Raw genomic sequence first — 57671 nt, forward strand, 5'->3', positions numbered from 1 at the left:
TTGTTGATGAAGGCCACGAATTAGCCAGCCACGGGCTGTCGCATCGGCGCGCTACCACCATGACCCGGTCTGAGTTTTATGAAGATGTCAGAGTCAGCAAAGATATTTTAGAACAAACCAGTGGCAGGGCTTTATCCGGTTATCGGGCGCCAAGCTTTTCCATCGACTCGAGCAACGAGTGGGTATATGAAATATTAGTTGAATTAGGTTTTTTGTATTCTTCGAGTACGTATCCGGTTAAACATGATTTATACGGCGTACCTGACTGGCCTCGGTTTAAACACACGCGTCCTGAAGGCATCATTGAAATCCCCATCCCAACCCTGCAACAAAAGGGAAGAAACATCGGTATTGGCGGTGGTGGTTATTTCAGGCTGTTTCCATATTGGTTGTCCCAACAGCGAATTGATAAGTTTTTAAAAGCAGAAAGCGAGCCCTATAGCTTTTATTTTCATCCCTGGGAAATTGACAACGACCAACCACGCATTAAAAACGCACCGTTAAAATCTAAGTTCAGGCATTACATTAATTTGTCTGCCATGGAAAAAAAGCTCAGCAAATTATTAGATCGTTATGAATGGGATACCATGAGCTCAGTGTACAATATTGATGTGCCCGGGTTGGAAAAAAACGGTACTGATAAACTTAGGATGTAGGAATTTCAAAATGTGTGCTAACCACATAACGGACTATGAAATTGTCAAATTAGAAAGTAACCGTTACCAGGAATGGGATCAATATGTGGTATCACATGATGAAGGCAGCTTTTTTCATCTGTCCGGTTGGAAAACCGTCATTGAAGAGACCTTTAAGCATCAATGCCATTTTTTATTTGCCAGGCAGCACAATGACATCATCGGCATTTTGCCACTGGTTGAGCAAAAAAGCCGGTTGTTCGGCCATACCTTAGTCTCGACGCCCTTTTGTGTTTATGGCGGTGCCATTGCAAACTCGGAGGCTATTCGCATTGCCCTTGAGGATGCAGCCCTTCGTTTAGGACAGCGCTTAGCGGTAGACTACGTTGAGTTAAGGTACCGAAAAGCCGTTAACAATCCCAACTTTACCCAGTTTTGCCATCATTCGACCTTTGGCCTGGAGCTGGCCACTACACCCGATGATATCCTCGCGAGCATCAAGAAAAAACAACGGGCAGTGATTCGTCACTCGCTTAAAAACGACTTGTCGTACCGTATTGATAAAGATGTTGATGTTGCCTATCAGGTGTATTCTGAAAGTGTCAGAAATCTGGGCACGCCAGTTTTTGACAAAAAATACTTTACGAATTTATCCAAGGCCTTTGCTGATCAGCTTGATGTGTTAACAGTAACTAACGCTCAGAATGAGCCGGTGTCTGCGGTCCTGAGCTTTTACTTTAAGGGTGAGGTACTGCCCTATTATGGGGGCGGCTTACACGAGGCCCGCGCCTTAAAAAGCAATGACTTTATGTATTATCAGTTAATGTGTCATGCGCAGCGAAGTGGCTGTCGCCGGTTTGATTTTGGTCGCAGTAAGGATGATTCTGGCTCGGCAAAGTACAAAGCGTCATATGGCATAACCCCGGAGCCATTGCATTATCTTCGTGCTTTGGTACGGGCCACAGAGCAACCCAATTTAAGCCCGAACAACCCTAAATATGCCTTGTTCATCAATGGCTGGAAACGCTTACCTTTATGGTTGAGTCGTATTCTTGGTCCTTATCTTTCAAAATACCTTGGTTAAGCATTTATGAGTCAGTCTTTAAGCGCTTCCGGTTCACGTCATTACCAGTATAGCTGGGGGGTATTAGCGGGCGCTCTCACGTTAGTTTGGCTGTTTGTTTATTACGATACACTAAAGCATATGGTGTCGGTATGGTCCTATTCTGAGACCTACAAACATTGCTTCCTGGTACCGCTGATCTCAGCTTATCTGATTTACGAAAAAAGGCATCAACTCACTTTTGCGGTTATCAGGCCAACTGCCTGGTTGTTTGCGCCAATATTGGCAGTGCAGGTATTTTTTGTGGTGGCTGAGCAGTTGGCCATCAACCTGTTTATGCACGGAGCTGCTGTAGCAACCTTTATCTTGTTCGTATGGGCCCTGATCGGGACATCGGCGGCCAGGATTATTGCGTTCCCGCTTGGTTATTTACTATTTGCGGTGCCCTTCGGCGAGGAACTCGTCCCCTGGCTGCAGGAAGTCACGGCAAATTTAAGTGTTGGTTTACTGGATGTATTGAATATTCCGGTCTACCGGGAAGGCCTGTATATTTATTTGCCAAATGGTGCATTTCACGTTGCCGAGGCCTGCGCCGGGGTACGATTTTTAATTGGCACCTTTACCATCGGGGTGTTATTTGCACACTTAAACTACAGCAAGTATTGGAAACAGTTTACTTTTATTGCAGTCTGCGCCGTGCTGCCGGTGATCGCCAATGGCTTCAGGGCATTTGGTATTATGGTGATTGGTTATTACTCCGATATGAAGTATGCAACCGGCGCCGATCATTTGGTGTATGGCTGGTTCTTTTTTGCTTTTATTCTCATCTTACTGTTTTATTTAGGCTCTTTCGGTGCAGATAAAAAACCGCCAGGTACCGCACCAGCAGCGGTTATCAAGGCCCGGTCCAGCGTCTGGTCAGCCGGTCTGTTGTTATTAGGCGCTCTCGCAGCGCCGCAGATAATGAGTGGCTGGGTATTCTCCTTTGACGTTAAAACCGGAACGGGACAGCCCTTTGAGCGTTTTGCTAGCCATCCTGAAATAACCCCCATTGCCGCGCCAAAGTGGGCGGCACCGACCACCGATGAGGTTTACTACGGTGAATGGCAGGGTGTGGCATTTCGGGCGATATACGTCAATGAAGCGCAGCAGGATCAGGAGCTTGTCAGCTTTCGGCACAGGGTGTTCGATAATGAAACCTGGACACAAGCAGAGATTGGTACAACAACGATTGATGGTGCGCCGGTAAAAGTCGTTAACATTGTTAATGTTGTTGGCGAAAAAAGAACCCTGTTGGCCTGGTATCAGGTGCCCAATCTGCAAAGTATAAAAGGCCTGGATATAAAGTGGCAGCAATTGATGAATCGAATCAACGGGCATCCCAATGATGGATTCTTTATCGTATTAGCCACCAAAGATATGCAACAAGCGCAACGGTTCATGTCGGCGATTACCGGTACAAGCGGCTAGTATCGTGAAGCGTATTATACATGTGGTGCACAGGCTTGATATTGGTGGTTTGGAACGCGTTTTATTAAATTGCGTTAATACCATGCCTGCAACGGAGTTTGAGCACAGAATTATCACTCTCACAGGCCACTCCGCTGAGTTTGCTGCGTTGCTACAGCACCATATTGAGGTCATTTCTTTAAATAAGCGTGATGGCAATGACTGGCGAATTTTTAAACGCTTTTACAATGAAATAAAACGCTTTAAACCCGATTGCGTGCACAGCTATAACCTGGCCACAATAGAGCTGCAAGGCGTTGCCTGGTTCGCTGGCGTTAAACTCAGAATACATGCAGAACATGGGCGCGATATCGTTGACCCGGATGGAACTAACACTAAGTACCGGTTGATGAGAAAAGTGCTGGCGAAGTTTATTCATCGAATAGTCGCGGTATCTGAAGACTTACATTCATGGTTGCGCGATGATGTGCATATTGCCAGCAGCAAGTTAAGACTCATTGTTAACGGTATTGATACAGCGCATTTTTCTCCCTTGTCGACCCCCCGGCACCGCAACACATTTGTCTTTGGCCATGTTGGTCGTTTAGCGCAGATTAAAAATCAGGCCTTACTTATTAACGCGTTTTATGCCGCTACACAGCGTTCGCCGGAGTTTGCCGAGGGCTGCGTACTTAAAATTGTAGGCGGCGGAGAATGCCTGGAATCGCTGGCGCAGTTAATCGACGACTTACAATTAGCTGAAAAAGTAGTGTTAGCGGGGCCGAAGCTTGATATAAAAGCGGAGTATGACGGCATGGACATATTTGTAATGAGTTCATTGGCTGAAGGGATACCCATGACCCTGCTTGAATCCATGTCATGCGGTGTTCCTCCCGTGGTGACCCGTGTTGGTGGCATCCCCGAAGTGGTTAACGCACAATGTGGCAGATTGTACGACAGCGGCAACACGCAACAACTGGCTGATATTATGGTTGACCTGTTCAGCCATCGCAGTCAGGTTTCAGCATTAGGCGACAAAGCAAGAGACACTATCGTTGCCCAATACAGTGAGAAGTCGATGGTAGAGGCCTACATCAGGCTTTACAGGGGAGAGTGGTAAACATGTGTGGAATAAGCGGCTTGTTCAGCCGAACCGAGCTTCCTGTTACCGGGCTGGATAAGCTGAAAAGTATCAACCGCGCACAGGCCCACAGAGGGCCCGATAGCGAGGGGTATTATCACAACCGCCACGTCGCACTTGGCCATCGTCGACTCTCTATTATCGATTTAGAAGGTGGGCATCAGCCCATTTTTAACGAAGACGACTCAGTGGTAGTGGTGTTTAACGGTGAGATTTTTAATCACAAAGAAATTGCCGCCGAACTGGTACAACAGGGACATGTATTTTCAACCCATAGCGACACAGAAACGATTGTTCATGCCTGGGAGGAGTGGGGGGTAGACTGCCTTGCACGCTTGCGGGGAATGTTTGCGTTTATCCTCTGGGACGAAAACCGTCAGCAGTTATTTGTTGCCCGGGATCGCTTAGGGGTAAAACCCCTTTATTACAGCCATTTTACCGAGGGTACCATTGGTTTTAGCTCCGAGTTGAAAGGGCTGAAAGCCCATCCTTTGTTTTGTCGCGAACTCAACACCAGTGCTATCGAAGAGTATCTGGCGTTTGGATACGTCCCCGATCCCAAATCAATTTACGCACAAACGTTTAAACTAGAGGCTGGCCATTATTTATTGTTGGATGTTAATGGCCCGCAGAGTGCTCTCGAACCCCAGCAGTACTGGGATCTGCCGTGGGATAGAACTGCCGCATCCTCAACCGATTGGCAAGCTGATCTAATTAAACATTTCAAAGAAGCCGTGGAAGTACGCCTGGAAGCTGATGTGCCGTTAGGCGCGTTTTTATCCGGCGGCGTGGATTCGAGCGCAGTGGTTGCGTTTATGGCGCTGGCTAATCAGGACAAGCCGGTCACTACCTGTGCAATAGGCTTCGATGTGCAGGATTTTGACGAAACGGACTTTGCGCAAAAAGTGGCCGATAAATACGCAACCCAGCACAGCGTTGAAATGGTCGACCATACAGATTTTGCGTTAATCGATAAACTCGTGCAGATCTATGACGAGCCTTATGCCGATTCTTCGGCACTGCCAACCTATAAAGTGTGTGAAATGGCGCGCAAGCATGTCACGGTGGCGTTGTCGGGTGATGGCGGTGATGAGCTGTTTGCCGGTTACCGGCGTTACAAGCTGCATTTGGCTGAAGAAAAAGTGCGTAATAAAGTGCCGGCATTATTCCGTAAGTTGCTGTTTAAACCACTCGGACGTCTGTATCCAAAATTGGATTGGGCGCCCCAATTTTTACGCGCCAAAACAACCTTTCAGTCGCTGGCGATGAATACTTCAGAAGCGTTTATGAACAGCATGAGTAAGTTGCGCAGTGATGAACGGGACGCATTATATTCCACCTCATTCAAAAGCAAACTCAAAGGGTATAGTGCGAATGCGGTGTATCAGCGTTACCTGAAAGATAAACGTTTTAGCGATCCGCTAAAACTTATTCAATATCTCGACTACAAAACCTGGTTAGTGGGTGATGCCAATACCAAAGTCGATCGCTCCAGTATGGCCAATGGTCTTGAAGTACGCTCACCTTTTATGGACCATCGGTTGGTGGAATGGGCCTTCTTAGTTCCGTCGTCTGAAAACATCAGCAAGGGTGAAACAAAGTGCCTGCTCAAAAAGGCGCTTGAACCCTACGTGCCGCACGATAATTTATACCGCGACAAAATGGGCTTTAGTGTACCGCTCGCGGATTGGTTGCGAGGGCCGTTGAAAGACCGGATGTTTGCTGTACTGCAAAGTAAAGCAATACAAGATAGCGGGATTTTTAACCCTGCAGAACTGAATAAAAAAATGCATCAGCACGTGTCGGGCAAATTCGACCATTCTGCTGCGTTATGGACGCTATTGATGCTAGGCCTGTTTTTGCAAAATGAAAGTGAGGAACAACACTAATGGAAACCGTGCTGTTTTTGTGTCACCGGATCCCTTTTCCGCCGAACAAAGGCGATAAAATAACCACCTATAATTTAGTTAAATACTTAGCGAAACGGTACCGGTTGGTCATTGGCTGTTTTATTGATGACGAGCACGATAAGCAATACATACCCACGGTTGAGCAGATGTGTGATGAACTTTTTACCGTTGATATTACGGCTAAGTCGAATTTACGCTCAGGTGTGATGTCTCTGTTCGCCAATAAACCCGTTTCTACCTATCATTACAATAGCGCCGCGATGCAGCAATGGGTTGATGATGTCACCGAGCGCCGCGGAATCAAGCATTTGATTGCGTACTCTGCCGGTACCGCGCAGTTTATTGAAGGGGCTAAGCACCGCGATAAAAAACGCATTGTCGATATGGCTGACGTGGACTCCGATAAGTGGCAACAGTATGCCGCTAAAAAGCCGTTCTACTCAGCCTGGGTATATGCCCGTGAGCATCGGTTGGTAAAACAATATGAACAACAAATCCTGCGTGACTTTGACGCAGTAACGCTGATCACCGACGAAGAACGTGATTTATTTAAGTCTTTAAGCCCGGCCAGTTTTGCCAACAAAATTGTTACCCTTGGCAACGGCGTGGATACTGAATATTTTGACCCTCAGGCACAGTTCGATTTTACCGATAAACCTGATGATGGGCACGAGCTGATTTGTTTTACCGGCGCGATGGATTACTGGGCTAATGAAGATGCTGTGGTGTGGTTTGTAAGCGAAGTTTGGCCGGCGGTCAGGCAGCGGTTTCCTGACTTGTACTTTTATATTGTGGGTGGCAAACCCACAGAAAAAGTGCAGAGTCTTGCTGACCAGGACGGTGTGGTGGTGACTGGCCGTGTTGTTGACGTACGTCCTTATGTGCATAAGTCTAAGTTGTGCGTTGCGCCTTTACGCATAGCCCGTGGCGTGCAAAATAAAGTGCTTGAAGCCATGTCCATGGCAAAGCCGGTGGTAATGACTTCGATGGGACAGGAAGGGATTGAATTACCCGACGCACAACAGCCACTGGTTGAAGACAACCCTCAACAACAAGCAGCGTTGCTCATTTCATTGCTTGACGATAGGGCGAAACTCGCCGACATTGGCCAGATAAACAGAGAGTGGATAGCAGCCCGGTATGGATGGGACGGTGCCTTATCTTTACTCGATAGTCTATTAGAACAGGATGCGCCCTATGATAGTTAGAGCTAAAGCGCCACTTCGTATTGGTCTGGCTGGCGGCGGAACGGATGTTTCGCCCTACAGTGATAAGTACGGCGGCTATATTCTTAACGTGACACTGGACATGTTTGCCTTCGCAACCATTCAGACCCGCGACGATGGCAAAGTACACTTTAATGCCCAGGATATTGAACAAACGTTTACCGCCGAAGCCAGCGCTGAACTGCCGGTTGAGGGCTCGCTCGTACTGCATAAGGCAATCTATAACCGTGTGGTGAAGGAGTACAACAACGGTGAACCCCTCGCGCTCGATGTGATTACCTATTCTGATGCCCCGCCGGGAAGCGGGCTAGGCTCGTCATCAACCATGGTGGTAGCTATTTTGTCGGCATACAGAGAGTTATTAAAGCTTCCTCTTGGCGAATACGATTTAGCGCATCTGGCCTATGAAATAGAACGCAAAGACTGCTTACTCTCGGGGGGAAAGCAGGATCAGTATGCTGCCACCTTTGGTGGCTTTAACTTTATGGAATTTCACCAGGATCGAGTGCTGGTGAACCCGCTACGGATACGCAGCGATATACAGAACGAGCTTGAGAGTCAGATGGTCTTGTACTTTACTGGCGTCTCCAGGGACTCCGGCAAGATTATCGATGACCAAATCAAAGCGTCGTCGAGCACTACCAGTATGGAGCAGTCTCTGAATGCCTTACATCAGGTAAAACAAAGTGCCTTTGATATGAAAGAGTGTTTGTTGCGCAATGATATCGAAGGCATGTCGAATGTATTAAAGTCGTCGTGGCAAGCTAAAAAGTCGACGTCTGCCTCGATCAGCAATACGTACATTGAAGAAGTTGCTCAATTGGCAATAGATAATGGTGCGAAGTCATTAAAACTGTCGGGCGCCGGAGGCGGCGGCTTTATGATGATTTTTGTCGATCCTATTAATAAGCGGCCGTTGATCAAAGCACTTAAACAAACTGATGGTCAGGTACATTCATTTCAATTTACTAATTCCGGAGTTACCGCGTGGACAGTTTAAATTACATTCGCGAGCATATGCATAAAACGATTGAAACCAAGCAAAAAATGCTTGCAGACGAGGCCTTACTGCAAAGGCTTGCCGATGCTGCCGCGTTATGTGTAAAAGCTCTGCAGAATGGCAACAAGGTGATGTTTGCCGGCAATGGCGGCAGTGCCGCCGATTCGCAGCATTTAGCCGCGGAGTTCGTCAGCCGGTTTAATTATGATCGGCCCGGATTGCCATCAATGGCATTGACAACAGATACATCCATGCTGACGGCGATTGGCAACGATTATGGTTTTGAAAAATTATTTTCAAGGCAGGTTCAGGCCAATGGGGTGAAAGGTGATGTTTTTGTAGGCATTAGCACATCGGGCAACTCTGCAAATATTATTAAGGCGGTGGAACAAGCCAAAGACATGGGCATACATACCATTGCTTTTTGTGGCACCGGCGGCAAGCTGCCGACCCTGTGCGACATTACTTTGAATGCCCCCTCAGACTGCACGCCGTATATTCAGGAAACCCACATTTCGTTTGGCCATATCTTGTGCGGCATTGTCGAAGAGCAGATGTTCCCAGGCTATAAACCCAGGTAGAGGATATTTACGTGGAAGCAATTCTGTTAGCGGGTGGGCTGGGAACACGGTTGCACTCAGTGACCGGTGATAAATACCCTAAATGCCTTGCAGAGGTAAACGGTAAGCCTTTTTTGCATTACATTCTTGACGATTTAACGCAGCAAGGCGTGACCCGTTTTGTTTTTGCGCTATCTCATCACGCTGAGATGGTCAGGCAGGAAGTAAGTGCTTGCTATCCACATCTGGACTGTGCTTTCTCGTATGAAACCGAACCTTTAGGTACCGGTGGCGCTATCAAACACGCCATGCAACAAGTGCAATCACAATATGCATTAGTGTTTAATGCCGACTCGTTTATGCAGGTTAGCATTAAAGATTTTGTGGCATTTTGCCACAAAAAAAATGCCAGTCTGGGGATGGTGTGCACAGAGGTCGACGACTTATCTCGTTTTGGGGCTGCAGATATCCAGCAAGAAAAACTGGTTGGCTTTCATGAAAAAGGCCAGTCCGGGGCCGGCTACATCAATGCCGGGATCTATTACCTGAGCAAACACCTGCCGCTTATTGAACAACAGCCTGTTAAATTTAGCTTCGAGCATAACGTGCTGTCGGCCAAAGACGCACAGGCTTATGCTTATTGTGTAACAGGCTTATTTTTTGATATTGGTACGCCGGATGATTTGGTCGGTGCCAGCAAACTGGTTAAGTTAAATGCGGAGTTATTCGTTGCAAACTAAGACCATCAACATGGTGACGATATCGTCGCTGTTCCCTAATAGCAACGATCCCAAGCACGGCATTTTTGTGAAAACCCGCCTGAAACACTACCTGGCTTCTTACCCCGGGGTAAAGGCGGTTGTGATTGCGCCAATTCCCTGGTTTCCCTTTAAGCATAAAATGTTTGGTGAATACGCCAAATATGCAGGTGTACCTGAATGTGAAGTTATTGATGGTATTACCGTGTTTCATCCGCGTTATCTGGTAGTCCCTAAAATTGGTATGTATTTAACCCCTGAAACCATGCAATGGGCGATCAAGCGAACTTTACGTAAGTTAATTAAAAATCAAAGCGTTGATGTTATTGATGGGCATTACTTTTATCCCGATGGAGTGGCAATATGTCAGGTCGCAGAAGAGTTCAATATTCCTTTTACCTGCACCGCCCGCGGGACCGATATCAATCTTGTTCCGCAGTATCCTAAAGCCCGGGAAATGCTAAAGCCGGTTTTTGCAAAGGCCGCCCACATGATGACAGTATGCGCTGCGCTAAAAGACGAAATGTTGTCATTAGGGGTAGCCGACGAGCGTATTACGGTTCTGAGAAACGGTGTCGACCTGACATTGTTTGAATGTGCCGACGATACGCAACAACTAAAGCAGAAGCAGGCTCACCAAATCAATGGGCAGCTGATATTATCGGTTGGCTGGCTGATTGAACGCAAGGGCCATTACCTGATCATTGAAGCGCTGAAACAGCTACCGGATGTGCATTTGGTTGTTGCCGGTGATGGTCCTGATTGGCAAAAACTGCAGTCGCTGGCTAAATCTTGTCAGGTAGAGGAGCGGGTAACTTTTATTGGGGCTGTCGATCAAAAAACGCTGAATCAGTGGATGATGGCCGCCGATGCCTTGGTGCTGGCCTCCAGTCGAGAAGGCTGGGCCAATGTGCTGTTAGAGTCCATGGCATCAGGCACCCCGGTAGTGGCCACCAAAGTATGGGGTACACCCGAAGTGGTTCAACCGGCCTCTCAAGGGGTACTGGTGGAACGAACCGTTGATGATATTGCCCGGGGCATCAGGCACCTATTATCGTCACACATCGACAGAAAAGCGGTAAGACAGTACGCCGAGCAGTTCAGCTGGCGGGATACCTGTACCGGTATGCATAAGATCTTTAGCGAAATTGTAGATGCCAGTCACAGAGATGAACGAAAACAATGAAGATACTCTACCATCATCGCGTTGCCTCCAAAGACGGTCAGTATGTGCATATCGATGCCATAGTGTCGCAGTTGCGCGCCAAAGGGCACGAAATCATCATGGTAGCGCCTAACGTGGCCGAAGGGGCTGACTTTGGTAGCGATGGCGGCTGGGTTGCCGCGATACGATCGAAAATGCCACGTTTTATCTCTGAGTTATTAGAGTTTTCCTATTCCTTTCTGGTTTTTTTCAAGTTACTCAAAGCGATCAGGCAGCATCGCCCCGATGTGATTTACGAGCGTTACAACTTGTTTTTACCTGCTGGTATTTGGGCAAAAAAGCTGTGTAAATTGCCGCTGCAGCTGGAGGTAAATTCGCCATTGTATGATGAGCGAAAGCAATATGGCGGTATCACGCTAGCGCGGTTAGCGAAATGGTCTGAGTACTATGCCTGGCGCAATGCAGACCGGGTATTGCCGGTGACTAACGTACTGGCTGATTATATTCGTGCTGCTGGCGTTTCGGATGACAAAATAAAAGTAATCCCCAACGGCGTAGACAGAGCGGTTTTTTCTGCGCAGGAGCAGCACAACCGGGCGGCGCAATTTGCCGGTAAAATTGTGGTGGGCTTTGTTGGGTTTTGTCGTGAGTGGCATCAACTCGATCAGGTTATGAATAAACTCGCGGCAATGAATAATCGGCACATTCATTTTCTGGTAGTGGGTGATGGGCCGGTGATAGGTGAGCTTGTCGCGCAGGCTGAATCTCTCGGATTTGCTGAGGCATTTACCACGACGGGCCTGGTCTCAAGAGAAGATATGCCCTATTGGCTGGATCAAATTGATATCGCGCTACAGCCTGCGGTAACCCCCTGGGCCTCACCATTAAAACTACTGGAATACCTTGCTAAAGGGTTAGCCATTGTCGCCCCCGATACGCCTAATATTAAAGAATTACTCAGGCATGAGCATAATGCGTTACTGTTTGCAAAAAACAACGATACGCAAATGATTACGCATATTCAAACGCTAATCGAAAATGCTCAGTTGCGAAAGGCTTTGCAAGATAATGCGCTGGCCACTATCGAAGATAAGCGTTTGAGCTGGTCTGACAATGCCGATTGTATTGTCGATTGGTTTAATGAACATCGACAGAGTAAATAGTGCCTATGAATTGTAGTTGCGCAGGCATAGCGACGTGAGATCGTCTAGTGTTACAAAAACTGAGTGAATCATATGAGAATTTTTGTCTTTTTATTATCACTTGCCACCGTAATTGATTGTCACGGGTTCGAACTCGCTGAGAAAGAATGGATGGTAGATGGTGTTGTATTTACCGTCGCTGAAGACGCCGCAAAAAATATAAAAGAGGGTAGTAAAGTCTACCTCGGGCCGGGGGTCTTCTCCGAAGGGATCAACATAAACCACAATAATGTGTTGATAAGTGGCAGCGATAATACACATTTCATTGGGGCTGTGGTCAACGGTAAAGCAACGTTTGTGGTTAATGGTGACGATGTCACAATTGAAAATATCGAATGCAGTGGTGTAGCTGTAAGAGACAATAACGGAGCTTGTGTTCGCCAGCAAGGTAAAAATTTAACTCTGTCCAATGTCTATTTTCATGATAGCCAACAAGGTGTACTTTCAGGCAAAGATACAGGACGTCTTTTAGTTCAGTTCAGTCGTATGGAGCGCCTTGGACTGAAAGGGCGGGCTCATGGCATTTATTCGGCCAATGACGAATTAATAATACGACATAGCACTATCATTAACGCGAAAGATCAGGGGCATGAAGTAAAGTCACGAGCCAAAAAGACGGTTATATCCAATTCTGTAATAGGCTCTGTTGACAGTAATAATAGTCGTGCGGTAGACATTCCAAATGGCGGGGAATTAAGCGTATCAAATTCGGTTGTTTTTCAGGGTACTAATACCGTAAACCGACAATTATTTGGCTATGGCCTTGAGACAATGGCGCGCGCGCGCCAGCATACCATTCGCCTCGACAACAATATCTTTATACTGGAGCGCACTGGCGCAAACGAATTCCTAGCCTTACCTGCACACGCTGACCAGGCTATAGATGTAACGGTTTTCGAGAATGCTATTATCGGTCAAAACATCATCGATATGGAGCAATATAAGCAATTCAATACTGTATATGAAACGCGCATTGAAGCCGGTATGAGTGCTGATATTCCTGATATCAGTACATTGCCCGCTTTACGCTTGCTCAAGGATCTCTGATGAAGCGGCGATATCTCCTGCTAGTGGCGATGGTAATATGTGTTGCCAGCATAATGGCGGGGGGATATTTTTTCGCCTCTGAATTATACGCGTTTAAAGTGAATGTCAAAAAGTACACTGAAATAAATATACCTAAAAACCAGGGTATGTTTAATGTGTTATTAAAAGTAATGGACACATCCGTCAGTCTTATTCCCGATAGAACATTTGTACTCGTTGATGAATCACGGATCAGTGAATTGCGCCGTTTTGTGGTCAACGCGTCAGTCAGCCCCGAAAATGTTATTGAGGTTAAAAGTATCGATACATTACGTTCGGTATTGTCGACGGTATCGTCGCCAACGAAAATCGTTATGCATCCAGGGGAATACTCCATTGAGCAATCATTAAACCTCCCGATGATTAGCGGGGCAGGCGGACCTTATATCCTGACTGCACAAGCCGGTAGCGATGTGGTTTTTAAGAGTGCTACTCAGGAAGCAATGATAGTGAAAGGTGCGAACTGGGTAATCGAAGGGGTTGAGTTTCAGGGAGTATGTGATTTTGATAGTTATTGTGAGCATGCTATTCACATCGTTGGCGATGCAGACAATATTACTATTCAGAACAATACGTTTAAGAATTTCAATGCGCATGTCAAAAGTAATGGTTTGCAGCTTGCAGATGAAGACCGCTCCGAATTCCCTGATAATGTAAAGATTCTTAACAACCGATTTTATAATCAATGGATGCGCGATACGAAAAATCCCGTCACACCCCTCGACGTAGTGGGTGGTGACAATTGGTTAGTGGCGGGTAACTTTGTAGCGGATTTTGCAAAGAAACGGGGTAATAAAACGGCTTACGGCATGTTTTTGAAAGGCGGTGGAGAAAATGGCCGGTTCGAAAGTAACCTGGTCGCCTGTGAGTGGAAACTTCGCTCTTCTGTATACTCAGATGTAAGAATAGGTCTTTCGTTAGGCGGGGGAGGTACTGGCAATAAATATTGTGCTGACGATAAATGTGACATAGAACACCGTAGCGGCGTTATAACCAACAATACCATAATAAATTGCCCCAATGATGTGGCAGTCTATTTAAATAAAGCTGCCAATACAACGCTTGCTGACAACCGGCTGCTTAATACGGTGGGGCTATCAGCGCGAGGTTCGGTATCCTCAGCATCAGCAACCAATAACCACATCCAGGGGATTATTGCTGCGGCGGACAGCGCTACGATAACTGAAAAAAACAACACGTTCGTACATTTTTTTGAGAGATTTTGATTTATGCTGGATAACCTGTTTTTTCTTGCCGTATTTGTAGCGGTTCCCTTTCTGATATGGAAAGCGCTAAAGATGAAAGATGAAGACTAATGCGTGATTTGATTTTATTGGCATTATTGCCATACCTTATCTATGCGAGTTTTAAGCGTCCTTATATTGGCTTGGCGTTATGGTTTTGGTCTTCATTGGTGCCTGTGAGTGTTTGGGGATATGGCTTAGCGACAACGGTTAAATGGAATTTTCTTTTTGCCATTGTAACTATGTGTAGTTACTTAATTAGTAAGAATAAACCCAGCCTTCAGAGGTCAGGTTTAGTCTTCCTGGTGATAGTTTTTTTTCTACATGCAACTGTTTCAACTTTGTTCAATATAGGTTACGAAGCTCACGTTTGGCGTGAATGGGAATACTTATTAAAGTCGTGTATTTTCTTCATTTTTGTAGTGCTTATTGTACGAGAAAAGGTGCATGTAGATGCTTTGATGTGGGCGTGCGCTCTATCTATTTCGGCTCGTGCAGCTATGGATGGGGTTAAGTTTCTACTGTCTGGAGGCGGACATTCTATTTATAGTATTACCCCTACTTTCAATGACAATAACCTGTCGGCTCTAGCGACGCTTATGTGTTTACCAATGCTGTTTTATCTTTTTACTCAATACAAACAGTTTACCTTTTTTAAATTTGGCTTATTAGGGCTTATCTTTTTCAATGTACTGTTTGTCCTGGGCTCTGACTCCCGTGGGGGGTTTTTAGGTTTAATAGTGCTCTCCGGTTATTTCTTTTTAAAAAGTAATAAAAAAATGCCCATCGCTATCGTGACATTAATTGTTGTGGTAATTGGCTTACAAGTGGTTGACGACGCCTGGTTTGAAAGAATGGAGACGATTAAATCAGCAAATGAAGACGGATCGTTTATGGGACGTGTCATTTCCTGGAAGTTAGCAATTATCCTCGCAGTCCAAAACCCTGTTTTCGGTGGCGGCTTTGATGCCGCTTCATACGGGCCGACCTGGTCTAGCTTAGTGTCAAATTTCCAAATGGTGAGTTTTATACCGAGTCCGGCACCAAGCACTGTGCATGTTGCGCATAGTATCTACTTTCAGGTACTTGGAGATTTAGGCTTCGTCGGTTTCGGTTACTATTTAGCATTGCTGTTTTTTACCTTTCGTAGATTTGATCAGATTAAAACTCTTAGCCAGGCAGAAAAATGGCGCACTGAAATAGGTCGGTTTATGATGCTGTCTATTGTTGCGTTTGCTACAGCAGGCGCGGCACTTAGTGCTGCATATAATGAGATCTTTATTATGTTGGTTGGTCTTAGTGTTGTGCTCTGGATACCGGGGAAGATAAAAAGGGTGAGCTCTGGTAAGAACACTCCAATTGACACAAAAGGGCGGGCTGGTGACAGACAATTTTAATTTTAAACGGGCCTTAGGTATCGCCTACTTGTGGAATATGCTAGGCAAGTTTGTAGTTAGGGGCCTGGGCATTATTAGCACACTGATCATTGTCAGGTTGTTAGAACCGGAAGACTTCGGGTTGGTTGCTATTGCAATGTTGATTATAGGGTTGGGTAATGTTCTGGCGAATATTGGTGTTTACAGGTATTTGATACTAAAACCGGATATTTGTGACAATGATCTCAACACAGCCTGGACTATCAACATCATACTCCGTTCAATTATTGTCGCTGGATTGCTGTTACTCGCTCCGATCTTGGCCAATCTATGGGGGGATCAAGATATCACGCTCGTGATTAGGCTACTTGCGTTAGTCGAATTGATTTCAATGTTTAAAAATGTGGGCATGATAACCTTTGAGAAGGCCGTAAGTTTTAAACAATCTGCGAAGCTCGGTGTCATCGCTAAATTTGGTAGTTTTACAGTAACTGTAATTTCCGCTTTTATGCTAAGAAACTATATGGCGCTAGTATTGGGTGCGATCACAAATGCGGCTTTTAGTACGTTATTTAGCTATTACATATCTAAATACCGACCCAAATTCTCATTAAAAATAGATCGCGCAATGTTCTCGGTTTCAAACCATCTTTTTCTTAGAAATATTCTTGGGTACGCACGCTCGCAAATGGATTTATTAATTGTAGGACAATTTTTTGGTTCTTCTGCGGCAGGTAAGTTTAACATTGCAAGAACGTTTGCAATAATGCCGCAAACCGACATAATCTCCCCTGCAATGCAGCCTTTCTTCTCCGCTTCATCAAAACAGAGTCGAGACTACAGTTTAGTCGAGATGAAGTTTTATCAGATGTTGTTTTTAAGCTTCTCGCTGGCATTTCCTGCAATTATCGGGCTTTATATTTTGTCTGAGCCTTTTACATTGGTTGTTCTAGGAGAAAAATGGATTGATGTGACTCCTTTCATCGGTATGCTTGGTTTTTTAATGCTGCCTTTTATCACTCAACCTTTGTTATTCAATCTTTATGATTTCAAAGGTAAGTCTGGTATTGGCATCCTTAATGATTTGTTTGGAATATTCGCGATTATCAGCGCTGTCATGTGGTTGCAGCCAGTTGATTTAACAACTTTTGTTGAGACAAGAATATTTGTTGCCTTTCTGTCGCTCCTATTTATGGTGTGGTTGGCTAGGATGTTAATACATCTTTCATGGCTTAATGTTCTGTTAATAGTGTTGGTTGTATCAATACCAACATTCACCATGTTTGCAGCTTTGAAAGCCTTAATGCCCGTATTTCTGAACATTAACCCTACTGTTGTCTTATTATCGGTAGGTATCATAGGTTTAGTTATTTACGTACTAATGTTTTTGCTAATAGCTAGTCTGTGCAAACGTATCAAAAGTCATTTCTTACATTTCTTATACCCAGACTTAATTTATAAATATACATATTGAGTGCCATTGATTAACGCTACCTATTGTTCCCGAATGCAGATAATAAGTGCACCACTCATGGTTAAATGGTTTGAAGAAATCAACTGCTTGTTGGTAGTACTCTGTAAACATCAAAAAATAATTATTTACAGTTAGACTTGAACATGTTTGAAAGTGTTAAGCAAGCACCGGATTTAGCAATCAAATGGCTCTGGCTTTACAACAATGAACGACCTAATATGGCTATAGTTGGCATACCACCGAAACAACTAATGAAAGCAGCATAACGGATTTTTATAAATAACTGCTGTTTGAATTGTGGGGGGGGGCTGTCATTGCAGTTTTTTACGCTGGAAACTTTATGAAAAAAGAACATTCCCTTTTACTTGATTTTTTGCGTTTCTTCGCGGCTATACTCGTTTTAATACATCACTCAGAACAAATTTTACATATTCCTCACTGGAGTTTTTTAGCATCATTCGGTCATGATGCTGTGATTTTTTTCTTTATTTTGTCTGGTTTTGTTATTTCATATGTGGCAAAGAATAAAGAGAGCGACCTGAGAAAATATGCGATAGCGCGAATATCTCGAATAACGTCAGTGTCTATACCATCGTTAATATTAGTCATATTTTTGCTACTCATTGGTAATCTTATATGGACTCCATATTACACAGCTTCCTCCGTTGACTCTTTCGAGTGGCTAGCTATTTTTATTCAAAGTTTATTTTATTTAAATTACTCATCGATTGGTGTAGGTGGAATACCAACAAACGGTCCTTACTGGTCATTGTCGTATGAAGTTTTTTATTATGTGATTTTTGGTATAGCTTACTATATCCGTGTCCAATGGATAAAATACTTATTGCTTTTAATAGTAAGTCTTGTTGCAGGTCTTAAGATTTTAGTGTTAATGCCAATTTGGATTTTAGGCTGCTATTTCTATGAAAAACATTCAGTGATTCAGCAACGTCCAGTCTTCGGCTCTATGTTGCTAATAGTTATAATGTCAATTTACTTACTAATAAGAGCATTAAATGTTGATGACCAAATTGTCAAGCTCAGTTCTATTTATTTCTTTGGTTCCGAAAGTTTGGCAAATGAAACTTTATCTTATGGAAAGCGATTTCTAGCGGATTACATATTAGCTGTAGTATTCGTAATGATATTGATTTCTTTGTTCATGATAAGCGACCTTTATAAGTATAGGATACGTCGTTTTGAAAGAGTAATAAAGTTACTCGCGTCTTATTCTTTCTCCATTTACTTGTATCATTATCCAATTTTAATTTTTTTATCTCATATGAAACTCAATAGCTACATCGCTATGATCACAACATTACTAATTTCGATGTTAATTGGATATTTTACCGAGAGAAAAAAGGATGTATTTAAAAAAGTAATTTCAAAGTCTCTGAACTTCACTCAATTACCAGAAAAGTAAAAGTTTATATTATAACAGTTATTGTTAAGAGAGTTAGGCTTATGTTCGCTTACCGATGAAATTTGAAGTATAAAAAATAAATCTTTTCAACTGTCTAAATCCCAACCTGAGAAATCTAAATCGGTAAGGCTTTTTAAGCTTTTGACATCGTCTCTAAATATCTTTCCATAATGAGCCATTAGCTCATTCTTTGTGAAACGATTTCTCTCAGATGGTTGAGACTGGGATTTTCTTATGGTATTGCCAAGCCTAGAATCTTTGACAATTTCGATCAGAAAGTTCAATTTCGCTTTTTGTAAAGCTTGTTGGAGTTTTGGATAAATTACCTTATTGTATCTGGTTGTTAAACTTGACGGTTTAAAGCTACTGTCAACCCCTAAATGTTTATAAACATCGGAAATGAACGTATCAGGAGTTCGCTCAATATCATCATAGAGCTTTACCAATATATTTTCGGTAGAAAGCTTTTGAACAAGGTATTTGTACATCTCAGAATACAAGCTTTCTCTTATTAGGAATTCCGACTGCTGGCACGCAGAAACCAAATCCGTATCAGCGCATCTTTTACCTTTAAATAATTCATATGCTGAATACGTTCTGGAACAGGGCTCTCGTAAAATAAGAATAACTTTTATGTTTGGATAATCCTTTGAAATTCGATCTAGCGCTGCTTTTGAATAAAAATAGTTAGGAGTAATTTCGCCTAACTTCCACTCCAAATCCTTAGGCTTAAACTGATCGAAATACCAGTCATAACCTTTGTTATAGAATGCATTAAAAAATTGGAGCTCTTTTTGTTGGGGTAAACATAATTCTGGGTGTTCGGATAGACAATTATGTAACCAGGTTGTTCCCGCCCTTTGGACGCCAATTCCTAAAAAGTCAATGTTTTTCATAGCTTGATATACTCGCTCTAAAGAGGCTATTGAATCGCAATATGATTCACCATCACGGCAGTGTTTTAATTTTTTCTTTGGCAGGTCGAGTTTTGACACTTATATCTTAATTGAATTCATTTCATCCATTTATATAAATGTTGATTACAACCGTTAAGTAACGCTAATGTATATCAGTGATGCCTGTTTGTTTTTAATTAAAGCTCTATATTTTTATACTCAATCTCCGTTATCGCCGATATAATGGCAAAATCGTTTAGACAAACTCTCATAAATACGATAGTCAAATCTATTAGGGCCTATAAAATGTATCAGAACTGATTGTTCAATATACATATTTAAATCTTTAGCTGGCTCAATCTTTGGGAATCCAAAATTTTGATATTCCGGCCAAGGCAAAACTACGGATTCGTCACACAATGAAATCATCACGTTACTTGAAAATTGTTCTGTTCCCCATTCATACCATGATTTTTCACCAAGTAAACTCTTCATTTCTTGAGAAAATGCTACCAATTCGTTTACCAAATCACTTCCTTTAGGGAAGCCTGTAAATGCTGAACAACCCCTAAGATATTTTTGTAAAGCTATTGACTTTATGTCATTAAGTAAAGATTCAGCTCGGGCTTGAATATGAGTATTTTTCCAACTTTTAGCAATATCTGCCATTTCACTTGGTGAAACAGCTTGTTGCCATTTGGGCCCACCTATTGTGAATGCTGTGTTATTCGTTACGTATTTCTTTACTTCTTTAAGTTCTGACAGGGTGAGTGTATCTGTATCGACCTGAATGACATAATTATTCTTACAAAGCTGCAAAATTCTCATTAGCCTCTCCCAAGTCCCACCGGAGGGGCAGCCCTGTAGGTCAACAGAGGATATCAGTGAAATTTTAACGTTTGGAAGGTGATGCTCAAAAACGGAATAATCAGCGGATGTCAAAGTACCATCATCCAACAACTCAACCTGACATGGTCCATAGAATGAAAGAAATGATTTCAATGCTAACAATGCCATATCAACGGCAGAATGGTAGACTTGTGAAACAATAATAACATCACTGCTTATAACACTATTACTGCTTGGTGGTGTCTGTCTAACTTGATTAGCAGCCTGGATAAATCGAGATCTGTTATATTTCGTTAGTGCCTTTTTTACCACTTTTCTCATAAATTCATTTCTCTATTAAGCCTTGTTTCCAATTGCTACAAAAAGTGTAAACAAACGCTAGCGATAGCTCATTTTTATTGGCCTTACAATAAAATTTACTTGCATTAGTAGCCATCATCCTACCAGTTTTTTCAAAGCGTCTGAGATACCTCGAACCTGGTTCTCCACACTAAAGTCACTCCTAATACGCAGCCTTCCAGCCTTACCATGCTCGTTAATCAAATCTTTTTTATTCATGTAAAATTCTAGTTTGTTAACAAATCCTGATGCTTTATCTTTATCAACTAGATATCCAGTTTTTCCATCAATGACTTGCTCTATGTTACCTCCAATTCGGGCACATATCACTGGAAGCTCCATTAGCATTGCTTCTGAGATTGAATTGCAAATACCTTCTTTTGAGGATACATGTAAGTATACATCTGCCAATTTCATGTATCCCTTGACATTATTAGAAACACCTTCGAATTTAACTTTGTCGTCTATCCCTAATTTTTCAACCTCTTGCTTTAAAGTAGATGTATCTCCTTTACCGAGGTGTATGAAGATAATTTTTGCTGTCGGGTGCTTAGCAATAAAAAGACTTGCAATATCAATAAAAAAATCTAGACGTTTTTCAGGTCTAAATTGTGCGACGTACAGGACTTTAAAAGAATCTTCATCGAAATGGTCGGGTATATTAGTGACGGCACTCGGCGTAAAAATCTCTGAATCTATACCGTTTCGAATTAAGGTTATTTTTGAAGCCGGTATTTTTTCTCTTCTATGCAAGTTATATTCTATATCTTTACTAATCGCCCAATATTCTGACCAAACAGTTAACCGGTGAAATATATACTTTAACATTTGTTTGTAGAATACTGGTTGGAATGTTTCATGAAAACCATACCTGGAATACCATACAAACTTCACTCCCTTAATTCTGAGTTTTAACTGGTTTTTACAAAATTTTGACGGAGGATCTATTATAACAACAACTCCAATGTTGTTATTGATTACAAAATTGCAAAACTCATCACTGAAAAGATGTAAAGTTAATTTTCTCATGAATTTTGTTGTTTGCCGTTTTACAGTTTCTCCTGAGTACGATATGAAACAATCTACGTTGTCCTTTGCTAGTTTTTTCGCAACTAAGTCATAGGAAAATCTAACTCTGTCTAACATAGTACCTTCAATTTCCGGCCATGTTATAGCGAAAAGAATATTTCTATTAGTGTACATAGTATATTTCTCTATAGTTCTTTAGTTTACCTAGCAGGATACGTCCCAGATCCTTTTGGCTATTCAAAGCCGTTCATTGCTCAGAATCACTTTGTAATAATATGCTGGCTGATGCCGTTGAAATAATTTGTGATTTGGCTTGTAAGTAAGCGTTATTGAGTTCTGTAAGTTCTTCTGATGAAAATTGCACATTATCGTAGTTACTCGTTTTATTCGTTATTTTGCCGGTTTCAAGATAACCAGAATGATCGCCACTGTTGCCAACACCCGTTAACTTCTGCTTAGCAAATTCAGGCACTAAAGCCGTTTCTAAACCCAGCAAATCTGTCAAAGAGTCCAGAGTTCGGGTGGTATTTTTACGTATAGCGTCTGCGTCGATGTAAATGTAGCTGGCAGTCTGTTTCGACAATTCTGACAAGTAATTGATGCGCTCTATATAATAGCTCACTGCCCCTGACTTGGTTGCAAATTCATGGTTTGGGTCTACCTTTGTATAGAGTTTTACAATGCTTGGAATGGTTGTTTGTGGTGGTCTTAGACTAAAGATTACGGTGAGCTCAGGTCTGTTTAGCAGGCTTGGACGTACGTGATGTTCTGAATGTAAGACTTTATCAAAGAAATAAGTACTTTTAGGCTTGATATTGTGGTGTTGCGCAAAAAGCAGTTTTTGTCTTACCAGGCTTTTCCACGAGAAGTAGCCGATATGCATCTCATAGTAACCATTTATGGCTTCGTGGTCGCCTAAAACATGCCCAAATAAGCTCGTGTTTGCCCGCATATGACTAAGCAACAATAAATGCTTATAGGACTTTAAAACGCTTGGTTGTGAAGCGATGATTTTCAGATTATCAATAAAATTCAAGCAAGAACCTTTGTATTATCAGTAGCGATTAAAATTTACTACGCAACCATAAGAAAAAAGCATAGGCCGCCCACTTAAAGCTAAACCTGGTCGCTAATGCAGTGAGTGCAAAACTACTTGCCAATGCTGTCTTCTTTTCGCTGAGTAATACGTGAGTCAGTTTCTTGAGTACGTTGCTTTTTTCTACTTTATAACGTTTTGTAGGGGCAAGGTCATTACTTAAACTTTTATTACATATTTGCAGTTGAAACAACAGTTTTTCTTTCTCGGTCAGCGATGTGGACGCCGATTTGGCGATAGGTATATAGTGCCTGGAAGAGACTTGTTCCGTGATGTAAACCCAGTCCGTTCTATTGAGTATTCGGCAATAAAAGTCCTTATCTTCTTCATACCGGATAGATTCATCAAACCCGTTGACGGCAGTAAACAGTGACTTTTTGACTATCGTACAATTAAGATGGCTGAAGTTACCCTGTGAGAGTAGCTTTATCGAGTTCAGACGAAAAACACCTTCTTGCGTGATACCGTCGTTCAAGCTTTTGAGATCGATGTTTTCCAGCCAGATACCGCGCCCTCGGAGCGGACTTGCTACATTATTACCTTCGATAACTTCTTGCTGAGATAAATAGACTTCAGCGTCCGGTACTTCGGTAAATAGCGAATGAGCCCTTGCCAGATGATGATTGTCGACCCACTCATCATCGTCATCAAGGAAGGCTACGTAGTTAGCATTGGCTTTAATTACACCGAAATTACGGGTGGTACTTGGCCCATATCCTGAACTGCCATGGGGATGCGACATCGCATAGAAATGTATTCCGGTTGGCTGCTCTTTGGGTAAAGATTGATACCAGTCCAGTGTTTCCTGGTTGGTGCTGCTATCGACAATAATAATTTCAACGGGTAATAGACTTTGGCTAAGTACCGAACTTATAGCTCGCCTGAGTAAGCCGACTCTGTCTCTCGTTGGTATGATTACCGCAATTTGAGCCAGACTTGTTGCGCTCATTTTGCAGTATCCTTAACGGTTAGACTGTGTTTTACTTTGACCGACGTTAAAAATTCAGAGGTGTTACGTTTAAACGCATTGAGTGAATGCATGTTTTTCGTGTAGGGCGTAATGCCCATTTTAACAGTGGGCGAATGAAACGAAAACAACAGGTGTTGCACGCCGAGCCTGATTAATGAGTCACTTAGTGCCAGCATATCCTTGCTGTTATAACCCTCGGCAGACAGTCGCACTTTGCGCACACCAAGGAGCTTTAAGAGTATTTTTCCAATCAGGTTGTTATTTAATCTATCGAGATTGCCAGCCTTTTTATTTAAATAATCGGTAAAGGGAGCTAGGTAGCTCACAAAGCCGGTGCTGTGTGTAATACAGCGGATATCGTCGGTAATGACTTCCTCATTATTGAAGGACGTAAAGTCAGGGCCATGTTGATGGCGGTAATCGGTAAAAGGCGTGATGCTTAAATCGACGGTATAACCAAGTTCTTTTAAAATGCGATAGGTGTTTTCACCTACGCCATAGCGTCCCGCCAAATAAGTCGTCGGCCGGTAGCCAACCTGGTTTTCGATTGTTTCGGTAAGTATTGTCAGCTTTGCCTGCTCAGTTGCCGCCGGTAAATTGCCCGGATAAGAGTCCTTTTCGTGTACTTCGTCCTGCTCTGCAAAGGGCGGATTCACCCAGGGGTGAAGATGCGTGGCAAACTCAACGTCGTTTGCGTGGTGAGTTTTAAAGTGGTGAATCACCGCCTGGCCTTGCGCTGAAGTTACAAAGGCGTAATCCATGGCAAAAACAATTTTTGCGCCCAGTGCAATAAGCTCCTGGCAGAAGTAAATAAGCTCCTCGCCGTGGTTAACCCCGTTATTAGACGCAAAGAAACCTGCATTCCAATCGAACTCTTCTTCTGTGTGTACGACAACCGACAGACGTGCGCTATTACTCATTGGTATGTTCCAGCAGATAATCTTTTAGTTCTATTAAACCGGAGAAGACCTTATCTGCTTGTTCCTTATCTGTTGCTGCTAATTGATGGCCGGTTGTCACTAAGTAGTTATGCCCTATACCGGCATTTTTACCAGCTTGAATATCACTTACTTTATCACCAATAAGTACGCTTTGTGCAAGGTCTATATTAAACGCCGATTGCGCCTGTTTTATCATGCCTGGTGCTGGCTTTCGACAAAGACAGGTTGTTTTGTATTTGCCGATACCGTGTGTTGGGTGGTGAGGGCAATGATATACCGCATCTATTGTGATGGAACGCAAGCTAAACTGCTGAATCATCCACTTTGTCAGATGCTGAAAATCCTCTTCGGTGTAGATACCTCGTCCAATCCCTGCCTGGTTAGTAATTACAACAATGCGGTAGTGCCGCTCCTGAAACGCCTTGGTAAGATCAAAAACACCGGGTAAAAACTCGAACTCCTCTATCTTATGACAGTAGTGTTTCTCTTTATTTATTACGCCGTCCCGGTCAAGAAATAGTGCTTTTTGAGTGGTCATTTTTCACTGGCTCTGTTGTTATGCTTTAAGCACGAGGTAGCGTTCAAAAACATTTTTCAACGCTTCAATGATTAACAGATAGCATCGGTTTACGGCTTCCTGACCGCTGCCATAAGGATCGGTAATTTCATTAAACTGACCCAACCCAGCAGGAACAAAATCGGCCAGGTTAAATACATACTTAACATCGTAATATTTGTCGATATTGTGTTGGTTTTTTTGATCGAAAATAAACACGATGTCGTTGTCGGTTAAATGGGATTGCAACAGGCGTTTAGAGCGATGCGTAGTGAGATCAATGCCCAAAAAACGGGCCGCAGCAATGCATTCTTGCGGGCTCTGTCGGTCTTCGTGTTGGTGAAAGCCAAAAGAGTCAACGGTAAAGTGTAGTTGCGTATTGCGCAGGAATATAGCGCTGAACTCGGCTGCCAGCGGGCTGCGCATAATATTACCATAACAGACAAATACCAAACGTCCTTGGCCTTCCAATGTGTACAGTGCTCTTAACAAGGCATTCATGCTGGTATTGCTATGTCTTTGGGGGAATTGACGTGCTAATTTATCGATCACGGTGGCATTGAGAAGTTGACGAAACTCTTCGGCAAAGGGCTGTTTGTCGGAGGCGTCATAGCTGTCAATTTTTTCGCTGCTCACTACACGGGCCAGAGACCCTAACCTCTTTACTGCGCTGAGAGTCGCAGCAAAGGGATTAACGGTTGACCATAGATATTGCATTTCACCGCGGATATCGTAGATATCATTGGTGAAGCTGCGGGCATAGGCGTTAGTGTTGTAATCGGTTACCGGGGTGCGTTTTAATTCGTAGTTACCCATTAAGTAGTTGGCATAATGGCGCGGAAAATCAATGCCAGCATGAATCGCTAAAGGCAGCGACCCCCAGAACCTGGCATTAACCTCAATCAGTATCCACTCACCGGTTGTGCGGTTACGCTTAAATTCAAACATGCCAACGCCGTCATAATCGGTCGCTGCGCACATGGCAATACAGGCGTCGGCCATGGCCTTATCGACAGGAATAGCTTTACGGTAGGAGCTTCCGCCACCGCTGCGAGGTTCGTTAACCCTGGTATGGGCAAATAAATATTGCACGTGACCTTTACAGGCCATCAACGAAATGCCTTCACCGGTGCCGCTGAAGTATTCTTCAACTAAAAATTGTTGGTTTACGATGTCACTGTGCTGTAGATAATGAACATATTCTTGTTCATTGCTGATGATAGCCACTTTGTTGCGGCTGGATAACTTGTTCTCACTAAAAGATTCAGTGGGTTTAATTACGAATTTAGAGGTGTATTTGTCCCGCAACAGTGCGTATTGAGTATTCTCCAGTGACAACAAATCTCCCCTGGCCACTCTCACACCGCAGGATTCAGCCACTTCCCTGGTGAGATGTTTATCAAATAAATTATCCCGTACTGACTTATTTGGCAACGCGAGTTTGGTTAATCCATTTAATTTTTCACGGTTGCTAAGCAACGGATAGATAGCCCGTTCATCACAGGGGAACACCATTGAATAAGCGTTTTTCTCAATGAGCGCCGCAACAGCTGTAATCCATTGGTCACTGGTGTAAGCCTGGTAGTTGTAAAACCATGCCTTGTTTATCCATTTAGATTTTAATGCGGGGGAGGTTTGATCGTAGCAAACAACATCCACGAAGATACCCATTTCACCTAAAGAGCGGATAACACTTAAGAAGCTGCGTGTATCTTCGCCCAGTACTAACGCCGAAATCATCGCTTGGGTACCTCTAACACACTAAATACCGCATCCAGTCCTAATTTGCCCACCGGCCAGGTTTGTATTACTTGCGCGGTAAAAACATCTACCAGTAATAACATTGACTGTTGTGGCGAGTGACTCCGCCGTTTTGAGCTCCTGGTTTGACTCATACCAACCAACACCTGCCCGGATGCAACGGGGGTAATACCCCTGAACCAGCCATTCCATTGCGGGGCGATGATCGCCAGATCCACTTCTGATGTGAGCGTCAGGGTATTTTTATCAAATACCTTGATACGGCCATTAACGGTTGTAAAGTACATGAATTTATCGGTTACCACGCCGTCGTGTACCAAGCCATCACCGATAAAGAGTTTTTTAGACGGGTCCGATATGCACACTGCGTCCATGAAGTCGCAACGGGTTACCCATACTTCGTTGTCCCTTAAAAAGCAAAAGTTGGGATGTGCTAAGTGGGGCTTGGTTGAACTCAGCGCGCGCCAGTCTTTACCGCGGCCTTCTCTGGCGACAGAGCCCGCCACAATAGACTCCGACCGAATGATGCCTGTGGCAGTATTTAAAATGTCGACGCAGTCTAAGCCCGTATTGGCAATGTACAGAGAATCTCCCAACGGCAACACATGATGCAAATCGTTAAAGCGCGGGTTGGTGTGCTGGTTTCGCACGCACATAGTATTGATGTCTATTTCAAGCACTTCTGTTTCGGTTGTGACATATAAGCTATTGCCTTGCAAATGGCCCGATTTAAACAGAATGTTAGTGGCGGCAGACTGCTCCGGCGGGCTGGATTGATAGCACAGCCTCTGTTGTTCAGTAATGTCGCCATTGCCTGAAATAGTGAGCTTAACTGCCAGCGCTTTATTGTATTTTGGGCTGTTGCCGCTATTGATAGAGCCACCTGTGACAATAAGTTCCTTGTCTTGCCATGTGATCTCATGCGGACGGGTATTTATACGTTGCTTAAATGCCTTGAGCCGCTTGACTACCCGGTTCGTGAGAGAGCGACGTTTAAAACTATCGATAATCAACGGCATGCTTTGGTTTGATAACGACCGTTTGTATTGCGACTCACCACCCATAAAATCATACAACGTTATGCCAGCGGCAATGTAGTGGCACTGGGTGAGATAATGACCCACCAGGCCAGGTTTTGTATGTACGAGAACTTCATCGTAAACATTCGCAGAAAGGTAGAAATAGACGTTCTTACCTTCTTTAAAGTTGTAGAGATAGGAAATGACTTTTGGGCCCGCAGACACTTTGATCATGTCAATTCTGCCTTTATCAAAGGCTGCACGGATCAAATTGTGATGAAACTCTACAAATAAAGGATTAGTAAAGCCGCTACCCACATCGGTGTTTTTCCACCGGGTAATATGGTGAGGGGCTGCCTCCTCAAACCATTGTAAAGCCTCATCGGCTGAAGCGGCCACGCTTACGTTCAGGATACCGTATTTTTCATACTCCCTGATACTGCGGTTAATTTGATAGCGAGTATTTCGTGAAAGTGACGAGAGATAGGCATTACCGTCGCTGAACTTTGCAAGATTGGTCTGATAGGTATGACTGTACCATTTCGTTTCGTTTTGCAGTTCAAACAGCGCGTAGACAGACAGCGCCTGTTTGATGGAAGCGCCAACAATGAACTCATCCCACTTTAAGTGATTAATACAATGTTCTACCAATGCTACCCGTGCTCGTTGCGCATGCGTTTTGTGTAGCAAAAAATCATTGTATTCAACCCAGGGCTGATCGTGCACGGCAGATCCATATCGATTGAGATGGGCTGACACCGTCATCCGTTTTTTTTGCAAAACAACAAAGCCTGCGCCCACCAATTCGTCACCCAACTCGGCTTTGATGAATATCAGTTGGCCACAGTTAGCGTGTCTGAAGTAGCTCGAGATCCAATCCCAGTTTAAAAACGGATTGGGCGATGAATGCTGATAAAGGGTCTGCCATTCCTGTTGCAGATGATCGATGGCGCCAACAGGTTTAGAACTAACAACGATAGCTACCACTTGAATCCTTTTGATCCTGCAATGAATAGGGCGAGGCGTTGGATAAAATCTACACCACTTTACCCATCAGGTGAGTGAACGAATGCAAACTATCTATTCACTTTGTTGCACTGACAAACAAAACGATGGTTATTTATTCACTTTAATAACGGGATTGTAAAAATGTTCCTGTAGTTTTACAAGCACTGGTCTTATAGTGACTGAATATTCTTGAAAGATAACGAAATGCTTAACAGTGACATCATGCTTTTAGACTTATCGTTATCATTTTCAATAGTTTTTAATGTACATTCTTGTTGGTTTTTGAATCGTTAACAGCTTCAAATTTAACTCTTTGGATAAGTGAAATAAAATAGATGAAGGCCAATTTAACCAAAAATCATATTCGAGGATTAGATTCCCTCCGTGGACTAATGGCACTGTGGGTGGCGATTGCGCACACTCTGATGACTTTTGATATTTACGTACCAGCGGAATTGGCCAGAGTTTTCAATGTAGCTTACGCAGTAGATGTTTTTATGATCCTTAGCGGGTTTGTAATTTTTCTTCTATTGGATACTCAGCGAGAGTCTTTTAATGCGTTTATTGTGCGCCGAGCCTATAGATTGTTTCCTGTCTATCTTATTGCATTGGCTATTTCAGCTTTAACCATTAACTGGCAAATTGAAGTCTGGAGTAATTTGGATTCAAGCGGTGCTTATTACAATGGACGGTTGGCAACTTTGGAGGAATCGAGTAATCATTACTGGCCTCATTTATTAACTCATTTGGTATTATTGCAAGGTTTATTTAGTGAACTTCTAACCTATAGCGATTTCACCTTCATTGAGCCTGCGTGGAGTCTCACTCTGGAGTGGCAGTTCTATCTTGTTGTTCCTTTTATTTTTTATTCATTAATATCCTCAAGTAAACAATATCGACTGTTAGTAATTGCTGCCATTTTGGCTTCTACGTATGGGTCGTTCGGCTCTGGATTTCTAGCCAACAATATTCACTTTTTTATTGTTGGGATGGCTTCTTATTATCTCTACAAAAATATTGATAAAATTGGTTTTACCCATTTACCATTAGTGTGTCTGTGCATTGCTTTAGTTCTCAGAAATATACCAATGACCATTTGGTTTGTATGTCTATACGGACTTTTGAGTCAAAACTGGTTCGGTTCAATACTGCAAATGGTATTGCATCGCAGAATTCTAATATATGTGGGTAAAACATCTTATCCTATTTACGTTATTCATACGCTTTGTATCTATCCTTGTTTGCTTTTATCTGCGGCTTTGTTTCCGGATTCGGCGCCACTTTTTGTTTCTTTCGCGGTGCTCTCTACACTATGTTTAACTGTAGTACTGAGTAGCGTGCTACATCATCTTGTAGAGGTTCCAATGATCCGTTGGGGCAAGGCAGTTTCAGGACGATTCAATAAACATTCGAATATTTGATTGAGCGTGTAGGTATAGGTTTTTGGTGACATTGAGTTGACTTAAAATTATCCAGTATGTGTTTTATTCCGTCATGGTTTTTCAACTAAGACTTTTAACGTGATACGCAATCTCGTTTTATTGACGAAGAGAATCAATAGTTACCTCAACCTAAAACCTAACTTTTATTCCACTTGGATTGAATGTGGAATTTCAAAAGTGCCATATATTCATACATTGCTCGCTGAAACCCCTCAAGGGCCGTGCGATTAGGTAATGAAAGATAAGGCATTAACCCGGCCCGGCCCTGATAATCAACTGCCGAAAAGAGAAGTTGAATGTGAAGGTCTTCGGCTATCATTAAGAGTCGGCGGTGATGGGACGCACTGGATACCGCGATAACCACATTGTCTGCAATGATGGAGGCCGCCGCCTCGAGTTCAGAATAGGTATCCGTGCCGGCATTAACGGTTATGACCGATTGCTGAGGAACGCCGAGCGCACGCAAATAAGTACTGGCGACCTGTGCATAGGATATAGAATCATCTGCTAAAAAATGCCCACCTGTTACAATAATAGGTACGTTGAGCTGCTGGTTTAATATGGCCGCTTGAGCAAGCCGCTGTAGTGAACATTCCGAGTACCTGGCCGTCTCATTTGAAGCCAGTAGTTCGGTGTCATAACTACATGCCAGAGGCAAAATATAGCGCGGTGGTTTGCTGTAATTTTTATCGCTCTTAAAGCGTTCCAGCGGATATAATAAGAGATCGGCGACATAATTCTGCGAGCTGATGATAAACAATGTTAGTGCGGTGATAACCAGGCGCCTGGCTAATGTCTCATTGTTCAATAATTTAACCAGTGCTGCTAAGCCCATAATAAAGGTCAGTAAATGCAAAGGGGCAGTAAGCCACACAATAAACTCTTTCATAGTAAAAGCGACAATGGCAGCAGTTGTGAGATATAACCAGTAACCTAACATTTGAGGTAGTAAGATGGAATTTAAATGCAAGTTAAAACTTAACTGCGCCGTGTTTCTTTGCCTGATATTGCTTAATCATTGCCAAGCGCTGGCTGATGAGCAGCTTGTGAATAGCGTTAAGCAGATCTCAAAAAGTGTGGGAGCAATCGGCTTATATACGCCTTTAGAGGCCAGAGCGCCGGCAATTTTAGGCACCGGGTTTGTGGTAGGGAATGGTGAGTATGCTATTACTAACCATCATGTAGTCGACAAGCCGTTAAACCCCGAAATCGTGCAGCACTATGTTTTTATGAGCGGGGTAGGACAGCAGGTAAACATTGTAAAGGCAGAGGTGATTCGCATTGATCCGGTTCATGATCTGGCGTTGTTAAAGCTCGCAGAGCATTTGCCTCCGGTGTCGCTTGGCAGCAACGAATTATTACCCCCCGGAACAGATATTGCGTTTACTGGCTTCCCCATTGGTGCAGTCTTAGGACTGTTTCCTGCCACCCACAAAGGGATTATTTCGGCAATAACTCCAGATGCTATTCCAGCCAGAGGTGCGGATCAGCTCTCTACTGAAATGCTGAAAAGACTGGGTGCCTCTCAACTTATTTATCAGTTAGATGCCACCGCTTATCCGGGGAATTCCGGTAGCCCTGTCTTTTTGCCAGAATCGGGGGCTGTAGTAGGCGTGATAAATAAAGTTATTGTCAAAGATACTAAAGAAAGTGCACTTTCCAGTCCCTCTGGGATTTCTTACGCCGTGCCTGTCGAGCATGTATTAAAACTAATACCAGAAGACTGAAATATGCACTGAAGAGTGCAGGGGGGGGGATCAGTTAGTATTTACTGTAGAAAAAAATATACATACTCCGAGCATAAATTGAGTATAAAAAGTAGCCGGGATGTCGTATAATACGCAGTGGCTTTTTATAAGTAAAGCCATTGAATTATCGCGGAGTAACGCGGGTAGAGGTTTCGTATGAATACACAACGGTCGTCTCGTCGGGAAATATTAAAAAAATCAGGTGCTATTGCCGGTGTCACCATTATACCGTCTCGTTCGGTATGGGGGGCCTGTAATGCGTCGGGAGTTTCCGGAGGCTCAAAGGATGCTATAGAAAGCTGTACATTCAGAGCTAATGAGCTCGGCGGTCGGTCGCCTGGTTCTTGGTCAAAGTTTTTGAGTGAAGCCACCGAGGCGCCTGACCCATCTGATAGTCCTGGTGGTCGTGACGAAACGGGGTTAAATAAGATCCACGGCATGTTTTCCAATTACTACTTTCCGTGGAACAAGAAGATCAGTGATGCTGAGCGGCTGGCGTTAAAGAAAGTCTACGATAGTATTAACAATACCATCAGAACAACGACTGTGGATTTAGGTGGTGACGGTGCAATAATACCTGTTGGTCAGTTGCATTTAGAATCAGCGTTGTCAAACAGTGGCGGCATTGCGTGGCATCTGGCGTCGGTATACCTTAATTTTAAATATGGTTTTGTTCGGTTGCCTGCATCATACATGTCACCCGCGGAATATCTGGTTAACTTGTGGGCAGTAGCGCATGTGTCATATGACTCGTACGCGGCATTTGAAAACGACGTCGATGCTCAGTATGAAGATCACAGTATGTCAGATTTCCGGGCAGACTGATCACAACGGACTGATTACCGGTGGCGCGCATTTCCCCTGATTCTCTTGTCGTATTCCCAGACGGTTCTGGCCTGGCGTTTTTAAATGAAATTGCCGAGTCAGTGATCTTAATGTCTGATACCATTGGCCAGGACTATCCTGAACATCAAAGTGCATTTCTATCATTGATAAGTCAACAGGATAAGGTAGGGTTGTCAGAGTTAATAGCGTCTTTGGGGTTAGCCAACGTTGAATATAAGTATAGCTAGTGGTCTTTATCGCTACAGCGTAGCTAATGTTTCTGAAACGATTTATCACCAGCTTAAGCTATTATATGACGATGCCCTGAGTACAACCGCAACCGGCTGGTGTGACTTTGCCCTGAAGATAGAAAACACCTCCCTGGTAAGACGTATTCTAAGGCCCCAACGTGTTGTCAACATTGAAGGGCAGTTGCCTTTTAACCCCATTGCACCTGCAAAATTATTACCCACTATCGAATGGTCCTTAAATTGGTGTGTGGCGGCGTACGAACATCAAAAGCTGATCCTTCACTCTTCGGTAGTTGCCAAAAACGGTCAGGCAATACTATTACCGGCGGCATCGGGCTCGGGTAAAACTACCCTGGCGACATACCTTGGTGCCCACGGCTGGGAAATGTTTTCTGACGAATTAGCTGTGCTCGATTTACACAGCAACAGGGTTAACCCGCTTTTTCGGCCAGCGTCGCTCAAAAATGATTCTATCAACATTATAAGAAAGTCTTGTCCTTCGGTGACGTTCTCAGCTACGACGGCCGCAACACACAAAGGTGATATTGCTCACGCAAAACTGTATAGCTACGAACAGTTTAATACCTTTGGTAAGTGTCCCGTTAACGCGGTAGTGTTTCCTAAATATGTGGCTCAAAGCAATACTAAGGTGATGACGCTTTCGCAAGCTGAAGGGTTTGCCTCACTGACCCGGCAGGGGTTTAATTATAATGTATTAGGCACTAAAGGTTTCAGTACCCTGGCTACTGTCGCGACAAACAGCCGATTTTACTACGTCGAATACTCTGACCTTGCTGATATGTCTGACTTATTAACTGAGGTGCTGGCAAAGCAATGTTAACGCCTGAAGATATAAAAGCGACCCTCTGCCAACTGCATATTGAGCATCTTGAGCATGAGCAATGGAATGACTTGTTCAGAGTGCTGCGTCATAAATCCATGGCTGCCTCGTTTTACCTGCGTTTGCAACGCGTCGGAAAAGAGAGCTTGATTCCAGAGTCAATCAAGCCGGCGTTTTTGTCGGCGGTGACTTTTGCTGAAGCACAGACTCGTCAGGTCAGAATCCAGTTAAAAAAGCTCAGTCTGTTATTTGCCACGCATCAGATTGAGTTTGTTATGCTCAAAGGTGCTGCATACGTTGCTGCAGACACGCCCAATAGTGAAGGGCGACTGATGTCAGATATTGATATTTGTGTTCGTCACAGCGAGCTGCCTGATACCGAAAGGGCGTTGCTAAATACGGGCTGGCAAATAAAAGAGCTGGATGATTACGATGAAAAGTTTTACCGGCAATGGTGCCATGAAATCCCTCCTTATAAGCATCCCTTTGATGGCGTGAGCTTAGACGTTCACCATACGTTATTTCCACCCGTCGCCAATAAATCTATTGATACTGCAGCGTTGTACAAGTCGGCCAGACCCGGGGTTTACGGCGCTAAATATCCAGGTGTAGAGTGGCTGGTCTTTCACTCAACTATTCACCTTATCGCTAATGAAGATGCCGAAAATGGCCTGCGCGATCTGACCGACATTTATGAGTTGCTGACATATTATGAACACACTATTGATTATCAGCGATTGTCAGAGTTATTTTATCAAAGTGGCTTCGTGATGGAGTTTGCACTGATAAGGCAGCTGTTGCTGGAATATTTTGCTTACCAGGTGCCGTCGGGTAAGATAACGGATAAATGCACAGAGTCGCTTTGGTTTAACCTGCGGCTTTGGGCTGTTCGATGGGCAATATGCCCGGCCAGTGAATACATAGCGGGTTCACAACGGCCGGTTCCTCGTATGCTCAATTACCTTGTTGGCTATGCTAGCAAAATGCCAATACTATTATTAATTAGACACTTGGGCTACAAAAGCGCCAAAAGCATTATCAGGTTTTTGTTGGGCGAATTCTATTTCAGGAAGAAATCAAAATGAAGATTCTAGTGACCGGAGCAGCCGGTTTTATTGGTGCAGCAGTCAGCCGGTATCTCGCCAATCGCGGTGAAGAGGTTGTCGGCATTGACAATATTAATGATTACTACGACGTAAACTTAAAACACGGGCGCTTAAAGCAACTGGCAGATGCAGATTTTCAGGGTTCATTCCGTTTCATCGAGATGGGTGTCGAGGAGCGCGACAAGTGCGCCGATTTGTTTGCCACAGAGAAATTTGATAGGGTGGTTCATCTTGCTGCGCAGGCAGGTGTCCGGTATTCCATTGAAAACCCTAATGCTTATGTGGATGCTAACCTTGTTGGTTTTATGAATATCCTTGAGGGGTGCCGGCATAATGCCGTGGAGCACCTGGTTTATGCCTCGTCCAGTTCAGTGTATGGCGCCAACGAAACTATGCCTTTTTCAGAGCAGCATAACGTTGACCATCCGGTGAGCCTGTATGCCGCCAGTAAAAAAGCCAACGAGCTGATGGCGCATACCTATAGTCATCTGTACAACTTGCCAACGACCGGCCTACGCTTTTTTACGGTTTATGGTCCGTGGGGAAGGCCTGACATGGCATTGTTTAAGTTCACCAAAGCCATTTTGGCCGGCGAAACCATTCAGGTGTTTAATTACGGTAACCACCGCCGTGACTTTACTTACATCGATGATATCGTCGAAGGGATTATTCGTACGGTCGACCGGCCAGCCGCCGCTGATGACGCCTGGAGTGGCAAAACGCCTAATCCGTCATCCAGTAAAGCGCCCTGGAAAGTCTATAACATTGGTGCGCAAAATCCGGTTAACCTGTTGGAATTTATCGAGACACTTGAGCGAGCGCTGGGCGTTACGGCAAATAAAGAATTATTGCCCATGCAACCCGGGGATGTACCAGATACTTACGCCGATGTAAGCAGTTTGGTCAATGACACCGGTTATCGCCCTAAAGTGAATATTGAATACGGTATTGGCGAGTTTGTTAAGTGGTATCGTGCTTACTACGATGCCTGACAAAGCGCCCGGTAACAGAGCCAGTCAGTAAACGCACTGACTGGCATGTTAATCAGGCAATGGCTACCTGCCACGCAACAAAGCTTTCATCTCCTTGCGTTTTTGATGTAACACCGGCTCGGTGTATCCGCTAGGCTGTTCTGCGCCCTTGAATATTAATTCGCTGGCTGCCTGAAAACCGATAGAGCTGGCGGTATCCGGTGTCATGGGAATATAGTCGGGGTCGCCGGCGTTCTGCTCATCAACTAATTTGGCCATGCGCGCCAGTGACGCTCTGACCATGTCTGGCGAAATAATTTCATGGTCCAGCCAGTTTGCCAGATGCTGACTGGAAATACGCAGCGTGGCGCGGTCCTCCATCAGGCCTGTGTTATTAATATCCGGTACCTTGGAACAGCCAATGCCCTGATGGACCCAGCGCACCACGTAGCCCAGAATGCCCTGTACATTATTATCCACTTCGCGCTGAATTTGCTCCTTAGTCAGCGTGTTGCGATCGGCCAGCAGCGGTATAGTGATAATGTCATCAATGCCGTTAAAACGTGCTTCAGCTAAGTCTTTCTGTACTTTAAAAACGTCAACCTGATGATAGTGCAGAGCGTGTAAGGTTGCCGCGGTGGGCGAGGGAACCCATGCTGTATTCGCCCCCGACTTCGGATGACCGATTTTTGCTTCCATCATGGCGGCCATCTGATCGGGAACAGGCCACATTCCCTTGCCTATTTGCGCCTTACCCGACAACCCACAGGCAAGGCCCGTACTTACATTGGCCTTTTCATAAGCCTGTATCCAGGGCATTGTTTTCAGGCTGGCTTTATCGGCAAAGGGTCCGGCCAGCATTGAGGTATGAATTTCATCGCCGGTACGGTCCAAAAAGCCGGTGTTAATAAAAACGGTGCGTTGTTTGGCCGCGGCGATACAGGCCTTGAGGTTAACACTGGTGCGGCGTTCTTCATCCATAATACCCATTTTCAGGGTAAAAGGTTGCAGGCCAAGTAGTTCCTCTATTTCACCAAATAAGGCATCACTGAAGGCGACTTCCTCCGGCCCGTGCATTTTAGGCTTAACAATATAGATGCTGCCGGCGCGCGAGTTGGTAAACCGGCCACTACCCAGTAAATCGTGTTTGGCAATCAGCGTTGTGATCACCCCATCCATAATACCTTCCGGCACTTCCTCACCGTCAAACAATATCGCATCGTTGGTCATGAGATGACCGACATTGCGGACAAACATCAGGCTGCGGCCAGGCAAGGTGAGCGAGTTTCCATCAGGCGCAGTGTACTGCCGGTCTGGATTCATTTTACGCTCAAAGGTGGTATCGCCTTTTTTCATCTCAACGCTGAGAGTGCCCTGCATGAGCCCCAGCCAGTTAGCGTAGACCTGTGTTTTGTCTTCAGCATCTACGGCCGCAACGGAGTCTTCGCAATCCATAATGGTGGTCAGGGCAGCTTCAAGCAAAATATCCTTCACTCCTGCAGGATCAGTTTTGCCGATAGGGTGGGCAGCGTCGATTTGTATTTCAAAGTGCAATCCGTTGTGCACAAATAACAATGCGGTTGGGGCCTCAGCACTACCCTGATAACCGCGCCACTGGCTTGTATCCCGCAGCGTCGAAATACTGCCGTCGGCCAATGTTACGGCTATAGCATCGCCGTCGATTTTATAACTGACGGCCTGCTGATGCGTGCCTGAATTAAGTGGCAGCAGAGTATTGAGCCACTCCCTGGCAGCTTGAATGACTTTTTCACCGCGCACAGGATTAAAACGGTGACTAATTTCAGCACCCTCATCAGTACTGATGACGTCGGTACCGTATAAAGCGTCGTATAAACTGCCCCAGCGTGAATTGGCCGCATTAAGTGCATAGCGGGCATTATTGATTGGTACCACTAATTGTGGTCCCGCCATCGTCGCCATTTCGGCGTCAACATTGTCTGTTTCGATGGTAAAGTCGGGAGGCTCAGGGAGCAGATAGCCGATGTCTTCAAGAAACGACCGGTAAGGCTTTCCGGTCGCCGCTTTGCCGGCGTGATGATAGGCGTTTATCTTTGCCTGTAGCGTTGCGCGTTTTTCTAACAGGGCCTTGTTGGGTTCAATAAACTTAGCCAGTATGGCTTCGAAGCCATGCCAAAATGTCTGTTCTTCGACACCGGAACCTGGTAGCGCTTGCGCATTGATAAAGTGTTCTAATACCTTGGCCACCTGCATTCGGCCGTACTGTGTATAATTGTGCATCAAAGTCCCCTGTCTACAGATACGAATCGCAATAGCCTCAGTGTAGAGGGAAGTTAAGCAAGTTTTTAGTTTATGGTTATTATCCCTGTCATAACTTTCGTGAATGTCGGGGCGGCGGTAAAGACTTATTGCATTTCTGCCGCCACGTCACCAATCAAACGGCGCAGCCAGATATGGCCTGCATCGTGATGCAACAGCGCGCTCCAGGCCATTTTTAACGCGATAGGCGGAATGTCAAAAGGGGGTTCGCGGAGCACAATATCGGGATCATCAGTAAAAATTTTTGCCGCTTTACTTGGCAGTGTGGCGATAAGACTTTGTCTTTTAGCGATTTGCAACGCTGCATGGTAGTGGCGCGTGAACACCCGAATATCACGTTGTTTACCCAGTTTAGTAAGCTCGGCGTCTACCCAACCGAGTTTTTGCACTTCGTTAGGATCAATACCCACACCCACACCAAAGCCGGTTTTACTCACCCAGATATGTTTTGACTCGATATAAGTGGTTAAATCATATTTGGCGGCGAGCGGATGATGCTTATTCATCACGCAGGCAAAGCTGTCATACCAAATCACCTTCTGGTGAAAAGAAAGGGGTAACTCGTCAAACCGGTTAATGGCCATATCCACTTTACCTTGCTCAACGTCGTGGAAGGTGACGTCACTGGGGGTAATTAAGTCCAGCGTAATATTGGGGGCATCCTGGGCGAGCTTGCCGAGTAACTCCAGCAGCAATGTCGATTCTGCATAGTCACTGGTCATAATGCGGAAGGTCCGGGTGCTGGTGGCCGGGTTAAAATCTGTTTCAGGCTGAATTGAACTCTCCAGTTTACTCAACACATCGCGTATCACGGGCTGTAACTCCAGCGCGCGTTTGGTGGGCGTCATGCCGTCACTGGTTCGCACAAGCAAGGGATCTTTAAATAAATCGCGTAAGCGTTTGAGTCCGTTACTCATAGCGGGTTGAGTGATGCTAAGTTGATTTGCCGCCCGGGTGACACTGCCCTCACGTAACAGCACATCCAGATACACCAATAAATTCAAATCAACCTTAGCAATATTCATATTTATAATAGCCTGTATAAGTTTTATTAAACCTCGCTATTATACTGTGAGAACAACCACTTGTCAGATAGGCGTTTAGTCGTAGATGAGTTGTCGGGCTTGGTTTTTAAAATATTGATATTTATGAATAATATTTAATTTTTGTACGCTGCATGAATTTTGTGAATGTCTGTTGGTTAATAATTTTGGTGAATAAAAGGGATGGGTAGTCGGTTTTGTGCGGTAGTACGAATAAAAAAGCCTCCCGGGGGAGGCTGTTATAACTTGCTTTATTATTGACCGTAGCTAGCTGAACTAGTCAAACTGATTCATGGTGTTGTCTTCACCGCTGGCTTTAAGTGCTTGCTCTCCAGAGAAATACTCTTTGTGTGTATCGCCTAAGTCAGAACCTGCCATGGCCTGATGCTTAACACAGGCCAGCCCCTGACGGATTTCTTGTCGCTGCACACCTTTAACGTAAGCGAGCATGCCCTCATCACCGAAATACCCTTTCGCCAGGTTGTCGGTTGACAATGCGGCAGTGTGGTAGGTTGGTAAGGTTATGAGATGGTGGAAAATACCTGCCTCACGGGCCGCATCCGCCTGGAAGCTTTGAATTTTGGCATCAGCTTCATTAGCAAGTTCTGAGTCATCGTATTCTACAGACATCAGGTTGGCCCGCTCGTAAGCTGAGACGTCTTTGCCCGCCTCAGACCAGCTATCAAACACTTGCTGACGGAAATTAAGCGTCCAGTTAAATGACGGTGAGTTGTTGTAAACCAGTTTAGCATTGGGAACCACTTCACGAATTTGGCGAACCATATCGCCGATTTGGCCAACGTGAGGTTTCTCGGTTTCAATCCACAGCAAGTCAGCGCCACTTTGCAAGCTGGTAATACAGTCCAGTACTACCCGGTCAACACCAGTATCAGGTTTAAAGCGAAACAGACCGTTGGGTAAACGCTCTGGTTTAACTAACTGACCATTTTGTTTAAGTACCAGATCCCCTTCGTTCAAATCGGCAACAGAATTAACCGGTGTGGTGTGTAAAAAGGCATTGTACTGCGCAGCTAAATCGCCCGGTTTGTTTGACACCGGTATTTTCTGGGTGAGCCCTGCCCCTAAGGAATCCGTACGGGCAACAATGACGCCATCATCAACGCCAAGCTCTAAAAACGCATAGCGTACAGCGTTGATCTTAGCCAAAAAGTCTTCGTGCGGTACGGTTACTTTGCCGTCCTGATGGCCACATTGTTTTGCATCGGAGACCTGGTTTTCGATCTGAATACAGCATGCTCCGGCCTCAATCATCTGCTTGGCGAGCAGGTAGGTGGCTTCTTCGTTACCGAAACCGGCATCAATATCGGCAATAATAGGTACAACGTGCGTTTCATAGTTTTCGATTTGTGCCTGAATAGCGGCTACGTCACCGCCACTGGCTTTCGCTGCATCAAGTTGCTTAAAGAGATCGCCTAATTCTCTGGCATCGGCCTGGCGTAAAAAGGTGTATAACTCTTCAATAAGCGCCGACACAGAAGTTTTCTCGTGCATGGACTGATCGGGCAGCGGGCCAAATTCGGAGCGTAATGCCGCCACCATCCAGCCTGAAAGGTAAAGATAACTTTTACTCGTTGTGCCCTGATGCTTTTTGACCGATAGCATTTTTTGCTGGCCTATAAAGCCGTGCCAGCAACCCAGCGATTGGGTATATTGGCTGCTGTCTGCATCATAGTCGGCCATATCCTGACGCATGATCCTGGCGGTGTATTTTGCCACGTCCAAGCCAGTTTTAAAACGGTTTTGAACGGCCATACGCGCGGCAAACTCCGGGCTAATTGCATCCCAGGTGCCGTTGTACTGACTTTTTAAGGTCGCAACTTCATCGATAATTCTCTTATATTCTGACATGACTGTGTCTCCTTCCCGAATGTATTAAGAAACTGTGCTGATAACACCAAGGGCGTTGTCGTTGACTGCCATTTCATCCTAGGTCGGCAAACTTGATAAAAGAAATATATAATTATCATCTTCGCAATAAGTTACGTGAATGGTCTTTGGGGTGTTGCGCAATGACAAAAGATTGAAGGGGGATATATTTTTACGGGCAAAGTAGCGTAAAAATAACTATTATTAAGGATAAGCAAACTCAGGCTATCGATTATGAGCGAAATATTATCGTCCGTTGATCAGCGTACTAAGTTGGTCGGCGAAAATCGACTGGAGCTGTTATTGTTTCGGCTCGGAACCCATCACACCTATGCCATTAACGTATTTAAGGTAAAGGAAGTGATTACTATTCCTAAGTTAAATATGATGCCGGGAGCCCATGGCAATTTGCGCGGCGTCACCGCTTACCGGGGAATGACAATCCCCATTATCGATTTACGTCAGGCCATCAGGATGAAAGCGCTGGACGAGGGTAAACAAGCCGACCGAAATGTCATAATCACCGAATATAACCGTTCCGTACAGGGGTTTATGATAGGCGATGTAGTCAGTATCGTGAACACGTCCTGGCAAGATATACAGGCGCCGCCTAAGTCGATAGGTAAAGCGAACTTTCTGACCGCTATCACGCAAATTGATATTCGGGGTAAGCGAGAGTTAGTGGAGATCATCGATGTTGAAAAAGTACTGGCTGACATTATTGAATATGACGTGTCTATTTCAGAAGACATCCTCGACCAGGCGGTAGTTAAACATCTGCAAGGGCGTCGAATATTAATTGTTGATGACTCTTCTACGGCCCGAAAACAAATCCGTGACACCTTAGAACAGCTGGGGCTGGAAATACTGGAATGCCACAATGGGGCTGAGGCATTGGCGCTATTAAAGGAATGGGCTGATGCAGGAAAGCGTGTTACTGAGCAAATACTGATGATGTTTACTGATGCAGAAATGCCCGAAATGGATGGCTATCGGTTGACCGCTGAGGTGCGTGCTGACCAACGCATGGCGGATTTATTTATTACACTTAACACCTCCTTAAGTGGCAGCTTTAATCAGGCGATGGTCGAGAAGGTGGGCTGTAATCGCTTCATCTCCAAGTTTCAGCCAGATTTACTGGTTGACGTTGTTCAGCAACGTATGCGCGAAGAAATATCATGAATATTCAATAACAGCGACAATTTGGTCGTGGGATTTAACTTACTGACACAGTATAATCGAAAGCTTATGTTATTCTGTTGCAGGTGATGGTTAAACATCCGTCAGATGCGAAGTACAGCCTGTTGATTGTCATATTCGTCGGTTTTTACTGTGACTGCGAGACGGCATAGATAAACTGCTCAGCAATACCAAATTAAAAAGGAACCTATCGTGCGTCATAAATTGTTTGCGGTCGTTGCCGCAACGTTTGCATTGTCAGCCTGTGTTAACACCACCGATAATGCGGCGGCTTCCGTAAAATCCAATAGTGCCAAACCTAAAAATATCATTATGATTGTTGCCGACGGCATGGGACCCGCTTTCACCACCGCTTACCGTAATTTCAGAGACGATCCAGCCACGCCGGTCGTTGAGCCGGTTATTTTTGATGATATTTTTGTTGGCAATGCCAGCACGTACCCGGCCCAGGTTTCGGGTTATGTGACAGATTCGGCAGCTTCTGCAACAGCACTGGCTGCGGGTATTAAAAGTTACAATGGGGCAATTGGTGTTGATGTAAACAAACAACCCGTTACCTCAGTGTTGCAACGAGCCAAACAACTGGGTTTAAAAACCGGGATTGCGGTTACATCACAAATTGTCCATGCCACGCCAGCCGCTTACATGGCCCATAACGAAAGTCGCCAGAACTATAACGCTCTGGCGGACAGCTATTTTGATGATCGTATCGATGGCAACTTTGTTGCGAATGTCATGCTCGGTGGCGGTACTAAGTTTTTTGAACGCACCGATCGCAACGTGACGGCGCAGTTTATTGAGGCTGGTTACACTTATGTCGATACCTACGACAAACTGGCAACAGTGCCGGCAGGCGAAAATGTCCTGGGCTTGTTTGCCCCCGTTGGTTTGCCGTGGGTATTAGATGATAGCCGTAAAAATCGTCTCGCTTACCTCACCAAACATGCGATAAAGCATTTGGAAAACGACAACGGATTCTTCTTATTAGTCGAAGCGAGTCAGGTAGATTGGGCCGGCCACTCTAATGATATTGCCGCTGCTATGGGCGAGATGCACGACTTAAACCTGACTTTGGAATTGCTCTACGACTACGTGCAAAGCCACCCCGATACATTGGTGGTGCTGACCGCCGATCACAGCACGGGGGGCCTGACTATCGGCGCCAATGGCGACTACCGTTGGGATCCGAAGTGGCTGCAAAACCTGCAGCAATCGCCGGCTGAAATTGCCAAAGCGTTGTCAGACGCTGATGATCCGGTCAGTATGGTCAGTACTGCTTTTGGCTTTGATTTGACCGACGAAGAAGCCGCTCAGGTTATTGCGTTAGCGCAATTAGCCAGCCTCAAAGACAAGTTGCAGGGCATTCAAACGCTCCTTGATGTACGCTCTAATACTGGCTGGACAACCTCCGGACATACCGGCGTAGATGTAGAAGTGTTTGCCTTCGGCGCAGCCAGTAATCACTTTTTAGGTCAGTATGACAATACCTATATTGCTAAAAAGTTATTTAATTTATTGCCGGCTGAAAGCAAGACTGCGAGCCAGTAAGCAGCTCAGCAACAGCCGGTAACAGTTAGTGCGTTTGTGCAACAGACACAAAAAAACCACCTTCGGGTGGTTTTTTATTGGCAGCCATCAACAGGCTGGTTTGCGCGGGCTGGCTTTCCTTGCACGCCGTTACTGATCAATGATGCTGTTACTGATTAATAAAGGTTTCGATGTCTTCGCCGGTGATCTTGCCAATTTGACTAAACAGGTACCACAACGCGGTGATCAACAACACCATTGATGGAATTACGATCACGGGGTAGCTCAGCGCTGTCATGCGGCCAAGTTCTTCGGTGTAAGCGGTTGTACCCGGTTCACTCACTAGGATAACCTTGGCCAGAACATAGTTAAGCACCGACGATAAAAAGAAGGAACCCGCCACGATATACGAGCAGTGACGAATTTTTTGCTTAAACAGCTGTTGTTTATTTTGTTCATCAAGGACGGCGTTGAGTTTGGGCCAATTGATAATTTGATCGTTTAAGATTAACAGCTTCACCAGTGGTTTTTCGGTCGCCTGCGTAATGAGTACCGCAATGCCAATCACCGCCGGCACCGCAGCCTCCTTGATGGCAATATATTCTGCAGGCAGCTTTAACAAACTGATACCGCCAGTCAAAATAACGCTGATAATCCCGAGAATGGAAAACCCATTGATCTTACCGCTTTGTTTAAGATCCCACAGACCATAGCCAATGGGAAAACTCAGGGCAGCAACGATGCTCCACGCGGGGCCCAAATAGTCCTCAGAGCTGGCATAGCTCATTAACACCACCGGAATAACAATATTAAAGGCGAGGTTGGGCAGAAAGCCCTGGTTTTGCGGAGTGGATTTTTGTTGCGATGTTTCAGACATGTTGTGGTTTCTTTTAAGGAAAATGATTAAGGGGCTTTCGCCCATAAACGTGCGCTCAGTAAACCCATTACAAAGCCAAATAAATGGTACTCAAATGACACAAATCGTTGCAATGGCAACACACCAAATATCATACCGCCATAGAGTACGGCAATCACTATTGAAATGACCAATAAGTGTAACTTCTTACTGTAAAACCCTGCGAGGATTAAAAAGCCCAGATAACCATAGACTATGCCGCTTGCACCGATATGCATGGCGTCGCGACCGAACAGCCAAACCCAGCACCCGGCGCCGATCCAAATCACTAAGGTGGCGCAAATAAATGTACGTTTACCCCATTGCATACTTAGCCAGCTAAACAACAATAATGGCAAAAAGTTGCTGGCAAAATGGGTTAGGTTTGCATGTAGCCAGGGAGCTACCAGAATACCGGACAAATGGGCGAGAGAGCGCGGGCGCAAGCCAAACTGATTTAAGGCATTGGCCAATATCAGGTTAACAATTTCTACACCAATCAGACTGAGCGCCAGTACAGCGATAAAACGTAGCTGTTGGGAAAGAGGAAACTTAGTCATAAAATAATATGCGGCAGGTAACGCGACAGATCCTGGGTAATGAGCGAGCTATCTTCGCGTATCGAGATGCCCGCCGCCTGGTCGTCAACCAGCCAGCTGCCAATCAGAACATAATGCTCGCCATAACGGGGCAGGGGATTGAACTGCTGGATTATGAACCCTTCCTCGCCGTACGGGCCATCTGAGAGCTGTGTACGCTGCTGATTATCTTCCAGTAGCGAGATGTTTGCGCCTTCACGGGAAAACAGTGGTTTTTTTATCCACTGGCCGCCGCCAGCCCGGTGGGCATCCTGCTCAAAAAATGCCGGCAATAAATTGGGATGATTCTCAAAGGACTGCCACAATAGCGGCAGTAGTGCCTTGTTCGACAGTATGGCTTTCCAGGGCGGTTCCAACCACTGAGCTTCTGAGCCCGCCAATGCGTCGCCAAATTCTTCACGCAGCATAAACTCCCAGGGATAGAGCTTAAAACAATGAGTAATAGGAGTGTCGTCGACATCAGTAAAATAGCCTGTATCACCCAAGCCGATTTGTTCTACGTACAAAAAAGGTGAGTCGATACCCGCGGCGCTGGCACAATCCTGCAAATACTGAACAGTGCCGCGATCTTCAACGGAATCAGCGCAACAGGTAAAGTGAATACGCTGATACTTGTACTGCTGCTTTAACGCACTGAAGCGATTGACGAGCTTTTCCTGAAGCGAATTAAACTGGTCCGCACTGCGTGCAATGCTGCCCTGATCAACCAAATTTTCCAGCCACAGCCACTGCCAAAAGCCGGTTTCGTAAAGGGATGTCGGCGTGTCGGCATTGTTTTCTAACAGCTTGGCAGGGCCACTGCCGTCATACACCAAATCTAATCGCGAATAGAGCGAAGGCTGGCGCTGTTGCCAACTACTGGCAATGTAGTCCCAGTGCGTCTCGGGGATCTGGCACTGCCGGAGTAATGCTTCTGACTGCACGACTTCATTAACCACATGCAGACACATTTGATGCAACTCTTCGGTAGGAGCTTCGATATCCTGTTCGATCTGCTGCAGGCTAAATTGATAATAGGCGCTTTCGTCCCAGTAAGGCTCTCCATACATGGTATGAAAATGAAAGCCAAATTCAGTCGCCAACTGCTGCCAGTTGGCTCGCGGTTGGCTGGCTATTCGCAGCATTTAGCCGCCCCAGCCTTTAGACTTACTGCTACTGCCCCAGCTTGATTTAGCTCTCACGGAGCTACCAAACCCACCACGTTTTATGGTGCGGTTTACCGTTGGTTTTTTCTCAAAGGTGGAGGACGGCGCGTTGTAAGAGCGACGACGAATGTCACCATCAAAAACATAACCATTCGATGTAACCCAACGCGAACGAAACGGCGAGTAGGGTGAAAACGAGGTATATAGGGGTTGTGAGTAATAAGGTCGTGGCTGCATCAACTGGCTTACCATATAGCCAGCCATAAAGGGCATAAAGAAGCTACCGGAAGAGGTTTGTACATACTGACAACGCTGGTCGCCAAACTCGTACTCACAGTCTTTTTCGGTATCAAACTTTGGTGATGTGCGATTGTGCTCTGCCAGCGCGGCTTCATAGGCGGCCAGACACTGCCCGGTTGCTTCGGGATTGTCTTGCTTACAGTCATCGGGTGAGACGTATATCTGCGATGCTTCGCGGCTGCCACCGCAGGCTGATAACATCACACTGGCAATACCCAGGGCCAGAGGCTTCATGGCAAAGGCTTTACGCAATTGATGCAAGTAAATGCTTTTGGAACGCTTTTGAATATGACTCATCAACACACTCCTAATAAGTCATGCAGGCGGCGTTCAATAACCCTACTGCAATCGACATGGCTGCGAGCATGACACCTGCTGACACTTCGTTGTTGTTAATACGCTCGGCTATTTTAGGCATAAAACTAAAGCGCAGTAGCGCAAACGCCAGGCTCTGGGCAATCACTGCAACAATGCCCCACAGGGTAAAGTCTATCAACCCCAGAGAGTTTGACGCGGCACTGGCCAGCGCCAGGCTGAAACCCACCATTGCGCCGCCAAATCCGATAGCAGCAGCCACGTTCTTTTCTTCTTTTACTAATTTCCATTCGTCGTGGGGGGTAACAAAGGCATATACCACTTTAAAAATGAACAGGTAAATCACTGATACAGCAAAATACAGGACAAAATTTAATAAGCCCGCCAGAGAGTTGGTAATGATTTCCATAAGATAATCCTTGTTATTAACCGTTGATGCGGATATCCGCTGGTTGTATATCAAATCCGGTGCTGATAACCAAACAGCGATCGGCATTGTTGCCGACAATTTTTTCTTCGCCTGCCACTAACAGTGACTCAGTACGATCATCACCGATGTCACGTTCATAGAGCATCATAAACTGGTCGGTTTCGCTGACATCACCATCTTCTTCGTAGGTTTTCTCAGTGACCGCGACCGGCGGAGATTCGGAGCCCACTGCATCCCAAACCCGCTTAAAGGTATAACCTTCAAGTTCATAAGTGGGTGAGGATATGCCACTTTGCAGGCATTGTTGCCACTGACTTTGGCTACCAATTGTTGTGGTAGAGTAAAAGTACCATAACTTGACGTCGGTAATATGGTTTTCTGTCATGCCGCCATCCATTACGACTTGCAAAAACGCATCATCATCGGTGTAAAACCGCAGTAAGGTGCCGCCAGTATCGAGCGTTGCGGCACCCACCGCCTGAATGAGATGTTTCGAGGCGGCACCGTCAATGCACAAATCAGGTGTGATAAGGCGTAATTTCAGTTCGTCCAGTTCAAAGGAACCACCCAGGTAGAGCCCCATTACTTCCGGCGCTTGGGGCGTTTTTGGGGCGTCGGATTTAAACCATTTTTTAAACATGTTTATTGCTCCGTAAACGACGACCAGTTCACATCATTGATACGTTTTCTGGCAATGTAATAAAGCTTATCTTCTGGTGCAATAACCGTATCCAGGCTTGGGTTAAGCTTGATGGAACGTTGATTGCTGGCCAGGGCGCAGCCAATGATTGTCGCATCATAATGACGTTTAAAGCCCATAAACAGCTGTTGGTAGCTCATCGGTTGTAACGACGCAGGAAAGATCACGGAATACTGCGCTTGCCCTTCATCATCAACACTGAGTAAGTCATGGGTCAGCGAGCTTGATCCAGGATCAAACGCAGCCTTGGCGAGCATTTCTACCGCCACACTGGGGGTGCACTCTACCTGCGGGCAATGTTGCTGCAGTAACTTCACCAGGCTCTCGTCGTTAAAATAGGCGACCTGATGCGCTGAGGGATTCTTTTGGGCGCAGTATAGCGCGGTGGTCATGGTCAAATCGTCCAGCGGGTTATCGATCAGAATGGTCGAAGCTGAACTAATACAGGCTTTGTCCATGTCCTCATCTTTATTGAAGGATTCAACCTTCACAAATTCGATTTTGCCCGGCATAGGGTTACTGATATCGGCTCTGACGCACAATACGATATCCGGCGGCCGGGAGAGTGACTGTCGTTCCTGGAGCAACAGTTTTAACAGCAGTAACGTGCGTTGTTCGTTCCAGCCTATCACCAGAATATGGTCGTTAACATCCAGCGTCGATAATCCCATAAGACCTTTCCTCCATTGGTTACCAATAAATCCGGCCACACGGCCAACTATCATGGCAAAAATACTCAACCCTAACGGAATTACATAGAGGGCAACAATGATTTTGCCTGCGGGCGTTTGTGGTGACAGGTCGCCATAGCCCACGGTTGAGCCGGTAACAGCGAGCCAGTATATAAAGTCAACGCTGCTGGTCAGCGCATGTTCATTAAATGCAAACAAAAGCAGCCAGGAAGAGGCTGCATAAAATAGCGTCACCAAAACGATGGTGTACCACCTCGATTCAGCAAAATAATTCAGCATTACGCGCCGGATTTTTATCCACATATCAGTTGCTGCTGGCTATCCATGTTGATGAAGGCTTTGGCTATCTTCGCAAACAAACAGCGGTAAAAACAAGTGAGTAATCAGCTATTCACTTGTTTTATTCCCGCCGCTTTGACACTTATTTACCAAGTATACGCGCTAATTCGTCGTCGGCTGAGGTGCTGCCACCCTTTATACCGGCTGCCGCCAGGCGTTTTTCAAGATCATCTGAGGATTCCGATGAGGCCAGCTCTTCTGCTGCTTCCAGCTCAGCGCTGCGCATTTTTTGCTTATCCTGGATACGTGACAACGACTCTGTCGCGGTTTTCATTTTGCTGTTCGCACCCATGTGACGAGACGACACCGCAACCTGAGCTTTTTGCACACTCTCTGTGGCTTTAACCATATCCACCTGCTGTTCGAGACGACGCAGGTTGGCTTTCGCCTGCTGAATGTTTTTCGCCAGATTTTTCTCTGAGGCGGTAAACTGATCCAGGTACTGTTGTTCCTGATCGCGTTCGGCTTTCAGATCACTGACTTTTTGAGCACAATCCAGGGCCAGCGCACGGTCGGTGTCGATGGCTTTTTTGACATGCGCTTCATATTCGGCAATAGATTGGTTAAAACCATCTACTTTTTGTTGCGACAGTTTACATTTGGCCAGTATTTGTGTGCGGGCATGATCAGATTTACGCAACTCTTCTTTTGCTTCCCGAATTTCCTGTTCAAGAATTCTGATTGCCTGACTATCTGCCACAGACTGGGCAGCCTCATTGGCTCCACCTTTTACTGCGGTGATCAATTTTTTCCAAACAGACATAAATTTCTCCTTAAAATTACTTCAGGTGTGACTCATAAGCGTCAAGGAATGCAGCAACGTTCTGAAACAGTGTTGTTACTTCAATTTGAATACTCTCAGCTTTCGATTGGGCGCTAAGTGCGCCAAATGCACTGTAGTATTCTTCTCCGTTAACGCTTGAAATGGCCACCGTGGTGAGTGGGAAAAGCATGTGAGTTGACAGAATATCGTGATCAAGGGCGGCTTTATCGGCAACCTGCGATGCATTGAACAGTAAACTTTCAACAATAATTTGCTCACCGCTAATTGCCAGCCAGGCATCTAGCCCATCCTGATTTGCAATAAGTAAACATTCTTTCTCGCGGGTGACAACCAGGTCATCCATGTCTTTAAACAGGGTCTCTAGTTTCTCAAGATCCCAATCCATACTTACTCTCCTTACCGAATCAGCTAAATGCCGTTAACTCTAGTCAGTTTTACTACCCGGTTGCAATGTTTTTACGCTGGTTTTAACGCGTTAAGTGCAACAAAGTATGACCAGAACGATAGTCTGTTATTTCATTTTGCTTTGCTCAGCACGACAAATATTGATTGTAGTGCCATCAGAGCGACTAAACTATAGACAATGATGGTACGCTTAGTCAATAATAAATATATTCAAGTGTGTAATAAAGTGTTTCAATGTGAATTATAATTTACAAAAGGGGTTGTTTTGAAAGATCAGTCACAGTGGCGAAAAGCCGTCCAACGCATTGTCCGCTCAGAGATGTCATTGCGCGGTATGAAGTATCAGGGGCTCAGCGACAGACTCGCCGATATCGGGATTTCCCAGTCTGCTGACAATCTGCGCAATAAAGTCAACAAGGGCATCTTGGGCGCCGATCTTATGTTGCAGATTCTATACGTATTAAACGCGCGACCCTTGTCGGTAGAAATGATGTCAGAAGTGCTCAACGACTGCGCTAACAGTCAGTAACAAATGGCGAAAAAAGTGGCGTTACAGAAGGCGGGTTTCACCGAAGATCCAGATAAACAAAACCCAGCCAAAGGGGCTGGGTCGAAAGAGAAGATGGGAGAACATCATCGCTTGTTCGGTTAATAATAGACCGATTCTTTGAATATAAAAGAAATACTATGTATCAACGGTTATTCTTAAGTATAAAAAAAAATACCTAAAGCTGGGTGCATAATTGCATAAAAATTAGTCGGTTTGATATTTTCTCTTATTATTTAAAAGCTTAAAGATTCTCTCCGGACCGAAAAAAAATAATGTAAAGTGCGGTTGGCAGCCTGTGAGAGGTTGTGAGTCTTAGAGCAAAGGCCAGCAGCATTGATTTTTTATGCCTATTGGCCGTTCAGGCCTGCTTTTATGCTACACTCCGCGGCGGATTTTTATGGGCAACTTTGGTTGCTTTTAACGGGCCAGGTCCAAGTGTTCGGGCTGTATTAATAACGGTAACTGTATTAAGCGTCATGAAATTATCAGATTTTAGTTTTACCTTACCAGAACATCTCATTGCTAAGCATCCCACGCCACAGCGCAGTGCCAGCCGGTTATTGCATTTAAGCGGCACTAGCGGTGATATTCAGCACTATAAATTTACCCAGATGGTAGACCTTGTCGAACCCGGCGATCTGTTGGTGTTTAATAATACCCGGGTGATCCCGGCGCGCTTACTTGGCCACAAAGCTTCTGGCGGTAAGGTTGAGGTTCTGGTGGAGCGCATTGTTGATGAACACAACGCGCTGGCACATGTTCGCGCCAGCAAAGCGCCTAAACCGGGAACCACACTCATCCTTGAATCCGCTGTTAGGGTAACCGTTACCGGCCGTCAGGACGCCTTATTCGAACTTCGCTTCGACGGTGATGGCACGGTGTTAGAGCAGCTCGAAGACTATGGCCACATGCCGCTGCCGCCATATATTGATCGTGCCGATGACAGCAGTGACCGGGAACGTTATCAAACCGTTTATAATCAAACGCCGGGCGCAGTGGCGGCGCCTACCGCAGGTTTGCATTTTGACGAGGCGATCCTCGCTGCGCTCAACGCCAAAGGGGTGAACTTAGCGTATGTCACGTTACATGTTGGCGCTGGTACCTTCCAGCCCGTGCGGGTCGATAATGTACTAGACCATAAAATGCATAGCGAGTTTGCTATCGTACCCGAGGATGTCGTTGCGGCAGTAAGGGCCACCAAAGCTGCAGGTAAAAAAGTCATCGCGGTGGGAACCACATCAGTACGTTCGCTGGAATCAGCCGCGCTTAAGGCAAAGCCCGAGGATATTCTGGATACCTTTAATGCCGACACTGACATATTTATTTACCCGGGCTATGAGTTTAAAGTAGTGGATGCGATGTTCACCAATTTTCATTTACCTGAATCGACGCTGATTATGTTAATAAGTGCCTTTGCCGGACGGGATAATGTGTTGAACGCGTATGCACAGGCGATCGAAAATGAATACCGTTTTTACAGCTATGGCGACAGCATGTTTATAGAAAAAGCCTAACGATATTGTTTTTATGTGGTGCGATTCAATAGCCCCTGTGCAACAGAGTCAAAGTTTCATTAAACACATGATCTCTGTTTTATAGCTGGTATAATCCGCCCACAATTGAGCCCAGACAGAGGTATGCGAGGTGGTTGCCTCTGGTTCAGACAGGATATTTACACTCATGCAATTTGAACTGCACAATACCGATGGTCGCGCCCGACGAGGAAAACTTGTCTTTGAGCGTGGCGAGGTAGAAACCCCGGCTTTCATGCCAGTGGGTACGTACGGCACCGTCAAGGGGATGACGCCAGAAGAGCTGTCTGACAGCGGTGCGCATATTTGTCTTGGTAATACCTTTCATCTGATGTTGCGTCCTGGCACCGGCATCATTAAACAGCACGGTGATTTGCACGACTTTATGCACTGGCAAAAGCCCATCCTTACTGACTCTGGTGGCTTTCAGGTATTCAGCTTAGGTGATCTGCGTAAGATTACAGAAGAAGGCGTAACCTTTCGTTCACCAATAAACGGTGAAAAAATACTTCTCACGCCAGAAAAATCCATGGAAGTGCAGCGCGATCTCGGTTCTGACATCGTCATGATTTTTGATGAATGTACGCCGTTTCCGGCTACCGAGCAGGAGGCGCGCCTGTCAATGGAACTGTCACTGCGTTGGGCTAAACGCAGTAAGGCTGCCCACGGTAATAATCCGTCTGCATTGTTCGGTATTATTCAGGGCGGTATGTACGAAGATTTGCGCGATGTGTCGTTGGCGGGTCTCGAAGAGATTGGTTTTGATGGTTATGCCATTGGCGGCTTGTCGGTGGGGGAACCCAAAGAAGATATGATCCGCATCATCGAACACACGGCACCCAAAATTCCTGAGCACAAGCCACGTTACCTGATGGGGGTCGGCAAACCAGAAGATATCGTTGAGGCCGTGCGCCGCGGTATTGATATGTTTGACTGCGTGATGCCAACCCGTAATGCGCGGAACGGTCATTTATTTGTTACCGAAGGGGTTATTAAGATCCGTAACGCCAAACATAAACAGGACACTTCGCCATTAGATGAAAAATGTGATTGCTACACTTGCAAAAATTATTCTCGGTCATATTTACATCATCTCGACAAGTGCAATGAGATACTTGGCGCAAGATTAAATACCATTCATAACCTTCGATACTATCAGCGGGTTATGCAGGGGTTACGTGACGCAATAGCCAGTAATACGCTGGAAGCGTTTGTCAGCGAATTTTACGCACAGAAAAATATGCCGGTACCGGCACTATAAAAAATTAAAATGGGGAACATTATGAGTTTATTTATTTCCGATGCACACGCGCAAACTGCAGGTGGCGGTGGCCAGGGCGGTGGTTTAGAAATGCTGATCATGCTGGGCGTGTTCGGTCTGATTTTCTACTTCTTGCTTTATCGTCCGCAAGCCAAACGTGTAAAAGAACATAAAGCACTGGTGGCATCACTCAGTAAAGGTGATGAAGTGCTTACGCAAGGTGGCATGGTTGGCAAAGTGACTAAAGTCTCTGACGAAAAAGACTTTATCGAAATTGCGCTCAACGAGCAAACTAACATCGTTGTGCAAAAAAGTGCAGTGAGTGCGGTATTGCCAAAAGGCACTATGAAGTCTATCTAAGTTAACAGTGACACGTGCCTGACCTGCTCGGTCGGGCACGCTTGTCTAGGGAAATGAAGTGTTAAACCAAAACTCTTTCTTTAAGGTGTTGGTGGTACTGTTTATGGTACTGATGTGCGGCTTGTACGCACTACCAAACCTCTACGGCGAGGACAACGCCGTACAAATATCCGGTACTCGCAATACCACGGTGACCGCAGCGCTTGAAGCGCAGGTGAGCGAAGCCCTGGCCGAAAACAATATTGCAGTCAAATCAATAGATTTTGCCGACGAGCAATTACTGATCCGGCTGCCAGATTCCGATAGCCAGTTAAAGGCACGTGATTTGTTGGATGTGGAGCTGGGCAGTGATTATGTTGTCGCAATGAACCTGGCACCGGATACGCCTGAATGGCTCGAAAGCCTGGGCGGCACGCCGATGAAGCTGGGCCTTGATTTACGTGGTGGCGTGCATTTCCTGATGGAAGTAGACATGAACGAAGCCATTAAGAAATCAATGGAAGATGCCGAAAGCGATTTTCGCACCGCGTTGCGTGAAGAAAAGCTGCGCTATCGCGCTGTTAATGTGCGCGATGGTTACATTGACATCCAGTTTCGTGATGAAGCGACACTCGATAAAGCCGAGTTTTTCTTAGAAAATCGCAACCGCGATCTCACTTACGAAGAAATGGATGATCTGGTACTTCGTGCTCGTTTTTCAGAGCAAAAGTTAGCCGAGATAAGAGATTACGCGGTGAAGCAGAATATTACCATCATTCGTAACCGGGTAAATCAGCTTGGCGTGGCCGAGCCGGTTGTGCAAAAACAAGGTGCCGATCGGATAGTAGTGCAACTGCCAGGTATCCAGGACACTGCGCAGGCCAAAGAAATTCTTAACGCCACCGCAACCCTTGAATTTCGCATGGTAGACCAGGATAACGACGTACGTGATGCCGTAAATGGGCGCGTACCACCCGGATCACAACTGCTTTATGAAGGTGAGCGGCCGGTGTTGCTCGACAAACGCGTTGTGGTAACCGGCAACCATATTATCGACGCCAATAGCGGTGTTGACGAGTATGGTATGCCGCAGGTCAGTATTTCTCTTGATTCTGAAGGTGGTAATAAAATGTCGCGCAATACGCGCGAAAATATCGGGCAGCCTATGGCGACCGTGTTTATTGAATATAAAGCCACCGGCGAACGGGATGCCAACGACAAGCTGATTTTTGAGCGCGAAGAAGAAGTCATTAATGTGGCGACCATTCGTGGTCAGTTTGCCAGCAACTTCCAGATCACTGGCTTAGGATCTCCCAAAGAAGCACGCGATTTGAGCTTACTGTTGCGCGCTGGTGCATTGATTGCGCCGATCCAGATAGTTGAAGAACGTACCGTTGGTCCAAGCCTTGGGCAGGAAAATATTGACTTAGGCATGCAAGCCATCATGTGGGGCTTGGCCCTGGTACTAGTGTTTATGCTGATTTACTACAAAGCTTTCGGTATTGTGGCGAATATTGCACTGGCGCTTAACCTGGTCATGATCGTCGGTATTATGTCGATGATCCCTGGGGCGACACTTTCACTGCCGGGTATGGCGGGTATAGTGCTGACAGTCGGTATGGCGGTTGACGCCAATGTACTCATTTTTGAGCGTATCCGCGAAGAATTGCGTGATGGACGAAGTCCGCAACAAGCCATTCACCAAGGCTACGATAGTGCATTCTCAACGATTTTGGATGCCAATATAACGACATTTATTGCCGGTTTAATTTTGTTTGCTGTGGGTACCGGACCAATCAAAGGCTTCTCGATTACGCTAATGATTGGTATTGCCACGTCAATGTTTACTGCGATTATTGTAACCCGGGTGATTGTTAACGCCGTATGGGGTGGTCGCCGTGTTGACAAGCTGGCGATATAGGAGCGTATGACATGCAATTATTAAAATTATCCAATACGATTAACTTCATGAAATTGCGGATCCCCGCAATGGTGTTATCGACTGTACTGATCCTCGCTTCTTTATTCTCGCTGGCAACCAATAGCCTTAACTGGGGGCTGGATTTTACCGGTGGTACGCTGATAGAGGTCGGCTACGATCAGGCCGCCGACCTGAGCGCTATCCGTTCTACGCTGGCCGAAAATGAATTTGCCGATGCCGTGGTACAAAACTTTGGTAGCAGTACCGAAGTGCTGATCCGTTTAGCACCAAGAGAAGGTGTTAAAGCGGTCACTATTGGCGATCAGGTGATTGAGATCCTCAGACAATCCGATGCCAGCGTTGAAAAGCGCCGCATAGAGTTTGTTGGCCCTAATGTAGGTGAAGAACTAACAGAGCAGGGCGGTCTGGCGATGTTGGTGGCACTGATATGTATTCTTATTTACGTTGCTGCGCGCTTTGAGTGGCGCTTTGCGTTGGGTTCGGTATCGGCATTGGTTCACGATGTATTTTTGACGCTGGGGCTGTTTTCAGTATTGCAAATAGAATTCGATCTAACCGTACTGGCCGCCGTGTTAGCGGTAATCGGCTATTCACTTAACGATACTATTGTGGTTTCAGACCGTATTCGCGAAAACTTCCGTAAAATTCGTAAAGGTGAGCCAGAAGAGATAGTGAATATTTCACTCACCCAGACCCTTAACCGAACTATCATTACTTCATTGACTACCGTGCTGGTATTGATGGCGTTGTTCTTTAAGGGTGGGGCGCTTATTCATGGTTTTGCAACGGCACTTTTATTTGGTGTTATCGTAGGTACATACTCGTCTATTTATATCGCAAGCTCTGTAGCGCTTGCGCTGGGTATCAGCAAAGAAGATCTGATGCCGCCACAGGTCGAGAAAGAAGGCGAAGATTTAGATTCTTTGCCTTAAGTTCGCTGTAACCGTAGTAAAAAGCCGCTCTTGAAGCGGCTTTTTTTATTGGCAGATATGAGATGTTGTGGCGGTTGATTTACCGCTCACGTTTTCAGCTGGCTTCAATAACGTCAATCAGTTTCGCCAGCAGTTTGGTGCCAATGCCTTTTACTTTGACCAAGTCATCAGGTGTAGTAAATGGACCTTCGGTTTG

At 45.2% G+C, this 57671-nt stretch carries 54 protein-coding genes (2 of these 54 running past the window's edge); 31 read left to right on the forward strand and 23 right to left on the reverse strand.

Annotated features, from left to right (window positions below):
- From OIK42_RS06040 to OIK42_RS06115, 16 genes are all read left to right on the forward strand, one after another.
- Positions 1-656, forward strand: partial view of an XrtA system polysaccharide deacetylase gene (locus OIK42_RS06040; protein ID WP_273639076.1) — the 3' portion only. The gene continues 238 nt to the left of window position 1, outside the view; only the last 656 of its 894 coding nucleotides appear in the window; the start codon falls outside the window, past its left edge; the stop codon is at positions 654-656.
- A 10-nt stretch (positions 657-666) separates the two neighbouring features.
- Positions 667-1719, forward strand: coding sequence for a FemAB family XrtA/PEP-CTERM system-associated protein (locus OIK42_RS06045; RefSeq protein ID WP_273639077.1), 1053 nt, complete (start codon positions 667-669; stop codon positions 1717-1719).
- 6 nt (positions 1720-1725) lie between these two features.
- Positions 1726-3168 (forward strand): exosortase A, encoded by a 1443-nt coding sequence (gene xrtA, locus OIK42_RS06050; RefSeq protein WP_273639078.1) that lies wholly within the window; start codon positions 1726-1728, stop codon positions 3166-3168.
- Positions 3169-3172: 4 nt separating this feature from the next.
- Positions 3173-4267 carry a glycosyltransferase gene (locus OIK42_RS06055; protein WP_273639079.1) on the forward strand — a complete coding sequence of 365 codons (1095 nt, stop codon included), beginning with the start codon at positions 3173-3175 and terminating at the stop codon, positions 4265-4267.
- 2 nt (positions 4268-4269) lie between these two features.
- A complete protein-coding gene (locus OIK42_RS06060; RefSeq protein WP_273639080.1) occupies positions 4270-6177 on the forward strand; it encodes an XrtA/PEP-CTERM system amidotransferase in 1908 nt (635 codons plus the stop codon).
- Complete coding sequence (locus OIK42_RS06065) at positions 6177-7406, forward strand: TIGR03087 family PEP-CTERM/XrtA system glycosyltransferase (RefSeq protein ID WP_273639081.1); 1230 nt, start codon at positions 6177-6179, stop codon at positions 7404-7406. Before OIK42_RS06060 ends, OIK42_RS06065 begins: the two co-directional genes overlap by 1 nt.
- A complete protein-coding gene (locus tag OIK42_RS06070) occupies positions 7396-8424 on the forward strand; it encodes a GHMP family kinase ATP-binding protein (RefSeq protein ID WP_273639083.1) in 1029 nt (342 codons plus the stop codon). The genes OIK42_RS06065 and OIK42_RS06070 overlap by 11 nt, the downstream gene beginning before the upstream one ends.
- Positions 8412-9005, forward strand: a complete 594-nt coding sequence (locus tag OIK42_RS06075) for a D-sedoheptulose-7-phosphate isomerase (RefSeq protein WP_273639084.1) — start codon at positions 8412-8414, stop codon at positions 9003-9005. Before OIK42_RS06070 ends, OIK42_RS06075 begins: the two co-directional genes overlap by 13 nt.
- Positions 9006-9016: 11 nt before the next feature.
- Complete coding sequence (locus OIK42_RS06080) at positions 9017-9724, forward strand: sugar phosphate nucleotidyltransferase (RefSeq protein ID WP_273639086.1); 708 nt, start codon at positions 9017-9019, stop codon at positions 9722-9724.
- Positions 9714-10928, forward strand: coding sequence for a glycosyltransferase family 4 protein (locus tag OIK42_RS06085; protein ID WP_273639088.1), 1215 nt, complete (start codon positions 9714-9716; stop codon positions 10926-10928). The genes OIK42_RS06080 and OIK42_RS06085 overlap by 11 nt, the downstream gene beginning before the upstream one ends.
- On the forward strand, positions 10925-12070 hold the full coding sequence (locus OIK42_RS06090; protein ID WP_273639090.1) for a glycosyltransferase family 4 protein: 1146 nt from the start codon (positions 10925-10927) through the stop codon (positions 12068-12070). The genes OIK42_RS06085 and OIK42_RS06090 overlap by 4 nt, the downstream gene beginning before the upstream one ends.
- A gap of 72 nt (positions 12071-12142) precedes the next feature.
- Positions 12143-13156 carry a right-handed parallel beta-helix repeat-containing protein gene (locus OIK42_RS06095; RefSeq protein ID WP_273639092.1) on the forward strand — a complete coding sequence of 338 codons (1014 nt, stop codon included), beginning with the start codon at positions 12143-12145 and terminating at the stop codon, positions 13154-13156.
- Positions 13156-14421: a hypothetical protein gene (locus tag OIK42_RS06100; RefSeq protein ID WP_273639093.1), complete on the forward strand. Its 1266-nt coding sequence runs from the start codon at positions 13156-13158 to the stop codon at positions 14419-14421. The genes OIK42_RS06095 and OIK42_RS06100 overlap by 1 nt, the downstream gene beginning before the upstream one ends.
- Before the next feature lie 89 nt (positions 14422-14510).
- On the forward strand, positions 14511-15836 hold the full coding sequence (locus OIK42_RS06105; RefSeq protein WP_273639095.1) for a putative O-glycosylation ligase, exosortase A system-associated: 1326 nt from the start codon (positions 14511-14513) through the stop codon (positions 15834-15836).
- Complete coding sequence (locus OIK42_RS06110) at positions 15820-17289, forward strand: oligosaccharide flippase family protein (RefSeq protein ID WP_273639097.1); 1470 nt, start codon at positions 15820-15822, stop codon at positions 17287-17289. The genes OIK42_RS06105 and OIK42_RS06110 overlap by 17 nt, the downstream gene beginning before the upstream one ends.
- Before the next feature lie 340 nt (positions 17290-17629).
- The gene (locus OIK42_RS06115; RefSeq protein WP_273639099.1) at positions 17630-18712 is read left to right on the forward strand and encodes an acyltransferase family protein; all 1083 of its coding nucleotides are present in this window, start codon (positions 17630-17632) and stop codon (positions 18710-18712) included.
- Between the two features lie 86 nt (positions 18713-18798).
- Here OIK42_RS06115 and OIK42_RS06120 read toward each other — a convergent pair whose 3' ends face one another.
- The 9 genes from OIK42_RS06120 to OIK42_RS06160 all read right to left on the reverse strand — a co-directional run bounded on the left by OIK42_RS06120 (position 18799) and on the right by OIK42_RS06160 (position 29155).
- Positions 18799-19707, reverse strand: coding sequence for a sulfotransferase family protein (locus OIK42_RS06120; RefSeq protein WP_273639101.1), 909 nt, complete (start codon positions 19705-19707; stop codon positions 18799-18801).
- Positions 19708-19827: 120 nt separating this feature from the next.
- Positions 19828-20778, reverse strand: coding sequence for a hypothetical protein (locus OIK42_RS06125; RefSeq protein ID WP_273639103.1), 951 nt, complete (start codon positions 20776-20778; stop codon positions 19828-19830).
- A gap of 114 nt (positions 20779-20892) precedes the next feature.
- Positions 20893-21942, reverse strand: coding sequence for a glycosyltransferase family 4 protein (locus tag OIK42_RS06130; protein ID WP_273639105.1), 1050 nt, complete (start codon positions 21940-21942; stop codon positions 20893-20895).
- A 130-nt stretch (positions 21943-22072) separates the two neighbouring features.
- Complete coding sequence (locus OIK42_RS06135) at positions 22073-22861, reverse strand: hypothetical protein (protein ID WP_273639107.1); 789 nt, start codon at positions 22859-22861, stop codon at positions 22073-22075.
- 28 nt (positions 22862-22889) lie between these two features.
- On the reverse strand, positions 22890-23870 hold the full coding sequence (locus OIK42_RS06140) for a glycosyltransferase family 2 protein (RefSeq protein WP_273639109.1): 981 nt from the start codon (positions 23868-23870) through the stop codon (positions 22890-22892).
- A complete protein-coding gene (locus tag OIK42_RS06145) occupies positions 23867-24811 on the reverse strand; it encodes a polysaccharide deacetylase family protein (protein WP_273639111.1) in 945 nt (314 codons plus the stop codon). Before OIK42_RS06145 ends, OIK42_RS06140 begins: the two co-directional genes overlap by 4 nt.
- A complete protein-coding gene (gmhB, locus tag OIK42_RS06150) occupies positions 24804-25370 on the reverse strand; it encodes a D-glycero-beta-D-manno-heptose 1,7-bisphosphate 7-phosphatase (protein WP_273639113.1) in 567 nt (188 codons plus the stop codon). The genes OIK42_RS06145 and gmhB overlap by 8 nt, the downstream gene beginning before the upstream one ends.
- Positions 25371-25388: 18 nt before the next feature.
- The gene (locus tag OIK42_RS06155) at positions 25389-27128 is read right to left on the reverse strand and encodes an arsenate reductase/protein-tyrosine-phosphatase family protein (protein ID WP_273639114.1); all 1740 of its coding nucleotides are present in this window, start codon (positions 27126-27128) and stop codon (positions 25389-25391) included.
- Positions 27125-29155: a GNAT family N-acetyltransferase gene (locus tag OIK42_RS06160; RefSeq protein ID WP_273639116.1), complete on the reverse strand. Its 2031-nt coding sequence runs from the start codon at positions 29153-29155 to the stop codon at positions 27125-27127. Before OIK42_RS06160 ends, OIK42_RS06155 begins: the two co-directional genes overlap by 4 nt.
- Positions 29156-29511: 356 nt before the next feature.
- On the opposite strand from OIK42_RS06160, the gene OIK42_RS06165 reads away from it, so the two are divergent.
- Complete coding sequence (locus tag OIK42_RS06165) at positions 29512-30597, forward strand: acyltransferase family protein (protein ID WP_273639118.1); 1086 nt, start codon at positions 29512-29514, stop codon at positions 30595-30597.
- 157 nt (positions 30598-30754) lie between these two features.
- Here OIK42_RS06165 and OIK42_RS06170 read toward each other — a convergent pair whose 3' ends face one another.
- On the reverse strand, positions 30755-31507 hold the full coding sequence (locus OIK42_RS06170; protein WP_273639120.1) for a YdcF family protein: 753 nt from the start codon (positions 31505-31507) through the stop codon (positions 30755-30757).
- Between the two features lie 157 nt (positions 31508-31664).
- Between OIK42_RS06170 and OIK42_RS06175 the strand changes: the two genes are divergently transcribed.
- The 6 genes from OIK42_RS06175 (at position 31665) to OIK42_RS06200 (ending at position 36381) form a co-directional block, all read left to right on the forward strand.
- The gene (locus OIK42_RS06175) at positions 31665-32345 is read left to right on the forward strand and encodes a S1 family peptidase (protein WP_273639122.1); all 681 of its coding nucleotides are present in this window, start codon (positions 31665-31667) and stop codon (positions 32343-32345) included.
- A 177-nt stretch (positions 32346-32522) separates the two neighbouring features.
- Positions 32523-33191 carry a hypothetical protein gene (locus OIK42_RS06180; protein ID WP_273639124.1) on the forward strand — a complete coding sequence of 223 codons (669 nt, stop codon included), beginning with the start codon at positions 32523-32525 and terminating at the stop codon, positions 33189-33191.
- Positions 33192-33211: 20 nt separating this feature from the next.
- Positions 33212-33439: a hypothetical protein gene (locus OIK42_RS06185; RefSeq protein WP_273639125.1), complete on the forward strand. Its 228-nt coding sequence runs from the start codon at positions 33212-33214 to the stop codon at positions 33437-33439.
- Positions 33420-34283 (forward strand): HprK-related kinase A, encoded by an 864-nt coding sequence (locus tag OIK42_RS06190; protein ID WP_273639127.1) that lies wholly within the window; start codon positions 33420-33422, stop codon positions 34281-34283. Before OIK42_RS06185 ends, OIK42_RS06190 begins: the two co-directional genes overlap by 20 nt.
- Complete coding sequence (locus tag OIK42_RS06195) at positions 34277-35368, forward strand: nucleotidyltransferase domain-containing protein (RefSeq protein ID WP_273639129.1); 1092 nt, start codon at positions 34277-34279, stop codon at positions 35366-35368. Before OIK42_RS06190 ends, OIK42_RS06195 begins: the two co-directional genes overlap by 7 nt.
- A complete protein-coding gene (locus OIK42_RS06200) occupies positions 35365-36381 on the forward strand; it encodes an NAD-dependent epimerase (protein ID WP_273639131.1) in 1017 nt (338 codons plus the stop codon). The genes OIK42_RS06195 and OIK42_RS06200 overlap by 4 nt, the downstream gene beginning before the upstream one ends.
- Before the next feature lie 63 nt (positions 36382-36444).
- Here the strand turns inward: OIK42_RS06200 and OIK42_RS06205 are convergent, their stop codons facing one another.
- The 3 genes from OIK42_RS06205 to OIK42_RS06215 form a co-directional block, all read right to left on the reverse strand.
- Positions 36445-38619: a malate synthase G gene (locus OIK42_RS06205; protein ID WP_273639132.1), complete on the reverse strand. Its 2175-nt coding sequence runs from the start codon at positions 38617-38619 to the stop codon at positions 36445-36447.
- Positions 38620-38744: 125 nt separating this feature from the next.
- Positions 38745-39683 (reverse strand): LysR family transcriptional regulator, encoded by a 939-nt coding sequence (locus tag OIK42_RS06210; RefSeq protein ID WP_273639133.1) that lies wholly within the window; start codon positions 39681-39683, stop codon positions 38745-38747.
- 294 nt (positions 39684-39977) lie between these two features.
- A complete protein-coding gene (locus OIK42_RS06215) occupies positions 39978-41570 on the reverse strand; it encodes an isocitrate lyase (RefSeq protein ID WP_273639135.1) in 1593 nt (530 codons plus the stop codon).
- Between the two features lie 252 nt (positions 41571-41822).
- On the opposite strand from OIK42_RS06215, the gene OIK42_RS06220 reads away from it, so the two are divergent.
- Both OIK42_RS06220 and OIK42_RS06225 read left to right on the forward strand, forming a co-directional pair.
- Positions 41823-42770 (forward strand): chemotaxis protein CheV, encoded by a 948-nt coding sequence (locus tag OIK42_RS06220; RefSeq protein WP_273639136.1) that lies wholly within the window; start codon positions 41823-41825, stop codon positions 42768-42770.
- A 207-nt stretch (positions 42771-42977) separates the two neighbouring features.
- Positions 42978-44336: an alkaline phosphatase gene (locus OIK42_RS06225; protein WP_374211862.1), complete on the forward strand. Its 1359-nt coding sequence runs from the start codon at positions 42978-42980 to the stop codon at positions 44334-44336.
- A 148-nt stretch (positions 44337-44484) separates the two neighbouring features.
- Here the strand turns inward: OIK42_RS06225 and OIK42_RS06230 are convergent, their stop codons facing one another.
- The 9 genes from OIK42_RS06230 to OIK42_RS06270 all read right to left on the reverse strand — a co-directional run bounded on the left by OIK42_RS06230 (position 44485) and on the right by OIK42_RS06270 (position 50899).
- Entirely contained in the window at positions 44485-45192 is a 708-nt protein-coding gene (locus OIK42_RS06230) for a VC0807 family protein (protein ID WP_273639139.1), read from the reverse strand.
- Positions 45193-45218: 26 nt separating this feature from the next.
- Positions 45219-45770, reverse strand: a complete 552-nt coding sequence (locus OIK42_RS06235; protein ID WP_273639140.1) for a rhomboid family intramembrane serine protease — start codon at positions 45768-45770, stop codon at positions 45219-45221.
- The gene (locus tag OIK42_RS06240) at positions 45767-46933 is read right to left on the reverse strand and encodes a glutathionylspermidine synthase family protein (protein WP_273639142.1); all 1167 of its coding nucleotides are present in this window, start codon (positions 46931-46933) and stop codon (positions 45767-45769) included. The genes OIK42_RS06235 and OIK42_RS06240 overlap by 4 nt, the downstream gene beginning before the upstream one ends.
- The gene (locus tag OIK42_RS06245; RefSeq protein ID WP_273639144.1) at positions 46934-47551 is read right to left on the reverse strand and encodes a DUF1190 domain-containing protein; all 618 of its coding nucleotides are present in this window, start codon (positions 47549-47551) and stop codon (positions 46934-46936) included. It abuts the gene before it with no gap.
- 10 nt (positions 47552-47561) lie between these two features.
- Positions 47562-47978: a DUF350 domain-containing protein gene (locus OIK42_RS06250; protein WP_273639145.1), complete on the reverse strand. Its 417-nt coding sequence runs from the start codon at positions 47976-47978 to the stop codon at positions 47562-47564.
- A gap of 16 nt (positions 47979-47994) precedes the next feature.
- The gene (locus tag OIK42_RS06255; RefSeq protein ID WP_273639148.1) at positions 47995-48639 is read right to left on the reverse strand and encodes a YjfK family protein; all 645 of its coding nucleotides are present in this window, start codon (positions 48637-48639) and stop codon (positions 47995-47997) included.
- A 2-nt stretch (positions 48640-48641) separates the two neighbouring features.
- On the reverse strand, positions 48642-49694 hold the full coding sequence (locus OIK42_RS06260; protein WP_273639150.1) for a potassium channel family protein: 1053 nt from the start codon (positions 49692-49694) through the stop codon (positions 48642-48644).
- 118 nt (positions 49695-49812) lie between these two features.
- On the reverse strand, positions 49813-50493 hold the full coding sequence (locus tag OIK42_RS06265; RefSeq protein ID WP_273639152.1) for a PspA/IM30 family protein: 681 nt from the start codon (positions 50491-50493) through the stop codon (positions 49813-49815).
- Between the two features lie 16 nt (positions 50494-50509).
- A complete protein-coding gene (locus OIK42_RS06270; protein ID WP_273639154.1) occupies positions 50510-50899 on the reverse strand; it encodes a DUF2170 family protein in 390 nt (129 codons plus the stop codon).
- 285 nt (positions 50900-51184) lie between these two features.
- On the opposite strand from OIK42_RS06270, the gene OIK42_RS06275 reads away from it, so the two are divergent.
- From OIK42_RS06275 to secF, 6 genes are all read left to right on the forward strand, one after another.
- Positions 51185-51448: a DUF6471 domain-containing protein gene (locus OIK42_RS06275; RefSeq protein ID WP_273639156.1), complete on the forward strand. Its 264-nt coding sequence runs from the start codon at positions 51185-51187 to the stop codon at positions 51446-51448.
- 497 nt (positions 51449-51945) lie between these two features.
- The gene (gene queA / locus OIK42_RS06280) at positions 51946-52983 is read left to right on the forward strand and encodes a tRNA preQ1(34) S-adenosylmethionine ribosyltransferase-isomerase QueA (protein ID WP_273639158.1); all 1038 of its coding nucleotides are present in this window, start codon (positions 51946-51948) and stop codon (positions 52981-52983) included.
- A gap of 166 nt (positions 52984-53149) precedes the next feature.
- Entirely contained in the window at positions 53150-54262 is a 1113-nt protein-coding gene (tgt, locus tag OIK42_RS06285) for a tRNA guanosine(34) transglycosylase Tgt (protein WP_273639160.1), read from the forward strand.
- Between the two features lie 21 nt (positions 54263-54283).
- Positions 54284-54622: a preprotein translocase subunit YajC gene (yajC, locus tag OIK42_RS06290; RefSeq protein WP_273639161.1), complete on the forward strand. Its 339-nt coding sequence runs from the start codon at positions 54284-54286 to the stop codon at positions 54620-54622.
- Positions 54623-54680: 58 nt separating this feature from the next.
- The gene (secD, locus tag OIK42_RS06295; RefSeq protein ID WP_273639163.1) at positions 54681-56522 is read left to right on the forward strand and encodes a protein translocase subunit SecD; all 1842 of its coding nucleotides are present in this window, start codon (positions 54681-54683) and stop codon (positions 56520-56522) included.
- 11 nt (positions 56523-56533) lie between these two features.
- Positions 56534-57475 carry a protein translocase subunit SecF gene (gene secF, locus OIK42_RS06300; protein WP_273639165.1) on the forward strand — a complete coding sequence of 314 codons (942 nt, stop codon included), beginning with the start codon at positions 56534-56536 and terminating at the stop codon, positions 57473-57475.
- Positions 57476-57569: 94 nt separating this feature from the next.
- Here secF and OIK42_RS06305 read toward each other — a convergent pair whose 3' ends face one another.
- Positions 57570-57671 carry the end of a ComEA family DNA-binding protein gene (locus OIK42_RS06305; RefSeq protein ID WP_273639167.1) on the reverse strand. It continues 219 nt past the right edge of the window, so the window shows 102 of its 321 coding nt (coding positions 220-321); its start codon lies beyond the right edge, outside the window — the gene reads right to left on this strand; the stop codon is at positions 57570-57572.

The organism is Alteromonas gilva (assembly GCF_028595265.1).
Classification (GTDB): Bacteria; Pseudomonadota; Gammaproteobacteria; order Enterobacterales; family Alteromonadaceae; genus Alteromonas; species Alteromonas gilva.

Excerpts from the sequence above, each read along its gene's own strand:
- OIK42_RS06105 (WP_273639095.1), top strand. The coding sequence starts at position 14,511 with ATGCGTGATTTGATTTTATTGGCATTATTGCCATACCTTATCTATGCG.
- OIK42_RS06235 (WP_273639140.1), bottom strand. The coding sequence starts at position 45,770 with ATGACTAAGTTTCCTCTTTCCCAACAGCTACGTTTTATCGCTGTACTG.
- OIK42_RS06215 (WP_273639135.1), bottom strand. The coding sequence starts at position 41,570 with ATGTCAGAATATAAGAGAATTATCGATGAAGTTGCGACCTTAAAAAGT.
- secF (WP_273639165.1), top strand. The coding sequence starts at position 56,534 with ATGCAATTATTAAAATTATCCAATACGATTAACTTCATGAAATTGCGG.
- yajC (WP_273639161.1), top strand. The coding sequence starts at position 54,284 with ATGAGTTTATTTATTTCCGATGCACACGCGCAAACTGCAGGTGGCGGT.
- OIK42_RS06270 (WP_273639154.1), bottom strand. The coding sequence starts at position 50,899 with ATGGATTGGGATCTTGAGAAACTAGAGACCCTGTTTAAAGACATGGAT.
- xrtA (WP_273639078.1), top strand. The coding sequence starts at position 1,726 with ATGAGTCAGTCTTTAAGCGCTTCCGGTTCACGTCATTACCAGTATAGC.
- OIK42_RS06195 (WP_273639129.1), top strand. The coding sequence starts at position 34,277 with ATGTTAACGCCTGAAGATATAAAAGCGACCCTCTGCCAACTGCATATT.
- OIK42_RS06245 (WP_273639144.1), bottom strand. The coding sequence starts at position 47,551 with ATGAGTCATATTCAAAAGCGTTCCAAAAGCATTTACTTGCATCAATTG.
- OIK42_RS06210 (WP_273639133.1), bottom strand. The coding sequence starts at position 39,683 with ATGAATATTGCTAAGGTTGATTTGAATTTATTGGTGTATCTGGATGTG.
- OIK42_RS06240 (WP_273639142.1), bottom strand. The coding sequence starts at position 46,933 with ATGCTGCGAATAGCCAGCCAACCGCGAGCCAACTGGCAGCAGTTGGCG.
- OIK42_RS06200 (WP_273639131.1), top strand. The coding sequence starts at position 35,365 with ATGAAGATTCTAGTGACCGGAGCAGCCGGTTTTATTGGTGCAGCAGTC.
- OIK42_RS06155 (WP_273639114.1), bottom strand. The coding sequence starts at position 27,128 with ATGATTTCGGCGTTAGTACTGGGCGAAGATACACGCAGCTTCTTAAGT.
- OIK42_RS06065 (WP_273639081.1), top strand. The coding sequence starts at position 6,177 with ATGGAAACCGTGCTGTTTTTGTGTCACCGGATCCCTTTTCCGCCGAAC.
- OIK42_RS06265 (WP_273639152.1), bottom strand. The coding sequence starts at position 50,493 with ATGTCTGTTTGGAAAAAATTGATCACCGCAGTAAAAGGTGGAGCCAAT.
- OIK42_RS06180 (WP_273639124.1), top strand. The coding sequence starts at position 32,523 with ATGAATACACAACGGTCGTCTCGTCGGGAAATATTAAAAAAATCAGGT.
- OIK42_RS06060 (WP_273639080.1), top strand. The coding sequence starts at position 4,270 with ATGTGTGGAATAAGCGGCTTGTTCAGCCGAACCGAGCTTCCTGTTACC.
- OIK42_RS06145 (WP_273639111.1), bottom strand. The coding sequence starts at position 24,811 with ATGAGTAATAGCGCACGTCTGTCGGTTGTCGTACACACAGAAGAAGAG.
- gmhB (WP_273639113.1), bottom strand. The coding sequence starts at position 25,370 with ATGACCACTCAAAAAGCACTATTTCTTGACCGGGACGGCGTAATAAAT.
- OIK42_RS06095 (WP_273639092.1), top strand. The coding sequence starts at position 12,143 with ATGAGAATTTTTGTCTTTTTATTATCACTTGCCACCGTAATTGATTGT.
- OIK42_RS06230 (WP_273639139.1), bottom strand. The coding sequence starts at position 45,192 with ATGTCTGAAACATCGCAACAAAAATCCACTCCGCAAAACCAGGGCTTT.
- OIK42_RS06170 (WP_273639120.1), bottom strand. The coding sequence starts at position 31,507 with ATGAAAGAGTTTATTGTGTGGCTTACTGCCCCTTTGCATTTACTGACC.
- OIK42_RS06220 (WP_273639136.1), top strand. The coding sequence starts at position 41,823 with ATGAGCGAAATATTATCGTCCGTTGATCAGCGTACTAAGTTGGTCGGC.
- OIK42_RS06205 (WP_273639132.1), bottom strand. The coding sequence starts at position 38,619 with ATGCACAATTATACACAGTACGGCCGAATGCAGGTGGCCAAGGTATTA.
- OIK42_RS06090 (WP_273639090.1), top strand. The coding sequence starts at position 10,925 with ATGAAGATACTCTACCATCATCGCGTTGCCTCCAAAGACGGTCAGTAT.
- OIK42_RS06260 (WP_273639150.1), bottom strand. The coding sequence starts at position 49,694 with ATGTGGATAAAAATCCGGCGCGTAATGCTGAATTATTTTGCTGAATCG.
- OIK42_RS06250 (WP_273639145.1), bottom strand. The coding sequence starts at position 47,978 with ATGGAAATCATTACCAACTCTCTGGCGGGCTTATTAAATTTTGTCCTG.
- OIK42_RS06100 (WP_273639093.1), top strand. The coding sequence starts at position 13,156 with ATGAAGCGGCGATATCTCCTGCTAGTGGCGATGGTAATATGTGTTGCC.
- OIK42_RS06165 (WP_273639118.1), top strand. The coding sequence starts at position 29,512 with ATGAAGGCCAATTTAACCAAAAATCATATTCGAGGATTAGATTCCCTC.
- OIK42_RS06115 (WP_273639099.1), top strand. The coding sequence starts at position 17,630 with ATGAAAAAAGAACATTCCCTTTTACTTGATTTTTTGCGTTTCTTCGCG.
- OIK42_RS06070 (WP_273639083.1), top strand. The coding sequence starts at position 7,396 with ATGATAGTTAGAGCTAAAGCGCCACTTCGTATTGGTCTGGCTGGCGGC.
- queA (WP_273639158.1), top strand. The coding sequence starts at position 51,946 with ATGAAATTATCAGATTTTAGTTTTACCTTACCAGAACATCTCATTGCT.
- OIK42_RS06045 (WP_273639077.1), top strand. The coding sequence starts at position 667 with ATGTGTGCTAACCACATAACGGACTATGAAATTGTCAAATTAGAAAGT.
- OIK42_RS06255 (WP_273639148.1), bottom strand. The coding sequence starts at position 48,639 with ATGTTTAAAAAATGGTTTAAATCCGACGCCCCAAAAACGCCCCAAGCG.
- OIK42_RS06130 (WP_273639105.1), bottom strand. The coding sequence starts at position 21,942 with ATGTTAGACAGAGTTAGATTTTCCTATGACTTAGTTGCGAAAAAACTA.
- OIK42_RS06125 (WP_273639103.1), bottom strand. The coding sequence starts at position 20,778 with ATGAGAAAAGTGGTAAAAAAGGCACTAACGAAATATAACAGATCTCGA.
- tgt (WP_273639160.1), top strand. The coding sequence starts at position 53,150 with ATGCAATTTGAACTGCACAATACCGATGGTCGCGCCCGACGAGGAAAA.
- OIK42_RS06140 (WP_273639109.1), bottom strand. The coding sequence starts at position 23,870 with ATGAGCGCAACAAGTCTGGCTCAAATTGCGGTAATCATACCAACGAGA.